Origin of the sequence: Bradyrhizobium sp. (assembly GCF_022844465.1) — a bacterium.
Taxonomy (GTDB): domain Bacteria; phylum Pseudomonadota; class Alphaproteobacteria; order Rhizobiales; family Xanthobacteraceae; genus Bradyrhizobium.
Map to the genome: position 1 here is coordinate 1 of NZ_JALHLP010000023.1, position 57,671 is coordinate 57,671.

Consider the following 57,671-nt stretch of genomic DNA (forward strand, 5'->3'; position numbering starts at 1 on the left):
ACTCCCGGCAGAGGTCCGTCATCGCCTCCCCGTCCAGCAGGCGGGCAACAAAACGCAGGCGTTCTTCCATGACCGAACTCGCTTTCCACGGCATCCACACACCTCCCGCTTGCAAAAAAAGCGAAAAGTGTAACCCATGTGTCCGGTACGAAATGTCACCTATGTCTCGGGCCGCTCACAGCAATACCGGTGTTTTTTGCCACCATCTGGACTAGGCTCAGAAGACAAGGCTGTGAAGAGGGTCGTTCCCTCCCCGGAATGGGCGACAGTTCCGCCGCTGGCGATAGGCCCTGATGATGCTTGTTTACGCAATCCTTAATGGTTTGGCTTGATGATCTGAACGATTCTGTCTGAAGAACTTGCTCAGGACCGAGGAAGGCTCGATGATTGCAACTGGGCTGGCAGCGTTCGTACTGGGAATTTGTCTGACGCACTTCAACGCGCTCTCGATCGTCGTCGCGACCGTCATTTGTGCCGGTGCGTCCCTGACATTGTCCAGCGTTCTTGGGTGGACCCTTTTTGATTCCATCCTCGTCTGCATAATCGCGCTTGTTGCGCTGCAGACCGGATACCTCGGCGGTGTCATGCTGAGAGCCTCCCGGAGCTAGACGGCACCGCCTCTCCCAGTTCAGTAGGCGTTCTGATAGCTCTTCTTCGAGAACAGCGTCTTGACGACGATTTTCATGTCGAAGGCCAGCGACCAGTTATCAATGTAATAGAGATCGTATTCAATCCGCATCTGCATCTTGTCCAAGGTATCTGTTTCGCCGCGCAGACCGTTGACCTGCGCCCAGCCTGTAATACCCGGCTTGACGTTATGCCTGCGAGACAATCGCGCGATCTGGCCGTCATACATTTGATTGTGCGAGATCGCGTGCGGGCGCGGTCCCACCAGCGACATTTCCCCGCGGATCACGTTGATGAGTTGCGGGAGCTCATCCATATTTGTCCGTCGCAGAAACCGCCCTACCCGCGTGACCCTTGGATCATTCCGGCTTGCCTGACGAAAAGGCGGTTCATCATTACGCTGCACCATGCTGCGGAACTTCAGCACCTCTATCGGCTCGTTGTTGTATCCGTGGCGGACCTGTCGGAAAAAGACCGGACCCGAAGAGTCAAGCTTGATCAACAGCGCTATCAAGAGCAGCAAGGGCATCAGCAAGACGATTGCCGTACCAGCGACGACCAGATCAAAACTTCGCTTCAGGAAACGGTCTGCGACCCAGCGCGGACCGGATTTGAGTTCGATCACGGGTGCACGCCCAAACCAACCAATGCGACTCGAATGCAAGAAAGCCACTATTCGACTCGGCAGCAACTGGACATTGACAGGCGCATGGGACAGCTTCTCGACCGCCGTGGCCACGGCGCTCATCTCGTCTCCATCGAACAAGAGCAAAACAGTATCGGTTTGAAACCTTCGGCAATCCCGGACGATTTCGTTCAGCTGCGCGTCGCCCGTCTCCGCATTCAGGTAGTAGACCCGCCTTATATCCTCTAACCTGGACGACCACCGCTCCAGCACTTCCGCCGGCTTACCCACGCTCGGAAAGACCAGGACAACAGCGCCGGCTGAACTCCAATAACCTCGCCGGCGCGATGTTTCCACAACGCGCCAACACAGGACCCGAGCGCCGATCGCGGCGGGCAGCGCTAAAGCCAACTGTGCCACGAATGTACCCCTGGAGTAGCTGGTGACGGTCCCCGACAGAAACATGACCGCCAGCAGGATGACAAAGGCGAGACATAATGCGAGCGCGCTTCGATGTACGGCGCCGCTATTCCATTCCGCACCGAGGAAGTCATACTGCTTGTCTGCGAGGCAGATCGCGCCGTAAACCAACGCAAGGCCGATGGATATCCACCCATAGGGAAGGGTATTTGGCGGACCTGCCCATACAATCTGGTGATAAGCGACGAAGGCGATGTAGGTCGCTAGCGCTATAGCCGCCATTTCGGTGATGGCGACGCCGGCGACCAGACGGTTTCGGACATCCCGGGGTGCAGGAACCGCGGATCCCTGGACCGGGGCGCCTGACCATATCGATTCCGTCATTCCATTGTTCTCCGTCCGCATCTAGCTATGTTCCGAGAGTTTCCGTGGCATTCCGCCAAGCATGGGATCCCCGCGGCCGCCCGACCACCAGTTGGCCACCACGCTCTTCAAGAACATTGGCGTCTCGACAAGATAGCGACCGGCAAGCCGCCGCGGCTCGAGCCACAGCCGGTAAACCCACTCCATCCGAGCGGTACGCATCCAGTGGGGTGCGCGCGCGACATTGCCAGCCAGGAAATCGAACAGCGCACCAACGCCAAAGCCGAGCATGCAGCCGGTCTGCTCGAAGTTCCTGGCAAGCCAGAGTTCCTGAGCGGGGTTTCCAAGCGCGACCAGAAGCACGTCCGCCTTGGCGGTCCGAATCTTTTCCAATAACGCAGGCGAATCGAGATCGCCGTACCCGTTCTCAACCCCGACGACGTGATGCTGTGGGTGGGCTACATTCAACGCTTCCGCGGCCCGCTCCGCGATTCCCGGCTTTGCCCCCAGCAGGAAGACCCGTAGGCCGTGGGCCGACTGGCTGAGGAAATGCGGCACGAAATCGGTGCCGTTCAAATTGTCGGGAAACTTGGAGCCGTAGAGAACCCTGCTCGCGATATCCGTGCCGATACCGTCATTGAGTATGATGAAGCGACGCAATGCCTCGCGAACATCAGGTTCGCCGTGAGCGATGTGCAGCAAATTGGCGTTGCCGAACGCAACCATGGTTTTTTGGCGTCGAGCGATCGCGCGTTGAAGATGGATACATGCGCCGCGCCGGTTCACCATCTGGATCGGTACGTTCAGAATGGCTCGTCTTGGTTGGCCGAGTACCGATCTATACAACGTCAGATAGCGATCGTTTACGGCGCCCCAATCGTAGGTCTTCGCTGCTTCGATGCAGGCGTCGCGCACTTCGCCAAATCGCCTGCTCACCTCGTTCCACCGTTCGACAAACGCGCAAGCGGCGGAATGCGCCTGACCGAAATCGACCGTCAGTCCGATCCCCGTCGAGCTTACCAGCGTTTCAAACGCGCCGATGTTGGATAGAACCGGGTACAAACCGGCAGAGAGGCCTTCGATGGCGGCGAGGCCGAAGCCTTCATATTCCGATGAGCTGACGAAAATGCTTGCGCGAAGCATCAGCTGGCGAATCTGTTCATCCGAAGGTCCATCCAGAACGAAGATGGCGTCCTGCTGACCCAGCCGCTCAACCAGCTCGCGTATTTCGGCCGCGGTCTGATCCCATTCTCGTCCCGCAATCGTTACGGACCACTCGGGATCGATCTGCCGGAGTTCCTTGACCCACGCGATCAGACGATCCAGTCGCTTGTTCGTAGACAGTCTCCCAAGGCAAACCATGCTCTTGCGCGGCTGTTCGCTGCCTGCCGCCGCGAACTTGGAAATGTTGACACCGTTCTCGACCAGATGGAGCCCGCCATTTCGGATCCGCGTGAACCGCTCCAGGTCCGACCGGCTTACAGCTGCGACGCCGGCGTAGGCCTTTATCGACGTCCGCGTGATGCTACGAAACCAAATCGATTTCAGCCGCGAAGCGCTCTGGGTATGAAAAAAACCGCCATGGGTCGATACGACAAGGCGACGCCGATGAAAAACCTTCGTCAACGCCAGGAAATCAAAGAAGAAGTCGATGCCGTGAACGTGGACGATATCCGCCGGGCGGATGAAGCGCAGCACGGATGGCGCAATCGGATACCGGTGCGATCCTCGGTAAGGCACTCTTACGATTTCGACGCCGTCCAGGATTTCATACGGCTTCAAACTATCTTCACACGACGCACCACAGGGTCGAAACACGCGATTCAGGGTTACGACCCGGACCGCAAAACCAGCGGCTACCTGTCGTCTGGACAGTTCCCGGACCACGTCCTCCAAGCCGCCCACCGATGGGAAGAACTGCCGAACGACATGGACGATCAACATCGTTTTCCAACGCCCCAGAACGATCTGCCACGCGGCAGGCTTGCAACAAGACTGCTATCGCAACGCAGTATCTCTCGCTCGGTTCGGGGGAACCGATAAACTTTCTGTAAGTTTTGAAGTTCCTTAATCTATGTTGCTGGACGCATCCAACGGGACATATCGCCAGTCACTTCTCGCGTCGGAACAGAATTTGCGCGCACGAAACTGGATGCCGCAATCACGGGGGCGCTGTCAGCTCCGCCCTGCCCGTTCTCATTCGGACCTCGCCTGCGAGATCCTCCGACACGGCCGTTCGCACCTCAACGACGTCTCCCGGTTCGATCAGGTCGAAACCTCCAATCGTGATCTGCTGGGTCGCTCCTGTGGCTGATCGCCTGACCAGCTCGAACTTCGGTTCCACACCCGTGCTCCGCAACCGTTTTCCGATGGCCACTGGAGCCGTGGTCTCGGCTTCCGCGATGAGTTGCCTGGCCATCTCGATTCGCGCGTGGGTGTCTCGGATTTCGGCGGCAACGGAATCGGCTTCCGTGTCGATGCGCTCACGCGACTTCGCTCTTAGTTCATCCGCTTGCTGGACGGCTTGCGCAATGTTCTGGCGAGACCGCATGATGATCGCCTCAAGGTTCCGTTGGGTTCCTTCGATTTCCGCGATCGTTCGCTCGACAAGGAGCAGCCTGGGATTCGCAGCCAGACCCCGCGCAGCCAGGCCGCGCAACTCGTCCAGTTCCTTCTGAACCAGTTCGGCTTGCCGCTTCTCGGAAAGGATTTGCGCTTGTATGGCCTGGATTTCGCCGCGATAGAGATTCTGCAGTTCTGCCAGCCCGGCCAGCTGCTTCTCGAACTCGCCTCTGCGCGCATCAAAAAGCGCTCGCTCGCGGGCGAGCAAAGCCGAGACCTTCGGATTGTCTGGATCAAGATCGTTCGACCGAGGAAATACGATCTCGGTTGCTCCGGATCGTTCGGCGTCGAGCCGAGCGCTGCGTGCGGCGAGCACAGCCGACTTCTCTTTCAGAATTCGCAGGTCGGTTCGTTGCATGATTGAATCGCGTTCAAGTCGAAGAAGTCCCGGATCGGTGAAACGAAAAAATCCCCCGGCAATGCTGACGGCCTGCAGCACACTAAGCCCGGGCCGGAATGCATATGCGCCCGGCTTCTGCACATCCCCCATGATGAAGAATGGCCTGTATTCCTTGATTTGCACCGAGACGCTTGGGGGCTCATTCAATCGGGCCTGCTGCTTAAGCATCTCTTCCAGACTGCGTTCGAGTTGCGCCGTGGAAAGTCCATTGGCGAGCACTTCTCCCACCAATGGAAATGATATCTTTCCGTCTGCACCAACCTTGAAGTCTCCGCTCATGTCTGGCCACTCGTACACCTTGACGGCCAAATGATCTTCCGGTCCAAGAACGTATTCTGCGCGAGCGGCTCGCAATGGGGCCATAAACAGCACAAAGCAGACTACAAAAATCAGCGGCTTGATCATCGCTTACTTTCCTCGTTGCTGCGCCACCTGTCGAGCCAAGAGAACCGCTTGGTAAGCCATGCCGGACGTGGAGGCCGTTCAGCACTCGTTCCGAGCTTTCTATGCTCGAAGAACGCCGAGAAAGCCGGGTCGTAAGTCTTAAGCTGCTCGACGTCGACCTTGTTGAGAATCGTCCCTAGCACTTTCTGCATCAATTCTTGTTGACTGATCATCGCCGACCCGAGAACGTCCAGCGACGTCTTTCCCCACTCGATTACCAACAGCATGCCGTCAAACGCGACGGCAGATTCGCGGACGTCGGCCATGAGTGTTGCCGCTGGCAGATCGACGACGATAAGGTCAAATAGCGCGGTGGCTTCCGAAAGCACGTGATGCAGCCCGGCCAACGTAATGGCGGGGTCCGCCGACGCTCTCGGTAGCTGGCCAAGCGAGAGAACTCTCAAATTGGGGTTCGACGTCGCGCGCAGTACCTTGCTCCATGACGTTTTCTTTCCGAGCAGCTCGATCAAGCCGGCCTGTGCGTCCGGAGCCAGTAGGCGCGACAATCTTCCGCTGTTGGTCGCCGCGTCCACAAGCAGCACCCTGCTCCCGGAGGATGCAGCCAACTGCGCGAGATTTGCCGCAATTTCCGTCTTGCCTTCGTTCGGCAGCATAGATGTAACACCAATTGTTTTGGTATCGGCTTGCTCGCGGATCGCCGCAAGCGATCGCCGGAGGGTGTGCGCAAAGAAAGAGCGTGGGTTGCGAACCGCCTCGCTTGTCGCGTTTCGCCCCGCCGTGAGGGGAGCGATTCCGAAGCACTCGGTTCCTGTAACGGCACTCGCCTGGCTCTGGGTTCGGATCGTTCGATCCATAACGTCCACGGCAAATGCACCGGTAGTGCCAAACATCAAACCGACGAGAAGAGCGGCGCAAAGCAACACGATCGAGCCGGGGCCGTCCTTCCGGATCGGAGCGGTTGCCTCGGTTATGACCGTTGCATTCGGCCCCATGTCGACCAGGCGTGCTCGCAACCAGAGGCTCGCCGATTGCGCCACCTTGGCGTTTGAACGAGCGACCAACCCGATGTACTCGGTTCCGATCCTGTTGGCGATGTCGGAGGCCTGCTGCGGCGAACTGGCCGTAAAGCGGATCTCCAGCGTATAGCTGTCTCCAACCCGTCCAACGTAAAGTCTTCTCTTGAATGAATCGAGAGCTTGTCTCCTTTGCGCCTCCTCATCTGCGGATGAAGCGAACAAGCCGAAACGCTTGCTGGTAAATTCCCGATCCTCGGTCAGCTTGAATGCGTCGATGACCTGATTTGCTATCGTCTCGGAGCGAAGCAGCTCGATTTGATTTTGAATCAGCGGGACGTCGACCTCGGATCGGGCGAAAACAGCGTCTTGTCGGCCAAGCTGGAGACTCTTGTTATCGATCAGCAGCTTTGTGACTGCGGTATATGAATCTCCGCGAAACAGCGAGAACAGAGCTGCCAGCAGCACGAAGCACGCCGTTACCAGCACGACCAGTCGCTTATGCCTGACTACGCTGATGAGCCGCGGTGACACGGCCAAGCCGTCCGGACCTTCTCTGTCCGGAAAGGCGCCGCTCATCCGCAGATCCTGCCGACGGGTTTCTTTCAGCATACCGTCAACTCAACGTTCCGAGCAGATCCGAACACGTTCTGCATTCTCGTGTTCCTACTACGTCCGGGACACAGAACACGAACCCAGGTATCGCGTGAGTACCGACATTACCGGCGCGTCCTGTCCGGCCCGCGGTTCGCTGGAAAGCGGATAGTCTCCCCACCAAGGTCCGCCAGCCCAGTAGGTTCCGCCTACCTCGGACTGCTTGAGCGTATCGAGAGCATTAGCCAGCACTACCAGCCAGCGAGGGTCGTTGTTCGGCACGCCATACTCGGTCACCGTTCCCCGGAAGCCGCGCCGTTTCAGCCATGCCAGAAACGGTTTGAGCCGATTCGCCGCAATCTCGGGACGAATGCGGTCGTCGTCGTAACTCCGTTCATAGATGCCCTTGCCGCTACCATCGAAGTACTGGTGCGCCACATAGACCACCCGATCTGAACTGTCTTTGATCGCCAGATGCTCGTTGAACTCCCGCCAACTCCGTGCGCTGCTCCAGCCGTCGCCGGGCACGTAGAGCCAGCGTTCCTTGTCGACCGAACGAATGGCATCGACCGCGGCTTGCGCAATGCGTGCCCACGTTCCTCCCGTGTCATGCGGCTCGTTCATAAGGGTGAAGATCAGCTGATCCTTCAAGGGAGCGAAAAGGGAAGCGACGCGAATCCAGAAATCCACGAACGCGGACGTCGGGACCGCCTGGCTGCCGATCAACTCCGGAACGCCGTCGCTAACGGCGTAGCGCGCGTAGTTGTGAGGTCCCGTGATGAGAACCATGTTCTGATCGCGAACGATCCGAATAAGCGACTGGAGCCGCTCCGATTCCTGGGGATCGAGTTCCGCGAACAGCTTTGGCTGCAAGCGTTCCCAGAGAAAGGTGACCCTTACGACCCGGAACCCTTTGCCGCGATAATAGGCAAGCATGCTGTCATCCGGATAGATGAAGTCCTTCCCGTATGTCCCGCGCACGCCCTGCGACAGAGCCGGTCCAACGATATTGATGCCGAACTCCTTCCAGGGTTCGCTGGGCAGGCCCGCTTGGCACGTGCTACCGCCCGTGTTTTGGAGGGCGCCGGCTGATGCGGAAAGGAACGCGGCACCCGCCGACGCGGCTGCTCCTGCGAGGATTTCGCGGCGACGAAAAACGAATGAAGCTGTCATGCTGTCTCCTGCTGGCGCCGGGAACCGGCAGTGGCGGCGAGCGATCCCTTTGCACGCGCCAGCATGAGCCGCGCGCGATGGGAACTGCCCAAGCTTGCGCCGTACGAAACATGTGCTGCCACCATCCGGCCATAGGCACCCAAGCGGCCAAACGCCTGATCCATTGCGTTCGGCCGAGAGCGCGACCTGGCGCGCGCCAGCGCGTAGGCTCGGGAGTAGGCTTCTGTCAGCAGCCATTCTTCCGTCATTCGAGATGCTGGAATCGAGTGGAATACGATGGCTTCGCTGCCCCAGACGGCGACCGCCCCCGACTTCTCCATTCGATATGCGAAATCGATCCAGCTGGTTTCCAGGCGCCTGCCGGAGAATAAATCCGGCCAGCAAGATCGAATTGTGGCAGATCGGATCAATGAATTGTCGGGCGCGGGCATGCGCGCTATCGGTCCGGAGCGAACTCCGCATCGGTCAAAATGGGCGCCCGCTACCATCCAAGCCGGCGGAGGATTGTCGAATATCGCCTTGACTGGCCCGGTCACGACATCGGCATCGAACTCTTCCTGGGCCTCCTTCAGCGAATGTAACCATTTGCGTGGCGGACGCTGACCACAATTGATCAGCGCTATGAATTCTGGACGGGGCTGAAGGCTCAAGGCAACCTCGAAGGCGGAACCGCTGTCCAATTGAAGCGAACTGGAGCGGACCACAATCCTTGGCTGTTCGCGTGCTGGATCGGAAAACGACTGCCGGTCCGGCGCAGCGACGCTCGGTACGACGGCAATAACCGCGCCGCCGTAATCCTGCTCCAGCACGGCTTGCACCGTGCGCCGGAAAAGGCCTGGGTCGGAACAGGGTCCAAGTACGCACACCGCAATGCTCGATCTTGAAACAGCACCCTGCGCCGACAAGAAACTGCCAGTCAGGTTTGCGCCGCTAGGCTCTGCCTGTTGCAGCAGGCTGGGGAATGTGTGCATGGCGCTCGCTGACGTCCGTGATGTTGAGGAACTTTTTCGAGGGCGTATACGTTCACGAGGGCGGATGGTTCCATCCGGCCCAACGGCCGAATGGCCGAACTAACATTTGATAATGTGCGCCTCTCCCGTTCATCTCGTTTCGGATCTCAAATGTCGATCAGCGAACAATTATCTCGCCTGACCTATCACTCCTGGAGGGACGCGGCTCGCAGCGTCTTTCGGTTTGGGGTGCGAAAACTGAGCAAGACCGGCTCGGCACTCGGCAGTTATGCGATTCTTCCTCTCGATCACCAGGCGGTCTTGTCAAAGACGAACGGGGAGTTTGTCTACAGCCAAGTGCTGGAGCGAATGAATCAGCACCTCGCCGTCTACGACACATTGCTGCAAGCGATGGCGCCCTATGTTTCACGGGCGCAAGCTACCATCCCACGCACCGCGTCTGACAACGCTTCGCCGTTCTGGGATAATGCCTACTTCCATGGCAACGACGCCCGCACCGCGTGGGCATTGACAGCGCTCGTGCGTCCAAGCCTGATTGTGGAAATTGGAAGCGGTAACTCCACCAAGTTCTTTCGCCACTCGATTCAGCATAACGGGCTGAGCACTCGCCTGACATGCGTTGATCCTGCGCCTCGGGCCGAGATCAGCGCAATCGCCGATGAGATACATTACGAGCCGGTCCAGAGCACAAGTACGGCCGTATTTGACGCGCTTCAGCCCGGCGACATCCTGTTCTTCGACGGAAGCCATCTGGTGGTGCAGGGCAGCGACACCCAATACGTGTTCCTGGAGATCCTGCCGCGCCTGCCCAAGGGTGTGTTAGTACACATTCATGACGTCAACTTGCCGTACGAATACCGGAGCTTTTACAACTCGCGCCTTTACGGCGAACAATATCTGTTGGCCGCCCTTCTGCTGTTTGCGCCGGACTGGAAACCAGTCTTTCCGGTGTACTGGCTTGAAATGACCGGACGCCTTGCTACCACCGAACATCCCGCCGCATCGTTCTGGATTACGAACGACCTGGAGTTCTTCACCAAGCGGATCGCGGACACCGCGTTGCAATTGCCGGTAGGTCATAGGTAGCCGAAGAGAACCAGAGCAGTGCGAGACGACCAGCTCCAGAGCTTCCGCATTGCTGCGTCAAACGGAATGGCGTTTACCGCGCTTGGGCAGGGACTCAAGCTGTTCGTGCATATGGCGGCGATCGTCCTTCTCTCCCGGCTCCTGGGGCCGAGCAATTTCGGCATATTTGCAATGCTCTCTCCGATACTCGCGCTCGCAACGATCCTGCGTGACGCGGGCGTCAACGGTGCGATACTGCAACGGAGTACAGTAAGCTACGAAGAGCTGAGCACGCTGTTCTGGCTGCATGTAAGTTGGGGCTGTGTACTGGCAGTGATCCTTGGTTTGTCAGCTCCCTTCATCGCGTTATTTTACGCGGAGCCGCGCCTCATCCCACTTGTTATCGCATCAACGTTCATCGTAGTCGCCGGCTCACTCTCGCTTCAGCACATGGCGTTGCTCAACAGGGACCTCCGCTTTCGCGCGCTGGCGTTTATCGATGCTGGCTCCCTGGCGCTTGGCTATGTCGTCGGCACGATAACGGCGCTGTTGACCGGGTCTTACTGGGCATTGGTGGCCGCGGCAGGCACAACCACCGTGACAGTGGTCGTCTCAAGCTGGGCTGTCTGTCGCTGGCGGCCGGGGTGGCCAAGCACACCGAATAATGTCTCGGACATCCTCCGCGTCGGCGGCAACATTACGTTATCCGGATTGTTCGATTTCCTGATTCGAAGCGTTGACAATGTCCTGATCGGAAGAGCCCGCGGGCCGTTCGAACTGGGATTGTATGATCGAGCCTATCGAATCGTACTGCTACCACTCGTCTTCGTCAGCGCGCCGATGGACCGCCTCGTCCTTCCCCTGCTGGTCCGAATGCGTAACGAGCAGGAACGCTATCGCAAGATCTATCGGCTGGCCGTGCAGGCGCCCCTGCTCGCCATTCTCCCCTCGATGGTGACGATCATGGCGATTCCGGAACCGGTTTGCTTGTTGTTGTTGGGCCCCGAATGGAAACAGGCCGCACCTCTGCTTGGTTGGCTATCGCTGGCGGGTGCGCTGCAGCTCGTAACGAGTTCCCTTGGTGCTCTCTTGATCAGCCAAGAACGCGCGCGCGAGCTTACGCTTCTCAACGCGTTCAGCTTTGTCTTTGCCTGCGCTGCCTATGCAATAGGATTGCCCTATGGTGCGTGGGGCGTCGCCGCATGTTATGCCGTCAGCGAAGTTATTCGTGCGCCGCTGGCGGTTTACTGGACGACGCGGAGAGGCTGGGTGCGGCCGAGCGACATTGCCGAAGCTGTCCTGCCCTTCGTCGCCGCAGGGGTATCCGCATTTGCAGCGATCTCCCTGCTCAAGCATCAACTGCCGGGCGCACCCGTGACGCTTATCGGGTTATCTGCGTTCATCTCGTATGCCATCACGCTAGCTTTGCTGGCGTGCACCCGCAGCGGCCGACAATGCCTCAATGAAGCATCCGATGTGGCTGAACGTTTCAGAACCTTCTTATGGTCACCTGACGGAGGCGGCTGGCTGCGGCGCCAGGTAAGCCGCAGATGAAGAGGCGCCGACGCGCGTAGCCGCTGCGCTCAGGAGCAGGAAGAGAAATGCGTGTACGAAGCCCAGTCTATAGAAGATGCCGTTGGTTGGGGCGAGCAGAAGGTAGAAGAAATAGATGCCGAAAATCAAATGGCGGTGCTGCGGTCGGCCGACCCGCTGCCACAGCCTCAAAGCCGTCATAGCGTAGGCGCAGAAAAATGCCGCGTAGAGGAATCCCACACGGAACACTTCTCCCAAAACGCCAACATCATTGATGAAGAAATTTCGTCCATACAGTCGCGCCAGCCCGCCATCGTAAAGCAGCGATACCGCACCTAACCCGAAGAAGTAGTTTTCGGTCAGCAGGTCCGTGACAATTCCAAGCGTGTTAATCCGGGTGTTTTCGAGCAAGTTGGCGCCAAAGAACTCCGACAGGTTTGGCAACACCGCTTCGGAAAGTTGCGTTATTACGACCGGACCGCGAACCGATATCGTAATGAGAAACGCAACGACAATCACGGCGCCGGTTCCGATGGTCCAGGTCGGCCGTAATCTCAGCATCAGGACGGCCAGGGTAGCTGCGGCGGCCAGCGTCAGTTGCCGTGCCTGAGCCACCTGGACCAGGCCGACGAATCCCACCACCATCGCCAGTAAATTCAGGTTGTATCGCTTCGTGACAAGGCATCCCACCACGCCGACGATGAACGTTATGGCGAAGCACTCACCGGCCGCCGACATGCGCAACCGCCGCGTGTCAAGGTCAGGCAACGCCCTTCCGCTCAGTTGATCCGGCACAAGGAGCTGAAGTCCGATCGCGGTAATCAGATAGACGCAGGCGCACAGGATGAGAGCGGTCAGTATGTCACCCACCTTCAGGGCAAACCTGCGCTGAACTGGATCGAACACGAACCAATAAAGAAACGTCAGAATGCGACGCTCTTCGCTGAGGCCGAAAATCAACGGCTGATCAAACGTCAGCCACGCAAACACGCTGCTGAGCAGAAGCCAGAAGAAAGGAAACAGGAAAAAGAAGAGGTCGAGGGATCGTAACCTGCCGGTAATAATTCGCGTTGCCATGCTGAAGACCGCGATGGCGATCAGCAGCGCCAAGGTTAGTTCGAGCAGCAGGAACGGCGCCAGGGGATGCGTTTCGAACGCGTCTCCGATTGAATGAAAGAACTGGAATGCGGAGCAAAACAATAGCGTCAGGACCGCAGTGCCTGCAGCGCGGTTCGGCGCGCGCTGAACTCGTTGGGATGTTGTGTGCAATGGAACTCACCTCGCGAGCCAAGAACCTGCGGGAACCCGTCTGGTTCCACCCGCACAGCGGCGCCTAAAGGCCGGTCGTCAGCCGCGCAGCACTGGTTGGTCGCCTCGCCTGCCTGCGCGGCTGAAGTTCCGGTAACATTCGTTGATGGAAACGGCCGCCAACGTTGTTTCCGCGTTCAGCTTGAACCTATGTTGATGCGGCGGATGACCCGATCCAGGCGTTGGCATCGTTCCTGCATAACGTTGAATAGTCGAGAGCGTTCATGAACTGAAATCATGACGTCAAATGACAGCGATATGCTCCCTTGTATTCATGATCGACTAACCAGCGATGGACATTGGACGGCCATACTCCCGGCTGCTTTCAAGGCTCGAAAGGGTCAGCCCATTCACGGACGCTGACAGGCAGCGCGTTGCCGGTCTTCCGTTCAATCTCGTCAATTGTCCCGCCTACAAAGAGGTTGTCGCGTGCGGGGACTCACCTTCCCGATGCGTGTTGGTGCTGGATGGCTTCCTGTATGGATACAAGATCGTCGCTGGTTCGCGCCGCCAGATCATTTCCTTCTTCATACCCGGTGATGTGGCGGACTTGTCGACGTTGTACTGCCCGAGGATCGACTATGGTGTCGCCGCCCTGGGCTCTCCGGTGCTGGCATGTGCCGCACAGCGCACTCAGAGAGGTGGTTCATCAATCACCGAACGTGGCGCAGGCCTTTTGGCTTGAAACCCTGATGCAGTCGGCCATTTCCCGGGAATGGGTCGCTAGTCTGGGACGCCGCGACGCTGTCGCAAGAACCGCGCACATCATCTGCGAACTTGCGGTGCGGCTGCAAGCGAATGGTTTGGCCCGTGATCTTTGCTTTCGCATGCCTTGGACCCAGATCGACCTTGCCGACGCTTGCGGAATTTCCAATGTCCATGCCAACCGGGTCGTCAAGGAACTCCGGCAACTCGGCCTCGCGAAATGGGAACCGAAGCGAATTACAATCAAGGACTGGCACGCTCTGGTTCGGGTCGCAGAGTTCGATGCTGGCTATCTCCGTTATCGCGGACCGGGGTCTCAGTCGTCCAGATCACGGATTCGGCACGATGGCTCCACAAAGCATGGGCAACCTGTCTTTCACCCCTTTGTTTCTGGTGGTGATGAAGTATCGCTCAACGGGCCTGGACAGCAGACCTCCCGGCCCTAAGCCGAATCGACGGCGTCGATCGGTCTCAAACAGTGGTCAAGGGCCGGTTCCCGGCGCGCCTGGTGGCTCCGACGCCGCCGCCGGCCGGATCTCATCCACGGCGGTTTCCCCGCCTTGTTGCCGAAATGTCATAGGTGAACCTTTGGGACTTTGATAGTTTCTGCCCTTGAGGGCTGGGAATTTTTTTCTCAAATTATTATTCGGCAGGCGGGATGGGGCAAATGAAATCCGCATATTTTACGATTTTCGGCCTTAGTCTGGCCATCGGATCGCCTGCAATCTCTGAACCGTTTTCGATCAACGACGCCTTGAAGCAAGCGGTGTTGACCAATCCGGGAGTCGGCGAAGCTTCAGCGAATCGACGGGCGACGGAGTCCGAACTTCGGCAAACCCAAAGTACGCTATTGCCGCAAGTGCGGCTTGAAGCCCGATATGGTCCCGAGAAATTCGATCAGGGCACTGCGGTGGCCAGCGGGTCGGCGCTACCCGTTCCGGTTGTGGGATCAGGCCCCTGGCGCAACGGAACGCAGGGGTCTGTCGTGGTACGACAGGTGTTGTTCGACGGGTTTGCCTCCATTCATGATATCTGGCGTCAATCGGCCAGGGTCAATTCAGCGGCCTTCCGGGTCCGGGAACGGACAGAGCTGATTGCGTTGGATGCCGCGGAAGCCTACGTCGATGTTGTCCGCTATATGAGACTGGTGGATCTTGGGCAGCAGAACCTTGCCAACCATGAGCGGATTTTTTCCAATGTGAACTCCCGCTTCAGGGGCGGTCGAGCCGGCGAAGGTGATCTCGAACAGGCAAGAGAGCGGGTCGAGAACGCCAGGGCGACGTTGGCGGAATTTCGCAAGAGCCTGGAAGATGCCCGTGCCAAGTATCGCAAGGTAGTGGGACTGGAACCCTACAACCTGCGCTTCCCGGCCCAACTGGGTGGACTGCCCGCGACCAAGGATGAGGCGCTCGCTATCGCCGTCCGCTTTAATCCGACGATCCTGGCTGCGCAGTCCGACGCCGACGCCGCCAAGCACGCCTTCAGGGTCACTGACGGCGCTTTCGTTCCAAATCTGTCGCTCGAGGGGCGAGCCACCCATAACGACAACACCTATCCATTCCTGGGCACCACCCATGATAGCTATAGCGGAAAGGTCGTGATGTCGTGGGACGTCTTCCGCGGCGGTCAGGACGTCTGGCGCCGTTCCGAGATGGCCGAGCGGCACACCGAAGCGACCATGCGTCATGCGCGGTTGCAGCGCGATGCGCTTGAGTCGATCGACAAGGCCTGGTCGGCCCGAACGATAACAGCAACGCGTGTGGCGGCCTTGACGCGTCAATTGCAGGCCGATCGCAAGACGATCGCCGCCTTTGACAAGGAATATGAGATCGGTCAGCGCTCGCTGATCGACCTGCTCAACGCGCAAAACCAGTACTTCAACGCGGCCGTCTCGTTGACCTCGTCGCGCGGGGTCATCGTTTTCGCCGACTACCAGATGCTGGCGGCGATGGGAACGCTGCTCGAATACCTCAAGGCGCCGCCCCCGGTCGATGCCGCGCCGCTCGATGTGATGCCGCTTGGTCTCCCCGCCTACAAGTTTCCGACGCCCAGGGTGACACTGCCGCAAACCGGATCCGACCCGCTGCGAGTCTCCGATGCAGCCACCGGAACCGCTGGTGCTCCCATGGCCTATGCCGCCGCGGCGGCACCTCAGGTCTTTACCGACCGTTGGCCGCGCGGTGCGGCAGCGGCACGCATGCTCGGGGCATTGGAGTGGTTCGCCGAAAAAAACGGCCGCAGCCCAAGCCTGACACCCGCTCACGTCGACCCCACTTTGGGGAGATCGGTAGCTTACGCTTCAACAACGGATGAAGGTAAACCATACTGGCTCCTCTCCGCCTTCGCATCTGCCAGGAAGTAACCAAACAGCGGCCTTAGCGGGATATCTTGCGCCATCCAGCAGCTGCGGGGCGGTTACAATTAACTCTTTGATAAGAAGCCCGAATCTAGCGATGATTCGGATGCAGAATCGTTGTATTCTGATGGCTTGCTAACCGCGACCAAGGTTGGGCGGGCCCGTTCGCTTGAAATCAGAGGCATCAGGCTTTGTTCTCCCGGACCCCAGAGAAAGCGCCACGCCGGCCACCCCAGGGGCAACCGGAAAGGGGCACCGAACCCGCCAAGGTCAACGCGTCGCGAAGCGACCCGCTCGCTGCTTCCCTCACCTATTTGGCTGCCCATCATGGCCGGGCGGTAAGCCGTGAGGCTTTGCTTGGAGGACTGCCTATCCTTGATGGAAGGTTGTCGGTGGCCCTTTACGATCGCGCCGCCAGACGCGCCGGACTTGAGACCGAAGCCATCAAGCGAGAGATCGTCGACATTCCCGCGATGGTTCTTCCTGCGGTCCTGGTGATGAATACCGGGGCGGCGCTGATCCTTCTCGGTATCGATGCGGCTAGTCAGAGCGTGAGGGTGCTGGACCCGACGATCCAGCCGCACACGCCGCGAATCATGGGCATCAAGGCTGTTGCGGCGGATTACACCGGCTACGCTTTCCTGGTGCGGGCTGCGGCCGAAGCCAACGCGCGCGCGGTTGCCGCGGGCGATCTCCCGCGCGATCACTGGTTCTGGTCCGTCGTCCAGGTGCACTGGCGCAGTTACGGGCATATCGCCCTCGCTGCCTTTCTGATCAACATGCTCGCGCTCGCCACGCCCTTGTTCACCATGAGCGTTTACGACCGGGTTATCCCGAATGGCGCCATTCCCTCGCTGATCGCGCTGTCGATCGGCATGGGGCTTGCGATCGTCTTCGACTTCGTGCTTCGCACGGTCCGAAGCCGCATTATCGACGTTACGGGCAAGACAGTCGACGTCGTTCTTGCGGCCAACATCTTCGAGCACGTGATGGCGGTGAAGATGGCGCAGCGGCCGACCTCGGTCGGCATCATCGCCAACCAGCTTCGCGACTTCGACTCGGTGCGTGAATTCTTCACGTCCGGCAGCGTCGTGTCCGCGACGGATCTGCTGTTTGCCGTGCTGTTCATCGGCGTGCTGTTCACCATTGCCGGTCCCCTGGCATGGGTTCCGCTCTTGATGTTGCCCATCATGATCGCGCTTGGGCTGACGATGCAGCGTCCGCTCGACCGCGCGATGAAGCGATTGCAGGCGGAATCAGCGGCCCGACATGGCGTGCTGGTGGAATCGCTCTCGGGGCTGGAGACCGTTCGTGCCACAGGTGCCGAAGCCCGGATGCAGACGGCTTGGGAGCGATCGGTCGCTGCAACTGCGCGGTCGGGCGAAGACGTCCACTTCTGGGCGTCGCTCACATTGACCAGCGCGAATGCCGCTCAGCAACTCACCAGTCTTCTACTGGTGATCATTGGCGTTTTCCTCATTCTCGACGGCAAGCTGACGGTCGGCGCGCTGGTCGCGGCCAACATGCTGGCTGGCCGGGTTTTGGCCCCGATTGCCGGCATAGCGTCGGTCATCACGCGCGGCACCCAGACGTTGGCCGCCCTGAAGTCGATCGACCGCATCATGACGCTGGAGCGCGAGAGATCGCCGCAGCGGGCCTACGTCGCCAGGAAGATCGACCAGGGTCGCATCAGCTTCGAGAATGTCAGTTTCTCGTATCCGAACGCACCCGCCAAAGCACTCGACAAGGTTTCCTTCAAGATTGGCGAAGGCGAGCGAATTGGAATTATCGGCCGTGTCGGTTCCGGCAAGACCACGGTCGGACGTCTCCTGCTCGGCTTCTACGAGGCGGAAGAAGGTCGCATCCTGATCGATGGCGTCGACTCCCGGCAGTACGACCCGTCGGACCTGCGCGCCGGAATCGGATTTGCGATGCAGGACACCGACCTGTTTTTCGGAAAGCTGCGCGACAACATCGCGCTTGGCAAGCCGGATGCGACCGACGAAGAGGTGCTTGCCGCAGCGCGGCTGTCCGGCGTCGAGAGCTTCATCGCAGGCCACCCCTTGGGATATGACATGCCGATCGCCGAGGGCGGCCGTAGTCTGTCGGGCGGCCAGAAGCAGGCCATCGGGCTGGCGCGTGTCCTGATCCGGAAGCCGCGGGTGTTGTTCCTGGACGAGCCGACGGCGCATTTTGACGTGCGCAGCGAGAGCGAATTCCTGGAGCGGCTCAAGGCCATGAGCGGTGAGAAGATGACCATCATCATCTCCACGCATCGCCTGTCGCTTCTGGCATTGGTCGATCGCCTGCTGCTGTTCGACAATGGCCGGCTGGTCGCGGACGGGCCGCGGGACAAGGTTCTGGCGCTCTTGCAGGGCAAGCCCGCCGCGTCCGCGCCGGCCGAAAGCGTGACGCAACCCAATCCTACGCAGCGCGCAACCCTGGTGCAGAAACCCAATGCCGGCATCTGACTTCGCCTTTGCCAATGACATCCGGGCTGCCGCGGCGATGCGTACGCCGCACACCTCGCGCATGCTGTTGCTGGCCTTTCTGGCGCTGCTGCTGACGTTCCTGATGTGGGCGCATTTCGCCGTGCTCGATGAAGTCAAGCGAGGCAATGGCCGCGTCGTGCCATCCCGCCAGACCCAGGTGGTCCAGACCCTCGAAGGCGGGATTGTCGGCGACATCCTGATTCGGGAAGGCGATATCGTCAACCAGGGGCAGTCGCTGATGCGGATTGACGATACCAAATTCGCGGCCGAGTTTGGCGAGATCCGGGAGCGGCGGGCGGCGATGGCGGCGCGTGTTGCCCGGCTCGAGGCCGAGGCGCGGGGACGAAGCGAGATCGTGTTTCCCGAACAACTGGACCAGGTGGTCCCGGCGGCGGTCGCCACCGAAACCAGCGTCTTCAGGATGCGCGGGCAGAAGGTGGCGCAGGACGTCGACGTCCTCAACCAGCAGGTCACCCGGCTGTCCGGATCGCTCAAGCTTCTGGACCGGGAACTGGCTCTCACCCGCAAGCTCTATGAGCAGAAGGTGGTGCCCGAGATCGAGATGCTGCGGCTCGACCGGCAGGCAACCGAGATGCGCGGGCAGCTCGCCGAGGCCCAATCCAAGATCGCCAACACCCTCGCCTCGTTTCGATCGCAGGCGGATGAGGATCTGGCCAAGTCGAAGGGCGACCTGGCCGTGCTGGACGAGAACATCAAATCCGCGCAGGACCGCGTCCGGCGCACCGATCTGAAGGCGCCGGTGCACGGCATCGTCAACAAATTGAACGTCACCACGATCGGCGCGGTGGTTCAACCGGGCGCCAATGTGATGGACATCATTCCGCTCGACGATACGCTGCTGGTCGAGGGCCGCATCCGGCCGCAGGACATCGCGTTCATCCGCCCCAACCAGGACGCGGTGGTGAAGCTCTCGGCTTACGATTCCTCGGTTTACGGCTCGCTGAAGGGCAAGGTTGAGCGGATCAGCGCCGACACCATCGTCGACGAAAAGGCAGACAAGTCGGAACGCCAGGAAACATTCTACCGGGTGATGGTCCGGACCGAAAAGAACCATCTCGGCACCAGCAAGAATTCGCTGCCGATCATTCCAGGCATGATCGCGACCGTAGAGGTCCTGACCGGCGAGAAATCCGTGCTCAACTATCTGCTGAAGCCGGTCCGCACCCTGCGCGACGACGCGCTGCGCGAGCGATGAGCCGGTCGCGCCGCCAGTTCCTGGATCGCGGCTGATATAGGTTCAATTTTAGACGATCTTGAACGATCAGTAAGACCTGAAATTTACGACATTTCCGGCAGTTTTGAGACGATTTGGAATGGTCCGGAAAACCCGGAATTGACGGCCTTTTCCACATTTCCCCTGCGCGCGGTGCGGCTTAACTCCGCCTAAGCGGCGCTGGTCGCAGTCTCCGTCCCAATAACAGATTGGGGCGGCGGACCGACGCGAAAGACGTCGACTGACGCTCCCGACAAAGGGGACGTCATGACACCGCGCGTAACACTGCGGAGGTCTCGCTCGCTTGCATTGGCGACGGGGCTGGTACTCTCGCTGGGCTTTTTCGCCACCTCGGGCTCGTCCACCGCCGAAGACAGGATTGCTGCGGATGCCGGCGGCAATTCGCCGGGCTCCGATCATGCCCAGCCGCCTGCGACCTATTTCAGCATCAACGCCGTCCTGGCCAAGGTGGACGCGCAACGCGGCCGTGGCCCCGGCGCGGTACGGCTTGCCGCCATCAATCCCTCCAACACCGCAACGGATGCGGCGCCGGCGGTCAGGGAAGCGCCCGCGGCCGGCTCCGAGCCGTTCGGGCTGGTCACCTTTCGCGCGCCCGACGGCCTGCTCTGGCGCAAATGGCGCGGCATCGAAGCCGCGATGGCCAGGGAACAGGCGGTCATCGACCAGTGCCGCAGCGACGCCGCCAATTGCCCCGCCCATGCCGCGCAGTTCCTGCGGCTGGTAGGCGTGCTCGGTGAAAAATCCGGACGCGAGAAACTGGATGAGGCCAACCGCGGCGTCAACACCGCCATCCGCTATGTCAGCGACCAGGCCCAGCACGGCGAGACCGATCGCTGGACCGCGCCTCTGGCAACCTATGCCACGGCGAAAGGCGATTGCGAGGACTACGCGATCGCCAAATATGTCGCGCTGACCGCCGCCGGCTTTTCTCGCAACGACCTCCAACTGGTGCTGGTCCGCGACCGCGCCGTCCGCCAGGACCACGCCGTGCTTGCGGCCCGTCTCGACGGACGCTGGCTGATGCTGGACAACCGCTTCGCCAACCTGATGGAAGACGCTGACGCCGCGCGGTTCACGCCGCTGTTCGCCATTGATCACAACGGCGTGCATTTGTTCGCGACGCCCTATGCCAATAGCGGACGGCCGGCAGGTCAGGTCGAGGCGGCGCCGGCATTGGCAGGCGCTGAATGGAGTGGGAAAGACAATGCCAGTTACCGCGCCTCTCAGCTCGGCACCGCGTCGCTGCCGATGTGAAGTTGCGACGATAAAGTGATCGTCAGCGCCACGAAAAAGCCCGCCGGATGATTCCGGCGGGTTTTTCTCGCTTAGGTATTGCTGGGCGCTAGGACGCCGCCAGTTGCATGGCGAGAGCCGCCTGCTCGTGCATGATGGTGATTGCCGCCGGCACCGTCGCGCCGGCATCCGCCTCCAGCGCATGGGCCTCAAGGCCCTGCGGCGGTACCGGAGCTTGCTCCCCCTCACCGCCGGAGAGCGCGCTGAGGTCGACATTGCCGCTATCGAGATCGAAGTCTGCGACAATTTCTGCAGCCGCGGCTTCGGTGATCGGGGGCACGCCCAGCGAGGCATCGAGATCGACCTCGACGAAGATGCCGGTGGAGCCATCGGCGTATGTGAAGCTTCCGGTGCCTGCGATGGTCTGCCCATCAATGGGCGCGCCGCCCGAAGTCGTCGTCAGGCTGATGCTGGTGATGCCGAGATCACCAAGTTTGGTCAGCTCGCCCGTCTCGCTGACACCGTTATGGTTGGCATCCTGCCAGACCACGAGGTCGCCGAACGCCTGATCCTGGCTGTCGATGACGCCGTCGTGGTTGCCGTCGAGGCTGGTAAGCGCAGCGACGCCGTCGGCGTAGCGCCCGCCGTTGAAGGTCGGCGTGAACAGCTCGTTACCGCTGTCGATCACGCCGGAGCCGTTGACGTCGAGGGCGAGAATGCCGTCGCCGCCATTGGCGGTCCAGGCGACCTGGTCCGTTGCGCCATCGGCGTTGATGTCGAAGGTGACACCGTTCTCAAGGGAGCTGAAGGAAATGCCGTTATGGTCGAGATCGAGGACGATGGGGTCGGCGACAGAAGTGCCAACCACAGCGATCTCATCCGCGGTCGGTTCCGAAATGCTCGTGGCGTTCACGCCGACGAGGTCAATCAGCGCATCGGCATTGTTGCTCGATCCGTCATCCGTGCCTTGAATGTAGATGTAGGTATGGTTCACACCCCCAATTGTAGCTTCAAACGCAACCGCTGTACCGGTGGCGCCGATGTCGTTTGCCTGGAGATATTGAACAACCGCAGCCACATCGGCCAGCGTCGTCAAGCCAACGGCGGTACCAAAGCTTGCGCCGGCCCCACCCGGCGATGTGTCATCGAACGTTATGATTCCGCTGGAAATACTATGAGAAGCAACAGCAAAACCTGTGTTCAACAACAACGTTGAATTCGTCGTCGTGGTACCGACAGGCGTCGTATTCCCAGCGACGGCTACGTTGGGGAAGACAATCCTCTCGCTTGTCGCCGCCGTTGCGCCTGGTGCGAAATCGGTAATTACATCGTAGCCGGAGACAACGCCATTCGTTCCCGAGCCGGTGATCGACAACTGGCTATCCCCGGCGGCGAAACCAAAGTCATCAGTTCCGGCGCCGCCAACGAGTAGATCGGAGCCGGTACCGCCAGTCAGTGTGTCGGCAAAGTCATTTCCTAGGAGAATGTCATTGCCCGCGCCACCGCTCAGGCTGTCTCCGTCGGCCTCAGCCGCAATCAGGTCGTTACCCGAAGTGCCGCTGCGCGTACCACTGTCGTCCGTACTGATCGTATAGGTCCCGCCGCCGAGATTGTAACCCTTGAAGGTTGCGCCATCAAACGAGATGGTTTCCGCAGCGTTGCTGACATTGTTGTAGTGGTCGACGATACGGATCTGCTGTCCATTGACGCCAATGATCAGGTCACCATCGCTGTTGCCATTATCATTATCGAGACCGCTCAGCGACGTTAGCGTTGCGCTGTTCGAGTCAATGAAGATCGCATCACCCGAACTGGCCGCCCCGATTTCATTGATCGTATCAACGCCGTCGGTCAGCCCGAAGATGTAGGTATCGTTGCCGGCTCCGCCAACGAGAACGTCGTCATTCGCACCGCCGGCAATTGTGTCGGTGCCCGTATTGCCGATTATGTAGTCTTTACCTGCTCCGCCTGTCATCATCGATGCGGCAGTCTGAGCGTTGACGATGATCGAATCGCCGTTGGCGGCGGCATTTAACGAAGTTGTGTCCGTGGTGTTGTTGACGAAATTGACGGTTGTCGGAGGCGTGCTGCTTGCCGTCCCGTCGGTTGCGGTCATCGTGAACGAGCCGCCAAGTGATGAATCATCATCAATGGTGATTGTGCCGACGGTCCCAACGTTGGCGGCACCAATGTTGGTTCCGGCTGCCGACTGAAGGCTGCTTGCGGCTACCGTGACAGCGGCAATACCCAAGGTAGCGTTGTCTGTATCGGTAAAGTACGAAGAAAGGGCCGCTTCGGTGAACGTGACGGCACCGGGTCCCGTATTGCTGACCAATGTCAGGCCGGTGGAATTGAACACCGGCAGGTCGTTCACGGCGGTGACGGTCAAGTTGAAGGGCTGATTACCAGCCGCAGAAGCGTCTTCGTTGCCATCCTCAACATTGACCTGAAAAGAGGCTGCATTCGTTTCCGAGCCGTTGTGGATGAATTTCACCTGACCGGCGGCCAACTGTGTGCCAGTGAACGTATTTTGGATGACGCTGTTAACCTCAACTACGCCGTTTGTCAGCGACGAGGCTGTGAATGTCACTCCCGCTGTAACGTCGTCCAGATCCGTGAAATTCAGATCCGTGGTTGTGATGGTGTAGGTACCGCCTTCGGCAACGACAGCCGTTCGGTCGCCTGTAATGAGCGGCGCGTCGTTTGTGCCGGTGATGACGAAACTCAGCGGCTGCGTCGCCGTGGTCGTCGTCCCGTCGGAAACCTGGATCTGGTACGTAACGGTCAGCGTCTGACCGGCGGCGAGAAAATCCAGAGCCGCAGCCTCGGGATCCCAATTGTAGCTGATAGTCTGCGCGCCGCCGTTGGCCGTGATGGTACCGCCAATTGCGAGTTCGCCGTCCACCAGCGCAGCCGTCAACGCGTTGATCTGCGTGGTTGTCAGCACCGAGCTGAGCGCACCGCCGCTCCACACCAGCGTCGGAGTACCGTTGATCGATGCCGTCAGCGTATTTCCGACATCTGCGTCGGATACCGAGAACGTTCCGGTCATTGAGCTGATGTTCTGAGCCGCGGCATTGGCCGCCTCGGTGATTCCGGCCGTAGCCGCAATCGGCCCCAGCACCGGCGCATCATTCACCGCATTGACGGTGACGGCGGCCGTATCGGTGTTGCTCGAGAACGCCGATGTGCCGCCGTTGGTCGAGGTGTCGACCTTGGTGCCTGCGGTGCCGGTGCTCTCATCCCATGCCCGGAATGTGATGCCGTCCGTCACCGTGCCGTTGAAGTTGGCGGCCGGCTGGAAATAGAGCCGGGTGCTGCCGTCGGCCTCAAGCAGCAGCGCGCTGGCGTTGCTGACCGCGCCGACCGCCGTCCAGGCGCCGCCGTTGTTGGTCGAGTAGAACCAGGTGCCGTTCGTGCTGTTGGTGGCGGTAATGGCGATGCCGAGGCCCGGACCATCCGCATCCGTCACGTTGTCGAAGCCGCCGCCGCCGGTCAGATCGACCAGCGCGGAGACGAGCGTGCCGACTGCGCCTGACGGCGCCGGCACGTCTTCGGCAACGGCCGCCATGACCGGAGAATCCGTGGCGTCAAGAACAGGCGCGCCGTTCACGTTGTCGATGTTGATCGTCAGCGTGGAGGCTGCCGTGTCGCCATCGTTGTCCGTCAGGGTGTAGGTGAAGGGACGGCTGAAGTCGGCCACGATGCTGGTTGGCGGCGTATACTCATACGTACCGTCGTCGAGGTCGATGACGAAGCTTTCGCCGGCGCTGCCGGTGAACGTGATCGTCAGCTTGTTGGTTGTGCCCGCACCCGTCGTGGTGATCGCATCGGTCACGGGATCGTAAGTATAGGTCTTGCCGCCGATTTCGATCGACTTCACATAGCCGCCGTCGGCGCCGAACGAGGTCGGAATGAGGCCATCGATCACCGAACCGGTGATGGACGGAATGACCGTACCGACCAGCGTCGCCTGGAGCTGGTTGAGGTCGGTGACGATCAGGGCCTCCGTATCGGTGCCCGTGCCGCGACCGTCATAGGCAAGCGGATCGAGGTAGGTATCCGGCGCGGAAGCTCCAAGCCCGACCGCGAACGATACGATCTCGTTGGCGTTGACGAAGTTGAGCCAGCTGTCCAGCTCGGCGCCGGACACTTGACCTTCGATCGGACTCGGTTGCCCGTCCGAGATGAAGTAGGAGACGTTGCGTACGCCGGGCGACGTCAGCTTGCCCGGATCGTCGAACGCATCCGGCGCAAGCGCCGTTGCATCGTCGTAGTCCGTGCCGTCGTTCGCGGTCAGGCCGTTGATGTAGGTTTTTGCATCCGTCACGGACAGCCACACGCTGCCCTGCTTCTGCGCGCTGTCGTTGAACCGAATGATCTGGACTTTCACGTCGCCGGCGGCGTCGTATTGATCCAGCAGGTTGTTGGCAGCCGCCTTGAGCAAGTCGAGGCGCGTTGCAAAGCCGGTTACTCCGGAATCGAAACCCATGCTTCCCGAACGGTCGAGGATCAGCAGGATGTTGGTGTCCGATGACCCTTCGACCACGGTCCTGGGGATCGGCGCGGCGACGGGGATATCGTCATCGATGGTGATGGAAAGTGTGCCGGTAGCCGTGTCGGCGCTAGGCAGCGTTGCATCCCTGACCTGGTAGGTCAGGTTGACGGTCGCATCGTTCTCGTTGTTGCCGGGACTGTGAAGAACCGGCTTCAGCAGCGTGAAGACATAGTTGCCGGCACCGGTCGCATCCGAGCCGCCGTCCACGACAACGGTGAAGATCGCGCCACGCCCCACCGACGATGCGGTCAGCGTGTTGCTGCCAGCGTCCCAGCTATAATCGACCGTCTCGGTGCCGACCAGGCCCGACGTGCCATTCATCGGCAGGAAGTTGATCGGATCCGAAAGCGCCTTGCCGTCGGCTTTGTAGTCGTGCGGCAGGGTACCGCTGGCCGTGATGGGCTCCAGAACCAGGTCGTCGCCGAACGTGCTGCCGGCGATCCCATTCGGAAGGCCTTCGTCATCGACTGAACCCTGGGTGCTTCCGGCGGTCGGTAGCGTGTTGGCGTTGGTGATTTCGACCGCTTGTGTCGCCGTCGAACTGTCGCCGTCGCCATCGGTGATCCGGTAGGTAAAGTTTCCGGCCGTGTTGGAATTGCTCGCATTCACCAAGGGATCGAACGTCCAGGTGCCGTCAGCCATGAATGTGTACGTGCCATTGGCGTTCGACAGCGTCGTCGTCCCGCTGGCTTCGATCGCCTGGAATCCGCCGCCGAGTCCAAAGTCGACCGCCGTCACCGTCGCGCCGTCGGCACCTTGGCTGTCATTGGCAAGCAGATTGATTCCAGAGGTCGCCCCGTCGGTTTCGATCACCGACAGCGTAGCCCCGGCAACCGCGCTCGGCACGTCGTCGACGATGGTAACGCTGAAGCTGCCCTGGGTGGTGTCGGTGTCCTTGTCCGTCACCTCAAAGGTGACGCCGGTCAATACCGCATTGTTCTCGCTGTTGTCGCCCGCAACGCCGTCCAGCGCAGCGTGCTTCACCGGCTGCGACAGCATCGTCGAATAGGTGTAGCTCACCTCGCCGGTCGCGACGTCGGTCACGCTCGCCCCGGTGATGTGGATGCGGATCACTTCCGTGAGCCCGTCCTTGCCGACCAGATCGCCGGTGCCGACTTCCAGCGCGAACAGCACCGGATTGCCCGCCAGCGTCGTCAGCTGCGTGTCCAGCCCCGCGGTGTCGACCAGCTTGATCGACGCCGGCAAATCGACCGGCACGTCGTTGCCGAACGTCACCTTGGCCACGCCCGTCGTGTCCGTCAGGCTCTCGGTCGAGTCGGTCTCGTTCGAAGCTGCCGGCACCTCGTCCAGGTTGCGCGTCAGCACAAACCCGTCCTCGTCAACCACGAGGCCCGTCGTCGACACCACCGATGGCGTCGAATCCGCCGCCAGCGTGATCGACACCGTCGCCGACGAGCTGTCGCCGTCCTTGTCGGCGATGGTGTAGGTGAAGCTGTCAGAACCGGTCTGGCCCGCCGTCGGCGTGTAGGTGAAGGTGCCGTCGTTGTTGTAGGCCACCGTCCCCTTCGTCGGGTCGGTCGCCTTCACAATCCCCGTCACCAGGTCGACGCCGTCGGCGCCGAACACGTCATTGCCGACCACGCTGAAAGTGATCGCCGTGTCTTCCGCCGGCGTGACCGGACCGTCCGCAACCGCGCTCGGCACGTCGTCGACGATGGTGACGCTGAAGCTGCCCTGGGTGGTGTCGGTGTCCTTGTCCGTCACCTCGAAGGTGACGCCGGTCAATACCGCATTGTTCTCGCTGTTGTCGCCCGCAACGCCGTCCAGCGCAGCGTGCTTCACCGGCTGCGACAGCGTCGTCGAATAGGTGTAGCTCACCTCGCCGGTCGCGACGTCGGTCACGCTCGCCCCGGTGATGTGGATGCGGATCACTTCCGTGAGCCCGTCCTTGCCGACCAGGTCGCCGGTGGCCCCTTCCAGCGCGAACAGCACCGGATTGCCCGCCAGCGTCGTCAGCTGCGTGTCCAGCCCCGCGGTGTCGACCAGCTTGATCGACGCCAGCAGATCGACCGGCACGTCGTTGCCGAACGTCACCTTGGCCACGCCCGTCGTGTCCGTCAGGCTCTCGGTCGAGTCAGTCTCGTTCGAAGCCGCCGGTACCTCGTCCAGGTTGCGCGTCAGCACAAACCCGTCCTCGTCCACCGCAAGGCCCGTCGTCGACACCACCGAAGGCCCACTGTCGGAAATACTGATGGTCAGTTGCGCGGTCGAGAAATCGCCGTCGCCATCGGTCAGCGTGTACGTGAACACGTCGTTGCCGACCACTGGCGAACCGTCGAAGCGGGAGTAGGTGTAGTCGCCGTTCTCGTTGATGACGAGGGTACCGTACTGGCCGGTAACCTGGAAATTCTGCGAGCCGTCCGGGGTGGTGTCGGTCGTGACGCCGGCAACCTCGGTGATCTTTGCGCCGTCGGTGCCCTCGGTGTCGGCGCTGCCGTCGGTCGAATTGGCGTCGAAGCCAGCGGCTATATCCACGCCGGTGATGACGTTGCCGGTGGCGGTGAGAGCGGCGCCATTGGCGGAATCGAAATCGTTGACGGCGAGCGGGCCGTCATCCTGGAAGCGGATATTGAGGCCAGCCGGTGAGACGGCGATTGCCTGATCGCCGTCTGCGTCGGTGATGGTGCCGGTGACGTAAAGGAGGCCGCTGGTGATCGAAACGATATCGTCGTAGGCCGCCGCCGATGATCCATCCACATCATGCGCGATCGGCTGGAACTGCGCGATCCAGAGCTTACCGTCGCCATCGAGATGAAGTGCAAAGACCTTCTGCCCGGTCGCAAAATCGGTGCTGTCGACACCCCAGACGATGCTCGGATCGTTAGGATCGGAGAACAGATGGACGTCGTCATTGCCGACCGTGGTGTTGAGGCCGGAATCCTGGCCTGTGAACAGGCCGCCAATCGTCGAAGTCGATAGCTGATAACCAATGTTGGCCGGTTCGTCTGCGCCCGGCTGTGCCACGAACAACGCTGCAGCGGACCCAGACGATACCGCAAAGCCAGGGAATCCGGCCGCAAACGAAACAGCCGCAGTCACAATGGCGCCGGTTAGCGCAACAGGCGCGCTGGCAGGACTGACGTCGTTTTCCGGATTTGAGCCTGACTGAGGTGTAAAGCCGACGCTTTCGTCGTGCGTGACGGTCAGCGTGACCGGCTCGCAAACGATCGACGAGATGCCGCCAATGGCAAACGGTGACCCGCCCAGAGGAACGTCGTTGTCGTCGGCACCGGTGAAGGTTACCGGATCGCCAGACGGCGAGGTGTTGACGGTCACGCCGTCATAGTTCGACACCACAAGCCGGTCGAAGTCATCAGCCGTATTCACGGTCACCACTGCGCCGTCGTTCAGGCCGGAGACGACAACGCCGACAAGAGTCGCGCCCACATGGACAGGCGTCAGCAGGAAGGGATCGCCGCCGTTATTGGCGACGGTGACATCGGCTAACGTGATCGGCAGCAGGCTGTCGTTGTTGAAGTTCAGATCATCGTTAGCATCGAACACCTGAACGAAAACCGTCGCCGTATCTCCCGGATTGCCCTTGACCTGGGCGATCGTGAACGACGCGGCTTCGACATCGTAATGCCCGCCGTGACTCGTCGGGCCGATCTGAACCGCGTTGACGAAATCAATCCGGAGCAGCTCTGCCGGTATCGGCCCGTCTTGACCGTCTATGTGCTGATTGCCGACACCGATATCGCTCGCAGTGTTGACGTCGTTGTCGGGCGCGCCGTTGCCCTGAATGAAGCCTAGGGCAGTCAACAGCAAATCGCGGTCGTCCGTGCCGTTGATGCCTCGCTCCTCGACATTGCCGGCGATAACGCCGGTATAACTGACCGAGACTTCAGCGCATTCATCGGACGCAGCGATGATCGGCATGTCGTCATCGACACTGACAACGAAGCTCCCGGTAGCAGTGTCGCCGTCGGAATCCCCGGCGGTGTAATTGAAAGATAGCAGGATATCGTTCTCGTTCGCTCCGGGCGCGTGGTCAAGCTGGTCGCGCAGCGTGAAGGTATAGGAGCCCGATCCGTCGTCCGAGAGCGTGATTTCAAAAACCAACCGTTCGCCGGCGGTGTAACCAGCAGCGCCCGCGTTGACGTAGCCGACAAGGCGCGTGCCGTTATCGACGACCTGATAGCTGACGGCGTCGCCGTTCGAGGTGAGCGAAGCTACGCCACCAATCGTGACGAGGGCGTTCGTGAAAGTCAGGCTGCGGTCGCCGGTGCCGCTCGGTGCGTCCTGGATTCCGGCTAGATCTGTGGCGTCGTCATTGTTGTCGGCGCCCCACTGGATGCCGAGCGACTGGGTTACGGTTGGCGAATTGGTCGGCGCATCACCGATCTGCGTGCTGTTGCCGACGCCGACGGAATTGCCGAAGCTGTTGGCAAGGGTCAACCCGTCCTCGTCGACTGTCGCGACCTGAACGAGGCCGATATTGGCGAGATACGTGCCGTGATGGCCGTGCGTGCCTCCTTCCGGAACCGCAACAGCGCTGCTGTCGCCGATTTCGCGGAAGGCAAGCGTATTCGCACCGGCGACTGCGACAACCGAAAGATTGAAGGGCACCATCGAATCGACGGGCGGATTGATGGTCGCGACGACGACGCCGTTCCAGACCACTTCGAGCAGCGCGGTGCCAGTGACCGGCGTGCCGGCTTCGAACTGGATAACGTAGTCGCCGGCAGCCAGACCGCTGATCGTTTGCGCGATCGCGTTGTTGCCGGGGGAAGCCGCCATGTCGATCATGGGGTTTCCGTTCGACGTCGTCATGCCGAGATAGTTATTGCCGACGCGCTCGATCTGGCCACCCGTAACCGTCCAACCCTCAATGCCGTTGGTGTCGATGCCGCCGTGACCGTTTTCGCCCCATCCCCCCGGTATCGGGAAATCACCCTCGCCGTTGAAGGTGCCGCCGACAAAGTCGCCGTTGACCAGCAGATTTCCGCCGGAAGTTGTCACCGGCATGTCATCGTCGACGTCGATCGAGAACGAGCCGGTCGCCGTGTCGCCGTCAAAGTCGGTGGCGGTGAAGCTGAAGTTGAGGACGATGTTGTCCTCGGTGCCGGTCACCGGGTGATCGAGGTTGTCGAGCAGCGTGAAGGTGTACTGACCGGTGCTCGTATTGAAGGCCAGCGAGAAGACGTTGTCTCCGCCGACACCGCCTGCGCGACCGTACCAGATTCCGGAATCGAGGAACATCGAGACCAGGAGTCCGTCGGACGTCACAGCCGGAGTAAAGGTGACGCCCGAGATCGCGTTGTTCGTTGCAGGACCATCGGCGCCGAAGTTGATGCCGAAGCTGCCGCTGACGGCAACCACCGACGGATCGGCAAGGTTGTCACCCGCCGCGACGTCGCTGTTGCCGGGATGTCCTATACCAGTCAGATCGTCCTCGTCGACGGCCCTGTTCGTCGCACTGACAGCCTTCGGCATATCGTCATCGACATTGATCACGAACGAGCCCGAGGTCGAATCCCCGTCTGAATCCGTCGCTGTGTAGCCGAACGTCAGCGACAGGTTGTTCTCGACCTGGCCGGGTGCGTGATCGAGCTGACCCAGCAAGACGAAGCGGAAAGCGCCGGTCCCGTCGTCCGAGAGCGAAACTTCGAAGACTCTGCTGGACGCAGCCGGTTCGGTCGGCGGCACAACGCCCGCGCCAGTGTGGGCGATGAGGAACGTACCATCGGTCGAGACCCAGTAAGAGACCTGGGCCCCATGCGACGTGAGGCCGACCGGAGCAATTGCCCCGGCAAAAGTGACGCTGCGATCGCCCACTCCATCGGGAGTATCCTGGACGAAGCCGCCGAGCGTCCCGGTATGGCTATCCGCCGGACCCGAATCGACCGCATCAGTTCCCCAGATGATGCCGAGAGCACCGCTCGCAGTGGCTTCGTTGGCGGGTAGCGAGAGCGGGACGTCGTCCGTGATCTGGCCCTGGTCGTCGCCAGCCGCAAAGTCGTGGTTGCCGGCAGGCAGCCCGTCTTCGTCGACAACCGTGGCGCCAATCGATTGCAGGCTGACCTGATCGAGGTAGGCACCGAGTTCGTTCTGCTCGCCATCGCCAAAGCCGCGGAACGCCAGCGTGTCGCTACCCGTCCCGGTGACGGTGAGCGCGATCTGCTGCCATCCTGGGGTAGCCCCGTCGAGCGTGTGCACGACGGTTCCATTCCACAGCACCTGCATGCCGCTACTATCGCCCTCGCCGTCATTCCCGCGGGGCGAATAGTAGAAGGTCAGCTGGTAGGCTTGGCCGGAAACGGTCGCGATCGTCTGCTGAATGGTGGCGTGGGTGTTGGCGATGGGCACGCCGTTGCCGTTGCCTGGATCGTCGGCCGTATCGCCGTCGAGCTCGACCTTGATGGTGCCGTCGAACGGCGCCAGGCCGCCGATGTTGCCGCGCTGCAGTTCGAACGGCGTGCTGTCGCCGGCCTGCCACCCGGCAATCGAGCTGTAGAGGCCGAAATTGCCGTCAGCCAGCGGCACATTGGGTGTGATGTCTTCAAAGCTGCCGTTGAAGATCAGGTTCGGGCCCAGACCGGCGCTGACCGGCGGCACGATGGTCGGGATGTCGTCCTGAATGGTGATTTGGAACCTGCCGGGAGCAAGGCCGGTGATCGAGTCGCCATCGCCGTCGGTGGCGACGATGATCGACGAGAAGTCGATGCTCGGCGTCGAGTTCGTGCCGGACGCATTGGTTCGCAGATCGAAATTTTCGGCGTTCGGCGCGTCATCGACGTGATCGAGTTGCCCATCGAGGTCGAAATTCCAGCTGCCGTTGGCATTTACCGTCAGCGTGAACACGACCTGTCCGACGCTGTTCTTCGCCGTCAGCGCCGTGCCATCCGACGAATAAACCACAGGCTGACCGCCCGAATAGAGTGTCGGCAACAAGCCGAGTTGCGTCGTGGTGATGCTGAACCCACCATTGGCCGCAGGACCATCGGAGCCGAAGTCAACGAGCGGGCCCAGCGAGCCGGCCAAACCCAGGGCTTGGTCATCGGTGCTGCTATCGCCGGCCTGCTTGTTGCCGTCCTGCGTGTCGGGGTTGTTGTTGGTGCCCTCATTCGCAGCGGAAGGCAGAGTCATCCCGTCTTCTTCCACGGAACCGGTGACCGCGGTCTCGGAGGCCGTGGCAGCCAGCACCGGGCCATCATCCTGGAAGCTGATCTTGGAAGTCTCGTTGCCGGCGATCTCGATCGTCTCCGAGTCGGTCGCGGTGTCGTTGTCGCGGTCGGTGATCGTCGCCGTCAGCGTGATGCCGAGACTTCGGAATACGATCTCGCTCTCGCCCTCGTTGATGCTAAGCAGCGTGAGCGGGCTGTTCGAATCGAAATTGTTGCCGTCCTGGCCATGGTCGATCGCCATGTACTGGTCGACCACGAGCTGGCCGTCCGACAGGCTCAGGGGGTTGGCAAGGGTGATGCGGATCGCGATCGGATATAGGTTAGTATTGCCATTGCCGACCCGGCCGACGATCTCGGTGGCGCTGACCTGGAACAGATAGATCGTGGCGTCGTCATAGACGTCGTTGGGATCGGTCACCTCCAGCGAGGTGGCGACGCCGCCCGACGGGCCGGAGCCGCCCGTCAACGTAAAGCTGAACTGATAGGTGGTCGATTTCTCGCCGTCGGTTCCGGGATCCTTGACGACGCTGAACAGCGCCCCCAGTTCGCCCTGCCACGTCTTCAGTTCGCCGATCGGGTTGGTGCCGGTCGGGTCCGGCACCGTATTGCCAAGAACATCGTCGTCAGCACCGGCCGGAAAAACCCCCTGCGGATCATTACCGATGGATTCATCGAGCACCAGCGGACTGAGGAAGGCGTATCCATCTCCCTCATACTCATACTCATATTCATATTCATACTCATACTCATACTCATATTCATACTGCCTTAGCGAAACCTGGATCGCTGGACCGTCGTCGTCGAACGCGACACCGACCGCACTGCCGGACACCGCTGTCACGACATTGCCAATGCCATCCGTAACCACCTGCTGCACGAAAACAACGTCCGCGAGTTCGGTCTGGTCGTTTGCATCGAGCGCATTGCCGTGCTGAACGGCCGCGTATTGCGCGACGCTCAGCTTGAGCGTGACCGGATCGAGATAAAGTTCGAACGCGATCGCGCCGTTCGCGTCTGGTGACGCGCCGATGCCCTCGCGGGCGACGACGATATCGCCTTCGGTGAACAGGAAGATCGTGTTGCCGGTCGCGGTTGCCTGCAGTCCGGAATCGACGCCGGCGAACGCACTGCCCGACGACGTGGTGAGAAAATAGGCCACCGTTCCCGGGCCATTGCTGCCGAAATCGATCGTCGCGCTCGCGATTTGCGAGGCCGAACTCTCGGCCCATCCAATCAATCCGGTCTGCTGGAAAACCGCGGGCAACAGCGGATTGCTCTGGTCGTTGGCGGTGAGTTGAACGCCGAGCGTCTCGTCATGAATCAGCAATTCGCCCGAGAGCGTGAAACTCGCGACAGTCGCGCTCGCGCTGAATGGCACCCCCGCGAACGTTTCCGGCGTGAGCGCAAAATTACCGAGCGCCTCCGGCCCCAGCAGGTCCAGCGGGTCGCCGGTGTTGAGCGGATCGACGGAGCTGCTCCGGAAGTTTCCGCCGCTGCCTTGCGCGTTGCCGTTGCCGCCGCCCTCGCCGGCCGCCGGCAGCACCGACTGGTCTGTGGTGATCGGGAACAGGCTGGCGAACTCGTTCACCGTCACGGTGCGTCCCGGCGCCACTTCAATCGTCAGGTTGTTCAGGGAATCGTGTCGCGAATCGAAGATGGGCTCGACCGTCACCGTCGATTTGTTCTCGAACAGGATGATCAGCTTCTCGCCGACGCGGACCAGCGTGATCTTTTCGTTGGCGATCCCCGAGAAGTCGAGCTTCACCTTCTGGTCGTATCCGAGATTGACGACCACGGCCTGGTCGCCCATCGGCTTGGTCAGCCTGAATACCCTCGTCGGTGCGGCGTTATTGGCGGAGGTCGACGAGCCCGCGAGCTGGGCAACCTGGAACTGCGCGTTCATATCAATGCTCCGCCAAATGCTTGGTTTGATTCAATTCAAGATGGCTTGATTCGCGGTCGTTTGATTCAAGCTTGCAAAGATTATTCCGATCATTTGATACATTAGGCTATTGGTAACCGTATTGAGGGTCAACAAAATCAAGTGGTTAACCCTCGAATTTTGCCCTACTGTGGTAAACTCGGGACGGTTGCGGACCGCTTTGAAAACCGCTCTGAAATGAGGGATTTGCAGCGGGTTTTGCCCGGGGCGCGCGGTCAGGGGACATCAGATGAAGCTATTTTCTGCCGCTGCCGCAATCATCCTGGCCGGCGTCGCAAGCCCGGCGCTGGCCCAGGAGCCATCCCGGACGGTCGAGCGAACTGTCAAGTCCGCTCCAAACCGGGACACCCAGATCGGCGTGTACGTCAACGTCCAGCCCGACTGCACATCGGGGCCGTTGCCAACGATTCGGCTGGTCAGCCCGCCCGCCTCGGGCAAGGTCGTGGTCAAGAGCGCGAAAGTGAAGGCGACCAACTACAAGGACTGCCTTGCGCTGGAAGTGCCGGCATACATTGCATTCTACAAGTCGACCGCAGACTTCCTCGGCAACGACGTCCTGACCATCGAGGTCAAATTCGCCGGCGGGCGCACGGAGATCCAGAAGATCACCGTGAACGTGGCCGGCGGCATCGGGCAGCAAAAGATATAGCCGATGGTTCGAGCAGTTCCCCGACGGCGGTGGACCGAGGGATCGCCTGTTTGACGCTAAGGCTAATTCTTGCTCTTCTTCGGTTTCATTTTTGTTTTTCGGAGGCCGCCATGCATGCTGCATTTCACAAGTTCATCCTGAGCGCAGTTTCGTTTGGGTTTGCCGCCTGCGTCGGCGTGCTCCCGTCCCGCGCGGCCGACCTCGGTTTGATGACATCCGGACCCGCGGCAATCGGTAATTGCTCTGAAATCGTATTCACTTGCGAGAACGGCAGGCAATATCCGCTCTGCCCGATCGCCGTCAGCGTCGTCGGCGAGGTCGTCACCGCCTCGCTGCATACCGGCCGCGGCGGCGGCATGCACGTTCGTATGATTCCAATGGGCGTCGGCTATCGTTACGCCGGCCGCGGCGTTTGGCTGGATGGTTTCGGCGAGAACGCGCTGCTCAGCTTCGGAAAGCACAGCCAGATCGCCTGCACGATCCTGGGTTCCTGAGCAGGACGAGGTACTTCCGAGAAACTTCTTGCGTCGTGCGGACTGGGCTATCCCTTCGTCCGCAAGACCACCCGCGGCGAACGCGGGTACATGTACGCCTTCGGATTGAAGTACCGCGGACAGTGATCACTCCAGTGGTGCTGTTGCCAGTTCCACTTCAGGCACCCTGATTCGATCGCGGGATCTGGCCCCCAGTTCAGCCGGTACGGCGCATCCCCGAATGGATACGGACCGGATTGCGCACTGCTGCTCGACAAGAGCACCAGCGAAAAGGCGCCCGTGACCATTGCAAGCCTGGTTCGTTGCATGAATGCCTCCTTCCCTTGCAGAAAATCCGATGCAAACACTGACAAAGGCCTTGCCCCCAATCAAGACCCCGCTGGCCGCGCTACCCCGCGTGTCTCCGCCGTGCTCTCCTCAAGATCGCTGCCGGGGTCTGATTGGGTCGTTTCAAGCAGCCGGGCCAGTTCCGCCGTGATGCTGCCCGCCAGGCCCGCAGCCGCAAACGCGTCATCACCGTCGCTCCCCTGCGGAGCCGGGCTGAATTCAGCGGCCACCGCCTCCACTCGCAACTCTGCCGGAGTGCTGAAGTCGAACAGGGTCGGACCATCGGGCACTGCGCCACGCCTCTCGCGCCACCCGGCTTCCTGCATCGCCCAACGGTCGACCGCCTGGACCAGGAGTGTCCCGAGCGGAAGTCCGCGGCGGCTGGCAAAGCTCTCAACCCTGGCCAGCGACAATGCGGGAATCGCGATCTCAACCTGCCGGATCCCAATGTCATCGGATATCTCGATCGCGGCCATCACCGAGGAGTCCTGGCGCCGGATCGCGTCCATCGGCGTCGGAACCGGGATCGTCTCGCCGGTTTCCAGCAGTTGCTCGATCCGAAGCAGCAATGATTCCCGCAGCTTCTTGATGACGCCGTCGATCGTATGCGAAGACGCCAAGCATTGCGGAAAGTCGGGGGTGGAGGCCGTGTATCCGCCTTCGCCGTCAGCTTGAACGATTGCAATAATAGTCGCCATCCAAACCTCGGCTTCGCTGCGCAGCCCGGCGCCGGCATCTTGAACGGCCGGCGCGCCCTCCATGCGCTGAAGGGCAGTATCAATATCCTGGCACGCCTGATCTACGCCGTATCCTTCTTGACCGATTCCATTCGCAGCTGCCGGGTTTCCGCAGCACGTTCAAGCTCCCACGCACGCTCAATCCGCTCGGGGCTGGTTTCCTTCAACAATCTTCCCCAGGCCGCAGCAAAGGCCCGCTTGGATCCATCCAGGCTGTCTGAAACTCCCTCGGCCCACGGTGGCATCGCCATGGCAACCGTTATCTTCCATTCCCAGCCACCGTTGACCAGCCGTATGTGCCCGATCGCATGCCCGTCATACCGAAGAACATAGTCGTTCTTGACGTCGGGCCACCTCAGGTTCGCGTTCAGCGTAATCGTCTTGGCCATGATCGTCCCGGAGCACTCCGTGCAACTGAAATGCAACCCGAAAGCCGGCGAGCGGTCAAGTTGACGGGGAACGCGCCAGGTAGAAGAAGGAAAGCGAACCAGGAGGACAAATTGATGAGAACCATCGCCTGCGTGCTGGTGACGCTCGGAATCTCGATTGCGGTCGACGCCCGCGCCGAGGTGGAAGTGACCGTTCCGGAAATCGGACGCGTCAAGACCACAACAAAGGTGGAAAATGGCATTCTCGGCGTAGCCAATTCATTCACGCGATTTCGCGGCACTGCGCGGGAGTGCATCGGCGCCTGCTTCTATGCGAACGCCACCAAGACCCGAACCTGGACCTGCCGGGATTCCGACTGCAACCTTGATTGCTCGGGCAGAGACCCCGTTGGCGGGTGCTGACCCGATTTTATCCGCCCAGTTCGCGGACGGCCCTGAAGCCATGCGATGCCGCTTCAAGGGCTTCGTCGATGTCGGCGCTCCGATGTGCCGCAGACAGGAACATGTTGTGCTGGGGATGGAAGAACGCGCCGTGCCGAAGGGCCGTCGAGCAGAACACCCGCCCTTTCCTCGCCTCGGGGTCGGCGTCGAACAGCATCAGCGGCATCTGTGGCGGACCGCTCTGGCGGATCGCGACGCCATTCCGGTTCGCCAGCAACGCCAGCCCCTCGCGCAGCCGCAAGCCCATCGCGCGGATATGCCCGGGTACATCCGTCTCACGCGCGATCCGCAGCGTCGCGCGCGCGGCCGCCATTGCTACCGCGCCACACCAGAACGAGCCGGTGACGAACACCCTGGAAGCGGCTTCGCGGAACTGGTCATTGCCTGTCACGGCAGCCAGCGCATGACCGTTCGCAATCGCCTTGCTCCATGCCGACAGATCCGGACGCACGCCAAGCGCCTCCCAGCTTCCCCTGACATCGAGGCGCAAGCCGGCTCGCACCTCGTCGATGATCAGTGCGGCGCCGGCGCGGACGCACGCCGCACGCGCCGCCTGCGCGAATTCCCTGGTCGGCAGTTCGAGATCGCGGCCCATATCGTGACGAAAAGCCGTCACCAATACAGCAGCGACGTCTTGACCGGCTTGGTCAACCGCGGCCCGCAGGCTCTCGACGTCGTTGTATTCGAAATGCAGGAGATGCGCGCGGTCCTCACTGGTGATCCCGACAACGCTCGGCGAGCACCACGGCAGCGCCCCGTGATAGCTGCCGCGGGCGACCAGCACCTTGCGCCTTCCGGTATGCGCGCGAGCGATCGTCACGCAACTCGTCGTCGCATCGCTGCCGTTCTTCTGAAACATCGCCCAATCCGCGTGCGGCACCAGGGCGACGAAGTCCTCGGCAAGCTCGACCATGACCTCGCCCGGGCCGTTGAGACAGTCGCCTCTGGCGGCCTGCGCCATCGCAGCAGCCTCAACCTCGGGATGGCGATGGCCAAGCAGGATCGGCCCCCAGCTGCACATGAAGTCGATGTACTCGCGCCCATCGACGTCGCGGACCCGGCAGCCCTCCGCAGATGCAAAGAACTGCGGGTAGCCCTCTGGAAGCCGCGCGGCGTTCAGATGACCCCACATGCCGCCGGGAACCACGCGCTGGGCCCTGGCTCGCAATCCCGCATCCGCGGTCTGCGTTTCGCTCAACGGCGCCGGATGTCCGGTCATCAGATCCTCTTGTGTTGAAGTGAAGCGGCTCTCAAATGTGATTAGATCGAGATGGATATCGCGTCGTCTCCGCATCAAACCATCGCAGGCAAGCCACGACAAGATGAGAGAGCTTGGCGAGGCCGAGACTATCCGGTGCGGAGTCGCCGACCCTGCCGGACACGTTCTGGAGTATTCAGGTGGCGCCCGGCCTGCCGGCTCGATAGAATTGAGAAATCAACTATCGATCTGTTTTGGAGCCCTTCATTTGCAAACCCGCCGCCTCATTGCCTTGGCCTCCTTCCTTGCTGTCGCATCGCTGACTTGCGCAGGCGCGGCCCTCGCGCAGAGCACGATCGCCGCGGCGGTCGCCAGGCCGGTGTCGCTGCCGGAGATCGCGATCGGATCGCCAACGGCGCCGGTGACGATTGTCGAATACTCGTCGATGAGCTGCCCGCATTGCGCGGCTTTCGGCCTGAACGTTTTCCCGATGTTGCAGTCGAAATACATCGACACCGGCAAGGTACGTTTCGTGTTCCGCGAGTTCCCGCTCGACATCAAGGCGGCCGCGGCTTCAATGCGGGCCCGATGATTCCCAAAAATATCTCGACGCGGTCGAGACCCTGTTCAAGCAGCAGGAACGACTGATGATACAGACCAGGGATACGCTGGTTCAGGTCGGCCGGCTGCACGGCATGAACACGCAGGATGTCGAGGCATGCGAGAGGGACCGGACGCTGCTCGACAAGCTCGCCGCCGACCAGCAATACGCCGTGCGGGAGCTGAAGGTCACGTCGACGCCGACCTTCTTCCTCAACGGCACTCGGTTGCAGGGCGCGATGTCGTTCGAAGAACTGGAAGAAAGGATCAGCCCGCTGCTGAAGAACTAGCAATTGCTGGTCAGCGGTCTCTCATCCTTTGTGCCGCGCCGCCGCCTGGTCGGTGACGTGACCAGCCGACATATCGGAGCGGGCGCGATGGCCTTGCGATTGATCATTCCTGGTCGAGGAAGGTAAGGCCCAGCCGGTTTTTCTGGATCCATGCAACCCGGCATTCATGAACAATCCTGGCGTCCTTTGCCATGACAAGTTGAAAACGCTGCGGGACGAAAGCAGGGTTTTCAACGTCGATTGCCGCCCCCTCGGGCGAGATATTCCGTACCACGCAGCGCATCACCGAACCGCCCGACGAGACATAGGCCGGCTCCTCGACTTCAGTCCGCGGATGCTTTCGCTTCTCTTCCATTCCCGTCAGCTTCCTATGTCATCCCGTGCCAAATCTTCTCCGCGCAGGTGCGCCCCGCATTTACATGGGCTTGCCGTTCACTCTGGCGGCACGATAGCCTCGACTCGGGCATTCTCAAATCGTTGGCGCCTCGCCGCTCGGCGGTGGTACCGACCGCAGGGAGAACGATCATGGGACTTGGCGTATTGCAGCACTACACCATCGAACCTGCCGACCTTGAACGCACCAAGGATTTCTATTGCGAAGTTCTCGGACTGGAGAATGGCGAGCGCCCGCCGCTCGACTTCCCCGGCTACTGGCTCTGTTCCGGCGGCGTCGCGACCGTGCATCTGATGGGCACGCGAAAACCGCGCGAAGGTATAGTAGTCCGCGGCACCGAGCGGAAATACGAGAACACCGGGCGGTTTGACCATATCGCCTTTGCCGCAACCGACGTCGTGGGAATGCGCAAGCGCTTGCAGTCGAAGGGCGTTCCGTTCCGCGAGAGCGTCGTACCACGTACCGGAGATACGCAGTTCTTCCTCTATGACCCCGATGGCGTCGGCGTCGAATTGAATTTTCCAAAGGCGTGAGCCCCGTGGCTTCGAACTCCGGGGTTGCACCACCGTGAAGTTCGAGGAAGCTAGACCCGCTGGGACCGAGGATGAAACTCCCCCGGGCCCCGCCTACCGGCAAGTTTGCTAATCGAGCCCGCGCTCGTGGCTTAGCTTGACCATTTCTTGAATGAAATCAGCTTTCTGTTTGTCATTCAGGGCTGCGAAAAGCGGCTCGGCCGCATCGGCGACGTTGCGCTGGTCAACTGCGCGGTCGTTTAGAAACTGAGCTTCGTTCCGCATCTGCTCGATAATATCGTCCGGGGGATCGCGTTTGGCGCGTGCAATACGCAGCTTGAGGCGCTCGGCGCCGTTATGACCGAGAGAGTGCATCGCACTATTGAAAGCAGCCCAATGCTTCTCCTGTTCGGGCGTAAGCTCGAGCTGCTTCTTGATCCGTTCGATGTTGGCGTCGCTATTGACCACAATCTGTTCTGCCGTCAGCTGGGGCGCTACGGCCTGGGTGAGAGCGGCGGGTTGCTGTTTGGCCACCTTCGTACCCTTGGTATTCTTGGCCCCCTTGGCCGGCTTCGGCGTGTCACCTTGCCTGGGCCCGTCGCCTGGCCTTGACTCCCGGGCCGCCGGTGCCGGCCCGCCCTTCGCGCCGCCGGTCAAGACATTGGTAACACCGCTGACCACGCCGACGACGCCGCCGATCGCGCCCCCCAACACGCCGCCGACCGGCCCCGCCGCCTTGTTCCCCTCGCGCGCGCCCTGCTGAACGCCTTGCACCAGCCCTTGCGCGCTGGCTGGTGCTGACGCTCCGAAAGCCAGAAAGATGATGGCTCCAAGTGCCCAACCAGGCGCGCAACGCAGCGGCTGCGGCATATGAGCGATCTGTTCGGGGCGGATCAGCATCCTGGGTCTCCATGGTGGATCGCAGACGCTAGCGAAGCCGCTCACTGAACGGAACGCGCTGGTCTGTCGGCAACCACGCTACCGGTTTCACCCCGAACCCGTCCACCCTTGCCCTCGATCGCACACCTCTGCGGCGTTCCCTTGATCTGCGGCGTTCCCTTGAGTGTGCGCCGCAACATCGCCCGGACCTTTGAAGATTTGTATCGGATCGCTCCGCTCCCGCTGCGTGGAATTAACAACCGGCGTCAATTCGGCGAAAGACTTCGACGGTGTTTTCTCGACAGACGCAAACAATTCTGGTCTGATCCGATTACCTCATCTCCGCCGGTGGATCGTGTTTTCGTACCCGAACATCAGCTGGAGACGGATAGATAACAAGAATTAAGAATCAGAATCTGGCTCAGCAAAGGGGAAACACCATGTCTCGCAAGAAGCTTTCTCGCCGACAATTTGTTGCTGCGACAGCGCTAACATCCGCAGCATTTGTCGCCGCGCCCTATGTGCGCGGCGCCCACGCCGCCGGCAAGCTCTCGATTGGTTTCTGGGATCACTGGGTACCCGGCGCCAATAAAGCCTCGACCGAACTGGTCAACGAGTGGGCCGCCAAGGAAAAGGTCGAGGTCACGATCGACTATATCCCAAGCCAGGGCAACAAGCTGCTGCTGACGATCCAAGCCGAAGCGCAGGCGAAATCCGGACATGACATCATGGCCATGGCGACATGGTTGCCGCACGCGCATGCCGAAAATCTCGAACCCGTGAACGAAGTCGTCGAAGCCGTCATCAAGCAAAGCGGCGACGTCAACGGCACCGTCCGGTATCTCGGCGTAGCCAACGGCAAATGGCTCGGTGTCCCGGCGTGTGTCGGCAGCCAGATCAAGGGACCCTGCTCGCGCATCGACCTGATGAAGAAGCACGCGGGTATCGACGTTCAGGCGATGTATCCGGCCGGCGCACCGCCGAAGGCGGAAGGCTGGACCACGGATACCTTCCTGAAGGCGGCCGAAGCCTGTCACAAGGGCGGCGTACCCTTCGGCATCGGTCTCGGCGAGACCAGCGACAATGTCGACACGGTGGGCGCCTTCTTCCTCGCCTTCGGGGCCGAGGTCGTCGATGCCAAAGGCAAAGTCGTCGTGAAGAACGATAACGTGCGGGCTGTGCTCGAATACTACAAGAAGCTGATGGCGTTCCTGCCGCCGGATGCGCCGGCCTGGGACGATTCGTCAAACAACAAGTGGCTGGTTTCGGGCCGAGGCGCCCTGATCATGAACCCGCCGAGCGCCTGGGCCGTGGCCAGGCGCGATGCGCCGCAAATTGCGGAGCAATGCTGGACGCACGGCTTCCCGGTCGGTCCGAAGGGACGTTTCGCGCCCTTCCTTCCCTTCTATTGGAGCATCTGGAAGTTCGCCAAGAACAAGGAGGCCGCCAAGAGCCTTCTGCTGCACCTTTCGCAGCCTGAGGCAATCGAGAAGATGGTCACCGCCAGCGGCGGCTACGACCTGCCCGCGTTTGAGAAACTCACCACCCTCAAGACCTGGGCCGAGGAAGGCCCGCCCAAGGGAACGCTGTATCACTACCCGAACCCGCACAAGCATCAGGTGCTTTCGATCTCGGCCTCGCCCGCTCCGCCGAAAGTCGCCCAGCAGATCTATACGCAGGCCACTTTGACCAAGATGTGCGTGCGCTTCTACCAGGGCGAACCCATGGAAAAGACGCTGGCTTGGGCCGAGGGTGAACTCGAAGGCTTCATGCGCAGCTGAAACTCAGCACTGCCGCGCTCGGACACGATCCGCGGCGGTGCCACGATCTTCATGACCGGGATGTCCAGCAGCCGGCGCGACGCCGGCTGCTGGACGATAGCCAGAATTCGCAAGGACGAAGCAACATGGTCGACGTCGCAGTACAGCCAAACCGGGGAGTCGTCGCCGGAAGCAAGCGAAAGCGCTCAAGCTTGCAGACTGCGATGAAGCGAAAATCCACCACCGCCTTCCTGATGACGCTGCCGTTGATCATTCTGATCGCCGTTCTGGTGATCTATCCAGCGTTCTATTCGTTGCATCTGGCGACGCTGAACAAATCGATGCAGCGGTTCGTCGGCCTCGGAAACTTCGAATTCCTGTTCAAGCGCGAAACATTCTGGCTCGTTGTCAAGCAGTCATGCATCTTCGCCATCACGGCGGTGATTTTCAAAGCGCTGATCGGCTTCATCGTCGCGCACTTCGTTCACAACATTCCGGCCAAAGGCCAGCGCAAGTGGCGCGGCATGTTGCTGGTGCCGTGGGTGATTCCGCCGGCCATGAGCACGCTGGCCTGGCTGTGGCTGTTCGACCCTTCCTACAGCGCCTTCAACTACACGCTGGCGTATTTTGGTGTCGGGCCTGTCCCCTGGACGGGAGACGCCGCCTGGGCGCGCTTCTCGGTCATTCTGGTCAACATCTGGGTAGGGGCGCCATTCTTCATGATCATGTATCTGGCGGCGCTCAAGTCGGTCCCCGATCAGCTCTATGAAGCCGCCGCCATTGACGGCGCGAACTGGTGGCAGCGCATCTGGTACGTCACGCTGCCGATGATGCGCAATATTATCGCCATTACGACGCTGTTCTCGCTGATCGTTACGTTCGCCAACTTCGACATCGTGCGCATCCTGACGGCCGGTGGCCCGCTCGACCACACGCATATCTTTGCGACCTGGGCGTTCCGCGTCGGCATTGAAGGCAGCGACGTTCCCTTGGGCGCCAGTGTTTCGCTCTTCATGGTGCCAATCCTGGCGATCGCCGCGGTCTTCATTCTGCGGGACATCAACAAGCGCGGGAACGAATCCTGATGAGCACGATAGCCATCGACAAATCCGCGCCGAACCGCAAGATGAAGTACGGCAGCATGAGCCGCGACCGCACCTGGGCGCTGAGATGGTCGTACTTCTTTCTGACCCTTTTTGCGATGTTTTCCCTGTTGCCGCCGCTTTACATGCTGGTCACCTCGCTCAAGGGCAGTGCGGAGATATCCGCCGCAACCAATCCCTGGTGGGTGTTTAGTCCGACGCTTTCAAACTACATCGAAATTCTGACGTCGAACCAGTTTCTGCGGTTCTTCTGGAACTCGGCAATGGTGTCGATTTTTGTCGTGACGATCACCATGCTGATCAGCGTGCCCGCCGCCTTTGCGCTGGCGCGAATGCGGTTCTGGGGATCGGCGACGCTGGCGACCGGGGTGTTCCTGACCTACCTGATCCCGGAGACGCTGCTGTTCCTGCCGCTGTTCAAGATGTTTGCGACATTCGGCGAGTTCACCGGAATCCAACTGATAAACAAGTGGTACGTGCTTCTGATCGTCTACCCGACGCTCACGGTGCCGTTCTGCACGTGGATCATGATAGGCTACTTTGCCTCGATCCCGAAGGAACTTGACGAAGCCGCGATTATCGACGGCGCCACCTGGATCCAGACCCTGACACGTATCTTTATCCCGGTCGCCTTCCCCGGCATTATCGCGGCCACGATCTTTGCCTTCACCGTTTCATGGGCGCAGTTTCTCTATCCGCTGGTGTTCACGACCTCGATCGATCAGCTGGTGCTGCCGGTCGGCATCATCACCACGCTGATCAAAGGCGACGTGTTCGCCTGGGGGCAGATCATGACTGGCGCTCTGCTCGGCGCCGCACCCCCGCTTATCATCTACGCTTTCCTGATGGACTACTACATCGCCGGCCTCACGGCTGGAGCGACAAAGGGTTGATTTCATGGCTGACGTGACGTTACGCAAGGTTGTTAAGCGTTATGACGAGGTCGAGGCGGTGCGCGGCATCGATCTCGACATCGCCGACCACGAATTCGTCGTATTGGTCGGCCCTTCCGGCTGCGGCAAGTCGACCACGCTGCGGATGATCGCCGGCCTGGAAGACATCACGGGCGGTGACATCATGATCGGGGGCGACGTCATCAACGACGTGCCGCCGAAGGACCGCGACATCGCGATGGTGTTCCAGAACTACGCGCTTTACCCGCACATGACGGTGGCGGAAAACATGTCGTTCGGGCTGCGGTTGAAACGCTATCCGAAGGCCGAGATCAAGAGCCGGGTCGATGAAGCGGCGCGCATGCTCGATATCGTCGAACTCGTCGACCGCAAGCCGAAGCAATTGTCTGGCGGGCAACGCCAGCGCGTAGCCATGGGACGCGCCATCGTGCGCAATCCCAAGGTGTTTCTGTTCGATGAGCCGCTGTCCAACCTCGACGCCAAACTGCGGGTGCAGATGCGGATCGAGATCAAGAAGGTGCATCAGAAGGTTCGCACCACGACCGTCTATGTCACCCACGACCAGGTCGAGGCCATGACGCTCGCCGATCGCGTGGTGGTGATGAACCATGGCCGTATCGAGCAGGTCGGCACCCCGAACGAACTCTATCACAGGCCGGCAACCAAATTCGTCGCCGGCTTCATCGGCTCTCCGGCGATGAATTTTATTCCGTGCCGGCTCGAGGACGTCGGTGGCAGACTGCATGTCCGGCTGACCGATCGCATCTCCTTCCCGCTGCCGGCGGCGCGCGCCGCTCGCTATAAGGGTGTGACGCGGGCCGACAAATTGCTGCTCGGACTGCGGCCGGAGCACATTGCCGAGGCCAAGTCGCATCAGGAGCCGGGCATCGAGAGCTTCGACGTCGTTCTCGACGTGACCGAGCCAATGGGAATGGAAACGTTTGTCTATTTCACGCTGGAGGGCACTCAGATTTGCGGACGCGTCAATCCAAACGCCGGCGCGCGAGACGGCGCGCCGCTCCGATTGGCGGTAGACCTCAACAATATGCACCTGCTAAACGAGGTGACGGGCGTCGTTCTCTGACGGCCAGCTGGCGAACCACCAAGGGCGGGAAATGGCTACAAACAAGAAGAAAATCTTCGTCACGGAATCGATGTCGCAGCAGGGACGCGCGCTGCTCCACGCGCGGGACGACATCGAACTGATTGAATTTCCCAACATGATCTCCGCGAGGGATTTTGAATCGAAGCTGAAGGAGCACGCGCCGGTCCATGGCGTGGCGCTGGGAGCCACGGCATTCGGCGAGCCCGAGCTGGAGGCGTCGAAGGGCATGCTGGTGGTGACCCGCATCGGAGTCGGATTCGACGCCGTCGACGTTCCAGCACTAAGCCGCCGCAAGGTCCCGCTGATGGTGGCGGGCACAGCGAACTCCCCGTCGGTGGCCGAGCAGGCGTTGTTCATGATGCTGTCGCTCGCCAAGCGGGCGGTGGAAATGCATGCGATCGTCAGGGACAACAAATGGCCCAGCCGGCTCGGCATGCTGCCCTACGATCTCTTCGGCAAGACGGTACTGATCGTAGGCTTCGGACGCATTGGGACACGCACCGCCAAGCGCTGCCTGGCGATGGAGATGAATGTCCTTATCTTCGACCCCTACAAGCCTGCCGCCGACATCAGGGCGGCCGGCTGCGAACCGGTTGCCGATCTCAACGCCGCGCTGCCGCGCGCCGATTTCGTCAGCATCCATTGTCCGAAGAATCCGGAAACGGTGGGCATGTTCAGCGCTGACAGGCTGAAGCGGATGAAGCCGACCGCCTATCTGATCAACACCGCCCGCGGCGGAATAATAGACGAAAGGGCCCTGCACGCCGCACTGGTTTCCGGCAAGCTCGCCGGCGCCGGTCTGGATGTATTCGAACAGGAACCGCCGCCGGCGGGCCACCCATTGTTCGCCCTGCCCAATGTCATCATGGCGCCCCACGTGGCCGGCGTGACGGTGGAGGCCGTAGACCGGATGAGCGAGCAAACCGCGCGCAATATCCTGAGCGTGCTGGATGGCGAGCCGCTGCGCCAGAACGTCATCAACCCGGATGTCCTCGGTTGACCTTTCGTGGACACGAATGATCGGCGGGCAAACGGGGTAAGCGCATGGCCTTCAGGGAGTATGGCAGCTACGACGCGGTCGGCCTTGCCGGACTGGTGCGCAACAAGCAGGTAACGCCGCGCGAATTGCTCGACGAGGCGATCGCCCGGACCGCGAAGGTCGATCCGCAGATCAATGCCGTCGTCGTCAAGCATTACGACTATGCCGAACGCCAGATTGCGCAAGGTCTTCCCGACGGACCGTTCACCGGCGTGCCGTTTCTCCTGAAGGACCTCGATCTCCTGGAGGGAACCTGCACGACGTCAGGGGCGACGATCCTCAAGGATTTTGTCGCCGACCACAGCGGTACGCTGGCGCAGCGCTTTCTGGATGCCGGCGTTTCGATCTTTGGCAAGAGCTCAAGCCCGGAGTTCGGGTTGATGCCGACAACCGAGTCTCGCCTGTTCGGGCCAACCCGCAATCCCTGGAATCTCGCCCATTCCTCGGGCGGCTCATCGGGTGGCGCGGCGGCGGCGGTCGCCGCCCGCATCCTGCCGGTCGCGCATGCCAGTGACGGGGGTGGTTCGATCCGGATCCCCGCCTCCGCTTGCGGCGTATTCGGAATGAAGCCGAGCCGGGCGCGCAATCCGCTCGGCCCCGACCGCGGCGAAGGCTGGGGCGGGTTCTCCTGTGGCCACGTGGTCAGCATCAGCGTACGCGACAGCGCCGTGATGATGGACGCGATACACGGGCCTGAGCCCTCCAGCCCCTACGTCGCGCCGATGCCGGAGCGGCCGTTTTCGCAGGAGGTCGGTCGCGACCCCGGGAGGCTTCGCATCGCCTTCACCGACAAGTCGCCGTATGGCGAGGCCATCGATCCGGAGATCGCCGCCGCCACGCGTGAGATCGCGGGCCTCCTGGTGGGGTTGGGCCATCACGTCGAGGAACGCGCGCCGGTACTCGCCGCGGATCCCGCGGCGGTCATGGCGACGATCGTGGGCGGCAACACCGCGCTGACGGTGCGGCTGATCGAGCAGAAGCTCGGACGCGCGGCGACGCCGGACGATCTAGAGGTATTGACGCTCGCCAGCGCCTACAACGCGCAGAAGACCACGGCGACCGACTACGTCGCTGCCCAGCTCGCGGCTTTTCAGATTTCGCGCGGCCTTGCGGCGTTCTTCGAGAGCTGCGACGTCTTTCTCTGCCCGACGCTCTGCGCTCCGCCGCTGCGCATCGGGGAGCTCAACACCATGTCCGACGACCTATCGCATATCGCACCGATCCTGCGCCGCTACATGCCCGGTACCGCCATGTTCAACATGTCCGGCCAGCCGGCCATGTCGGTGCCGTTGGCCTGGAACAAGGCCGGCTTGCCGCTCGGCATGATGTTCTCCGGAAAATTTGGCGACGAAGCAACCTTGTTCCGGCTCGCCGGGCAGCTCGAACAAGCCGGACCGTGGCAGGACAGGCGGCCTCCGGTATGTGCATAAATCGGACATTTTCGACCGTCGGGATGGACAAAACTCAGCCTTGTTCGCAAGGAACATAGATTAGGCGTCAGACGGGGACCCATCCGCAGACGTGCTCGATCCGGAGCCTGAACCGTGAGTCAAAGCGACCCAACCGACCATGCGCTTGCTGCCATTGCCAGCATTCTCGATATGCCGGAAGCCCAGCGCGGGTCGGATCGACCTGCAGGCGTCCCAGAGGCGTCGCCAGCGCATCCGCCGATTGAAGCCCATGGATATTCCAAGCTTGGCCCCGGCCCATTGGCCGCCATCCGATTCAAGTGGACGGTGCGCCTTGAGAATGGCGACTACTATGTTGACGAGACCTTTGGCGCGAACTCCACGGCCGTCGTCACCGGGCCGCTGAGCAGGGACGCCGCGATCAAACTGGTGGATGATCGAGAACGTGATTCGCGTCGGCGTTTCGAGCAAATAAAGAACGAAATGAGCGGAAACGGCGGGGCCCCCCTGTAGTACGCAAGAACAGCGAGGGGTAGCGCGTTCACGCGTTTCGAAACCGCCCTTTCGAGGGCCAGGGATATCTACGGAGCTGCTGAAAGCACGCACTTTTCCACGGGAGATTGGCCGCACAGCGGACCCAACAGCAAAAATCGGCCCAGTGTGCGACATTGAACCAAAGCTGCCGGGCACACGACTCATAGCCGGACAGTGATATGGATCACGTTGGAGGAAGCGACCGCAGCGTAGCTTCCAAAACCGGGGTTACCTGCGCAGGAGGTCGTCATGACGAAGTGTTTCGCTCTCGCCATTTTTTTGCTGGCGAGCACCGCCGCGCAGGCGCAGTACACCTTTGAATATGGCGGTCATACCATTCACATCGATCCCGATCGAGGGATCGTTTCAATTCCCGGCGTCTACGACAATAGCGGCAAGAAGACGAAACGCCCGCGCAACGAGGATGCCGAGCGCGATTCCTCCAGCAGGAAAGCGCCGCCGCAAGCCAAGGCCGAACCGCAGGCTGCCCCCGTCGCGCCAAGGCCGGCTGAACAGGCAGCTACGCCGGCGCCGTCTGCTCCTCCAGTTCCACCTCCGGCCGCGGCCTCGACGAGCCAACCGCCAGCCGCGACGGCGATCGCCGCTCCGGCCGACGCCGCGGCGCCCGCTGCCCAGAAGCAGCAGACCACTTCTCCAGCGGTCGATCCGCCGCCTGCCCCGGTAGCCGCCCCATCGCCCTCGCCTGCCCCCCAGAAGCAGGCCGCTGCTCCGGCAACCACGACGCTTCCGCCGTCGAACTCACCGCTCGGCGTATGGTTGACGGAAGAAAAGGAAGGCAAGGTACGGATCGAGCAGTGTGGAGCCAACCTCTGCGGCTACTCGGTCGACAAGAAATCCAACCAGAACGGCGAACAGGTTCTGATCAACATGAAGCCCGGCAAGGACAAATGGAGCGGTCGGATTTTCGATCCGAACACCGGCAGCACCTACGATTCCACCATCGCGCTCAAGGGCACGGACAGCCTGCGCGTCCAGGGTTGTGCTTTCGGTGGCATGTTCTGTGGCGGCCAAACGTGGACCCGCGTCAACTGACACGGCCTTCGCCTTAAGCGATGAACCAGGGTGCGCCGCGCTGGCGGCTTCCTAGCTGCTTTCCTGCGATCGGCCTGCCCTTTCGCGCGTGACGACAATCACAGTCTCCCAGGAACCATTGTGGAAGAGTGGGCGCGTCCAAACAAAGGGGCGAACCATGGGAAGTTTTCGCAAGATCACTACTACCGTTTCAGTCCTTGCCGCACTGGCGCTCGCGACGCCATCCGCGGCTGCGACATTTGATGGTGATTGGAACGTGCAGATCACCTCTTCGAACGCGGCCTGCACCAGCGGCGCCTCGGTTTCGATCGAGATCAACAACGGACAGGTCGCTTCGAACAACTCGGCGGTAACGGCGTCGGGCCGTGTGGCCGAGGCCGGCGCTATCCGGGTAACGCTCGCCAGCGGCATGAAGCGCGCCGTCGGCTCGGGATACCTTTCGGGCACCTCGGGGTCGGGCACATGGCGCGCTGCATTGTGCTCGGGCACCTGGACCGCGCAGCGGATTTAAGGCGCCGCAACCAAACCGTTTTCCAACGAACGGAAACCGTTCGAACCAGGAAAACGCACCAGACAGAATCCCGTCTCAATTCCATCGAGACGGGATTAGTTCTGGCCTAGCCCACCTTCTCGGAATATTCGGCGTCGGTCACCTTCTCCATCCATGTCGCGTAACTGCCGTCGAGCGCTTCCTGCATGGCGATGTGGGTCATGCCATTAGTCGGGGACGCGCCGTGCCAATGCTTCTCACCCGGTGGGATCCAGACAACGTCGCCTGGCCGGATCTCGCGGATGGGCCCGCCTTTGGCCTGCACCCGGCCTACGCCTTCGACCACATAGAGCGTCTGGCCCAGCGGATGCGAGTGCCAGGCTGTCCGCGCGCCCGGTTCGAATGCCACACGGGTCGAAACCAGCCGCGCCGGCGGCTCCGCCGCGATGATGGGGTCCTGCATGACATTGCCGGTGAAATATTCCGGCGGCGCCTTCCGCGTCGGCCGCGATCCAGCGAGATGAATGTCCATGGGGTTAGCTCCCTTGTCTGATGTTATTTCTTGCTGGCCGCGTAGCGCGCCTTGGTCTCGGCGTTCATCGGATAGAGTCCGGGCAGCGCCGCGCCGTTGTTGACCTCGTTAACGATCCAGGCCTCCATCCGCTCCTGCTCCGGCCCTTCCGCCAACACGTGGTCGAGCAGCGCCTGCGGGATCAGCACCGCCCCATCCTGGTCGGCGACGATGATGTCGTTCGGGAAGACCGCAACCCCGCCACAGCCGATAGGTTCGCCCCAACCGACGAATGTCAGGCCGGCCACCGAGGGCGGCGCCGCGAAGCCATCGCACCAAACCGGCATGTTGGTGCCAAGCACGCCTTCGACATCGCGCACCACGCCGTCGGTAATCAAGGCCGCAACCCCGCGCTTGACCATGCGCGCGCAAAGAATATCCCCGAAAATGCCGGCGTCGGTCACGCCCATGGCATCCACGACGGCCATGCACCCCTTCGGCATGGCCTCAATCGCGGTACGGGTTGAAATCGGCGATGACCACGATTCGGGGGTCGCCAGATCCTCGCGTGCGGGCACGAAGCGCAACGTAAAGGCCGGGCCGACCAGCCGCGGCTGTCCGGGCCGCAGCGGCTTGGTACCGCGCATCCAGATGTTTCGCAGGCCCTTTTTCAAAAGGACAGTGGTGATGGTGCCAGTGGACACGCGCGACAGGGTAGCGATGGCGTCGGGGGACAGGGACATCAGGGATGCTGGCTCCGGATGGAGGAATGGATAGCTGACGCATCTTGGGAAGTGCACGGCGCGCGTCAAGAGCTCGGGGAAGGCGGCGATCATCGCACCTTATCATCGGAATGGGGATTAGTTTATTGAATATACGGGACGATTTCATTCCAAGCGAATTCCACTCCCGGCCAAAACACGCTACAGCTTAAAGCGAGCCCCCATAGCTGCAAGGCAGCTGCGAGACAGTTCCAAGGCCATGGCAGCAACGCGATCCCCACCCCGCCTCTTGCCGAGTGGCGACAGCGCCGTCACGGTGGAATTCAGCCGCAACATTGACGACGACGCCAACTGGCGGGTGCTGGCGCTCGACCGCGCCATGGCTGCAGAACCAGTCAAGGGCGTCACCGAGACGGTTCCGACCTATCGCTCCCTGCTCGTGCATTACGATCCCGTCACCATCGGCTTTGACGAGCTCGGCGAAAAGCTGCTCGCGCTGGCACAACGGCCGGCTCCGGCAGTGGTGCGAACGCGACGATGGCGTATTCCCGTGGTCTATGGCGGTGAACACGGCATTGACCTCGAGGATGTCGCCAAAGCCCTCAACGCCACGCCCGGCGAAATCGTGGCACGGCACGTCGCCGGAGATTACCGCGTTGCGATGATTGGCTTTACGCCCGGCTGGTCCTATCTGAGTGGACTCACGGAATCGCTGCACCTGCCGCGACGGCAGAACCCGCGTCTGCTGACGCCGGCCGGCACGATCTCGATCGGCGGCGTTCAGACCGGCATCCAGTGCCTCGCCGGTCCGAGCGGCTGGCATCTTTTGGGACGGACGGCGGTCCGCACCTACCAGCTTCATCGCGATCCGATCTTCCTGCTGGAGCCTGGCGATGCCGTCACTTTCGTGTCCGTCGACGCCAAGGTCTTTGCGGAGCAGGATCGCGCCGCCGAAACCGGCGAATTCATTGCCGAGTTGGTGGCGTCGTGAGCCGACTCCGCGTTATATCGATCGGCCCGGCAAGTTCGGTCCAGGACGGCGGACGCTTCGGCGCGCAACGCTACGGGTTGGTGCCGAGCGGTGCGATCGATCGATTGGCGCTGGCTGTTGCCAACACGCTGGTCGGCAATGATGCATTTGCTGCCGCCATCGAGATTGGTCCGTTTGGCGCCAAGCTCACGGCGCGCGGGCCGGTCCGCGTGGCACTGGCCGGGGCCCCACGCAATGCCGATATCGCGGGCCGCGCGGTGTCGTTCGATCGTTCTATCACGATCGCGGACGGCGAAACGCTCACTCTCGGCTTTGCCCGCGGCGGATCGTTCAGCTATCTCGCCATCGAAGGTGGCATTCTCGGCGAACCGATGTTCGGCAGTCTCGCGGTCAACGCCCGCGCCGGCCTCGGCAGCCCCTATCCGCGCCCCCTGCAGGCGGGTGACGAATTGCAGACCGCGACCGCCGGCGGCGCGATCGAACAACGGATCGAGCTGCCGGCCTCAACCGACGCGCCGATCCGCGTGGTCTGGGGCCCCCAGGATGACGAATTCCCCGAACAGTCAAAACAACTGTTGATCGACAGCGAGTGGAAGATATCCGCGACCAGCGACCGCATGGGCTACCGGCTCGAAGGCCCGGTCCTTAAGCACCTCTACGGCCACAATATCGTCTCCGACGGCACGGTGAACGGCAGCCTGCAGGTGCCCGGCAGCGGGCAGCCGATCGTTCTGATGCCTGATCGCGGCACCAGCGGCGGCTATCCCAAGATCGCGACCGTGATCTCGGCGGACCTCGGACGGTTGGCGCAGATACCGGCCGGCCAAGCATTTCGCTTCAGGGCCGTCAGCATGGCGGAAGCTCAGGCCGAGGCGCGCAAGTTCGCCGGCTTGCTGCGCACCCTGCCCGACCGATTGCGCGCCGTCGAAAGCATTGATCTCGACATCGATGCGATGCACGATGCCAACGTCGCAGGCCACGCCGTCAGTGCTGTCGATGCCGCGACCTGGCATGCCAGATCATCGGATGCATCAGAATTGGATTGAGCAACTGGATCCACGCATCGGAAACGGACCGCCAACATGACAACCATAGACCTCAATTGTGATCTCGGCGAAGGATTTGGCGCGTGGGAAATGGGAAATGACGCCGCGATGATCGAGTTGGCGACGTCGGTGAACGTCGCTTGCGGCTTTCATGCCGGCGATGCCGACATCATGCGGCGCACGGTCGAGCTTGCGAAAGCCCGCGGCGTCAGCGTCGGCGCACACCCCGGATATCGCGACCTCCATGGCTTCGGCCGGCGACCGATCCCGGGATTGAAATCGTCCGAGATCGAGAACCTGATCGCCTACCAGATCGGTGCGCTGCAGGCGATCGCGACCGCGGCCGGCTACAAGGTCACTCATGTGAAAGCGCACGGGGCACTTTCCAACGTCGCCTGCGAGGACGACATGACCGCCAAGGCGATCGCCGGCGGCATCAGGGCGGTCGATCCCAATCTGATCTTCGTCGTGCTCGCCAACTCCAGGCTGGTGCGGGCCGGCGAAGCCGCCAACCTGCCGATGGTGCATGAGGTCTTCGCCGACCGCGCCTACGAGGACGATGGCTCGTTGGTCTCGCGCAAGAAGCCGGGGGCCGTGTTGCACGACGTCAGAGAGATTGCGGATCGCGTGGTACGGATGGTGCAGGACGGCGCGGTGGTCTCGGTCACGGGCAAGGTGATCAAGATGCGCACCGATACCGTATGCATTCACGGCGATACGCCGGGCGCGGTCGAGATCGGACGCGGGGTGCGTCAGGCGTTGAAGATGGCGGGGATTGAGGTAGCACCGTTCAAGATGAAAACGTCATAGGTTTTCCGTACGGACCTGCAAGGAACAGCAAGCAGTACAGCAGCTAGAAGGTGGGCCGATTTTTGATCGGATCAGTACACGTCCTGCTGGAACCGGCCCTTTCTCTTGAGTTCCGCGACAAAGCTGACGGCGTCGTCAGTGGTCCGGGCACCGTACTGTGCGACGATATCGACCAGCGCGCGCTCGACGTCCTTGGCCATCCGCTTGGCGTCGCCGCAGACATAGACGTTGGCGCCCTCGGCGAGCCAGGTCCACAGTTCGCCGCCGACCTCGCGCATGCGATCCTGGACGTAGAACTTCCTGTCGCTGTCGCGCGACCAGGCCAGCGACAGCCTTGTCAGCAGGCCTGAGCTCTTCATGGCGTTGAGCTCATCCGCATAGAAGAAGTCGCAATCGCTGCGCTGATGGCCGAAGAACAGCCAGTTCCTGCCGGGCGCGCCGGTGGCGCGGCGATCATGCAGGAAGGCTCGGAATGGCGCGATGCCGGTGCCGGGTCCGATCATGATGATGGGCGTCCTCGGATCCTGTGGCAGCGCGAAGCCATGCGCTTTCTGCACATAAACTTTCACCTGCTCTCCCGGATTGATACGTTCGGCAAGGAACGTGGAAGCAAGGCCAAGCCGCCGGCGCTTGCCGATGACGTAGCGGACGCAATCGACGGTCAGGGAGAGTTTCCCCGGCGTAGCGTTGTTCGACGACGAGATCGAGTAGAGCCTTGGCTGCAACGGCTCGAGCGCTTCGACAAAGGCCTCGGGGTGGGGACGGACCCCCGAGAACTTCTGCAGCGCCGCCATGACATCCAGAACCTCCGCGTCGCCGTCGGGATCCTCGCCCTGGGCCAGCGCCCTGGCCTTTTCGCGATAGGCGCCGCCGGTAACGAAAGAGATCAATTCGAACAGCGAGTCCGGTGCCGGAGACAGCGAGACGTCGTCGATCAAGACTTCGCGCAAGGTCTTGCCATTCACCCGCGTCGTGTGCGACGCGCTGAGAAGCGCAATGATCTGGTCCACCAGCCCGACCTCGTTGCGCGCGAAAACCCCAATGGAATCGCCAACGACATAATCGAGACCGCAGTCCGACAGATCGAAATCGATATGCCAGGTCTCTTTTTCCGAGCCCTTCTTGTTCAGCAGGCGACGGGACTGGAAGATCGCGGGAATCGGGTTGTCGCGCGATCGTCCAGGCGGCGCTGCGACCGTCGGCGTAGCCGGCGGAGCAGAGGACGCCAACGGTTGCGCTGCCGGCGCCTTGTCGATGTCCTCAAACAGTGATTTCAGCATCCGCGCGGTTTCCTTGCCGCCGGGGACGCAGAGATTGAGCCGCGTTTCACTCCGGTTTGCAATCGCCTCCGAATAGTTGTGGCAGTCGTAGCCGCACTGGCCGCAGTCCTGCTGGGCCATGGCCGCCATCATGCGCCGCCGCAACGGGCGGCCTTCGGCAAGCTTCATGCGATCGGCAATCGGCATGGTCTGGTCATGCCACGGCGCCTCGCCGTCATCGCCGTCGCCATGCATGACCACCGCGCCCTGCTCCGCCGTCAGCGGTGTCGGCGCGTCAAACATCAACCCGGCAAAGAACCCGTTCAGCCAGGAACGCTGCGCTTCGGAGAACGGCGCGTTGGAAGGGATGATCTCGATTTTCGGTGGAGGCGTGATCTGGTTCATGACGACACCTCGACCTCGGCAAGCCTGCGCAGCGCTTCCCCGTCATGGCGGCGCGCAAATGCAAGAAATGTTTCCCCGGGCGAGGCGCGATGCGTCAGATAGGCTTTCAGCAACCGCTCTACCGTTCGCGGCGCGTCTTCGGCCCTGAGATCGCGATAGACTTCCTGCCCGATGTCGGCATCGGGGCCAAAGCCTCCGCCCGCGAACAGGTGGTAACCCTCGACGGTGTCGTCGCCATCGCCGACGGGCACTTTGGCTGCTATCAGCCCGAGGTCGCTGATATAGTGCTGCGCGCAGGAATGATGGCAGCCGGTGAGATGGATGTTGAGCGGCGTGTCGATGTTGACGCGCGGCTCGCACCAGTCGGCGATCTCGGCCGCGTGGCGCTTGGTGTCCGACGCCGCGAATTTGCAGCCGGCATTGCCCGTGCAGGCGATCAGCCCGGCGCGAATCTGCGAGGCCTCCGCCGCCATCCCGATCGTCTTGATCGCGGCGATTGCGAGCTTGATGCGATCGTCGCGCACGCCCGAAATCAGCAGGTTCTGCCAGACCGTGAGGCGGATATCGCCGTCGCCGAGGTCCTGCGCGATCCTGGCAAGCCCTCGCATCTGCTCGCAGGTGAGCTTGCCGAGCGGCAGCGCGACGCCGATCCAGTTCAGGCCTTCCTGCTTCTGCCTGTGGACGCCGATATGCGCCATGCGGTCGAACGCCGGGCGCGGCGCAATCGCTTCCGGAGGAACACGGATGAGGGCACGGCCGAGTTTTTCTTCGACGAGGGCGAGATACTTGTCCATTCCGATCG

General features: G+C 61.3%; 39 protein-coding genes and 2 pseudogenes (1 of these 41 running past the window's edge). 24 read left to right on the plus strand and 17 right to left on the minus strand.

The window, feature by feature from the left end; genetic code table 11:
* Positions 1–628 precede the first annotated feature (628 nt).
* From Q0D31_RS22165 to Q0D31_RS22190, 6 genes are all read right to left on the minus strand, one after another.
* Complete coding sequence (locus Q0D31_RS22165) at positions 629–2,056, minus strand: undecaprenyl-phosphate glucose phosphotransferase (protein WP_291856096.1); 1,428 nt, start codon at positions 2,054–2,056, stop codon at positions 629–631.
* A 21-nt stretch (positions 2,057–2,077) separates the two neighbouring features.
* Positions 2,078–3,976 (minus strand): WecB/TagA/CpsF family glycosyltransferase, encoded by a 1,899-nt coding sequence (locus Q0D31_RS22170; RefSeq protein ID WP_291856097.1) that lies wholly within the window; start codon positions 3,974–3,976, stop codon positions 2,078–2,080.
* 220 nt (positions 3,977–4,196) lie between these two features.
* Positions 4,197–5,462: a polysaccharide biosynthesis/export family protein gene (locus Q0D31_RS22175; protein ID WP_291856099.1), complete on the minus strand. Its 1,266-nt coding sequence runs from the start codon at positions 5,460–5,462 to the stop codon at positions 4,197–4,199.
* Positions 5,459–7,087 (minus strand): Wzz/FepE/Etk N-terminal domain-containing protein, encoded by a 1,629-nt coding sequence (locus Q0D31_RS22180; RefSeq protein WP_291856101.1) that lies wholly within the window; start codon positions 7,085–7,087, stop codon positions 5,459–5,461. Before Q0D31_RS22180 ends, Q0D31_RS22175 begins: the two co-directional genes overlap by 4 nt.
* 57 nt (positions 7,088–7,144) lie before the next feature.
* Positions 7,145–8,242, minus strand: a complete 1,098-nt coding sequence (locus tag Q0D31_RS22185) for a glycoside hydrolase family 5 protein (RefSeq protein ID WP_291856103.1) — start codon at positions 8,240–8,242, stop codon at positions 7,145–7,147.
* The gene (locus Q0D31_RS22190; protein ID WP_291856105.1) at positions 8,239–9,051 is read right to left on the minus strand and encodes a hypothetical protein; all 813 of its coding nucleotides are present in this window, start codon (positions 9,049–9,051) and stop codon (positions 8,239–8,241) included. The genes Q0D31_RS22185 and Q0D31_RS22190 overlap by 4 nt, the downstream gene beginning before the upstream one ends.
* 312 nt (positions 9,052–9,363) lie before the next feature.
* Between Q0D31_RS22190 and Q0D31_RS22195 the strand changes: the two genes are divergently transcribed.
* Positions 9,364–10,299, plus strand: coding sequence for a class I SAM-dependent methyltransferase (locus Q0D31_RS22195; protein WP_291856107.1), 936 nt, complete (start codon positions 9,364–9,366; stop codon positions 10,297–10,299).
* 18 nt (positions 10,300–10,317) lie between these two features.
* The gene (locus tag Q0D31_RS22200) at positions 10,318–11,832 is read left to right on the plus strand and encodes a lipopolysaccharide biosynthesis protein (RefSeq protein ID WP_291856109.1); all 1,515 of its coding nucleotides are present in this window, start codon (positions 10,318–10,320) and stop codon (positions 11,830–11,832) included.
* On the opposite strand, the gene Q0D31_RS22205 is transcribed toward Q0D31_RS22200, so the two are convergent.
* Positions 11,785–13,080 (minus strand): hypothetical protein, encoded by a 1,296-nt coding sequence (locus Q0D31_RS22205; RefSeq protein WP_291856112.1) that lies wholly within the window; start codon positions 13,078–13,080, stop codon positions 11,785–11,787. The genes Q0D31_RS22200 and Q0D31_RS22205 overlap by 48 nt on opposite strands.
* 620 nt (positions 13,081–13,700) lie before the next feature.
* Between Q0D31_RS22205 and Q0D31_RS22210 the strand changes: the two genes are divergently transcribed.
* From Q0D31_RS22210 to Q0D31_RS22230, 5 genes and pseudogenes are all read left to right on the plus strand, one after another.
* Positions 13,701–14,270: a Crp/Fnr family transcriptional regulator gene (locus Q0D31_RS22210; protein ID WP_291856114.1), complete on the plus strand. Its 570-nt coding sequence runs from the start codon at positions 13,701–13,703 to the stop codon at positions 14,268–14,270.
* A gap of 221 nt (positions 14,271–14,491) precedes the next feature.
* Positions 14,492–16,186, plus strand: coding sequence for a TolC family outer membrane protein (locus Q0D31_RS22215; RefSeq protein ID WP_291856116.1), 1,695 nt, complete (start codon positions 14,492–14,494; stop codon positions 16,184–16,186).
* Between the two features lie 281 nt (positions 16,187–16,467).
* Positions 16,468–18,651: pseudogene (locus tag Q0D31_RS22220) on the plus strand (type I secretion system permease/ATPase); the annotation flags it as partial.
* On the plus strand, positions 18,638–19,888 hold the full coding sequence (locus tag Q0D31_RS22225; RefSeq protein ID WP_291856117.1) for an HlyD family type I secretion periplasmic adaptor subunit: 1,251 nt from the start codon (positions 18,638–18,640) through the stop codon (positions 19,886–19,888). The pseudogene Q0D31_RS22220 and the gene Q0D31_RS22225, both read left to right, overlap by 14 nt.
* A 285-nt stretch (positions 19,889–20,173) precedes the next feature.
* Entirely contained in the window at positions 20,174–21,181 is a 1,008-nt protein-coding gene (locus Q0D31_RS22230) for a transglutaminase-like cysteine peptidase (RefSeq protein ID WP_291856120.1), read from the plus strand.
* A gap of 88 nt (positions 21,182–21,269) precedes the next feature.
* Here Q0D31_RS22230 and Q0D31_RS22235 read toward each other — a convergent pair whose 3' ends face one another.
* On the minus strand, positions 21,270–34,769 hold the full coding sequence (locus tag Q0D31_RS22235) for a DUF5801 repeats-in-toxin domain-containing protein (protein ID WP_291856122.1): 13,500 nt from the start codon (positions 34,767–34,769) through the stop codon (positions 21,270–21,272).
* Between the two features lie 268 nt (positions 34,770–35,037).
* On the opposite strand from Q0D31_RS22235, the gene Q0D31_RS22240 reads away from it, so the two are divergent.
* Complete coding sequence (locus tag Q0D31_RS22240; RefSeq protein ID WP_291856124.1) at positions 35,038–35,457, plus strand: hypothetical protein; 420 nt, start codon at positions 35,038–35,040, stop codon at positions 35,455–35,457.
* A 110-nt stretch (positions 35,458–35,567) separates the two neighbouring features.
* Complete coding sequence (locus tag Q0D31_RS22245; RefSeq protein WP_291856126.1) at positions 35,568–35,951, plus strand: hypothetical protein; 384 nt, start codon at positions 35,568–35,570, stop codon at positions 35,949–35,951.
* A gap of 368 nt (positions 35,952–36,319) precedes the next feature.
* On the opposite strand, the gene Q0D31_RS22250 is transcribed toward Q0D31_RS22245, so the two are convergent.
* Positions 36,320–37,039 (minus strand): type II toxin-antitoxin system HicB family antitoxin, encoded by a 720-nt coding sequence (locus Q0D31_RS22250; RefSeq protein ID WP_291856128.1) that lies wholly within the window; start codon positions 37,037–37,039, stop codon positions 36,320–36,322.
* A gap of 38 nt (positions 37,040–37,077) precedes the next feature.
* Positions 37,078–37,404 carry a hypothetical protein gene (locus Q0D31_RS22255; protein ID WP_291856130.1) on the minus strand — a complete coding sequence of 109 codons (327 nt, stop codon included), beginning with the start codon at positions 37,402–37,404 and terminating at the stop codon, positions 37,078–37,080.
* A gap of 114 nt (positions 37,405–37,518) precedes the next feature.
* Between Q0D31_RS22255 and Q0D31_RS22260 the strand changes: the two genes are divergently transcribed.
* Entirely contained in the window at positions 37,519–37,806 is a 288-nt protein-coding gene (locus Q0D31_RS22260; RefSeq protein ID WP_291856132.1) for a hypothetical protein, read from the plus strand.
* A 7-nt stretch (positions 37,807–37,813) separates the two neighbouring features.
* Here the strand turns inward: Q0D31_RS22260 and Q0D31_RS22265 are convergent, their stop codons facing one another.
* Complete coding sequence (locus Q0D31_RS22265) at positions 37,814–39,064, minus strand: aminotransferase class III-fold pyridoxal phosphate-dependent enzyme (protein WP_291856134.1); 1,251 nt, start codon at positions 39,062–39,064, stop codon at positions 37,814–37,816.
* A 424-nt stretch (positions 39,065–39,488) separates the two neighbouring features.
* Here Q0D31_RS22265 and Q0D31_RS22270 point away from each other — a divergent pair.
* A pseudogene (locus tag Q0D31_RS22270) lies at positions 39,489–39,933 on the plus strand (thioredoxin domain-containing protein).
* 103 nt (positions 39,934–40,036) lie between these two features.
* Here Q0D31_RS22270 and Q0D31_RS22275 read toward each other — a convergent pair.
* Complete coding sequence (locus Q0D31_RS22275) at positions 40,037–40,288, minus strand: PilZ domain-containing protein (protein WP_291856136.1); 252 nt, start codon at positions 40,286–40,288, stop codon at positions 40,037–40,039.
* Positions 40,289–40,458: 170 nt separating this feature from the next.
* On the opposite strand from Q0D31_RS22275, the gene Q0D31_RS22280 reads away from it, so the two are divergent.
* Positions 40,459–40,860 carry a VOC family protein gene (locus Q0D31_RS22280; protein WP_291856138.1) on the plus strand — a complete coding sequence of 134 codons (402 nt, stop codon included), beginning with the start codon at positions 40,459–40,461 and terminating at the stop codon, positions 40,858–40,860.
* A 108-nt stretch (positions 40,861–40,968) separates the two neighbouring features.
* Here the strand turns inward: Q0D31_RS22280 and Q0D31_RS22285 are convergent, their stop codons facing one another.
* On the minus strand, positions 40,969–41,739 hold the full coding sequence (locus Q0D31_RS22285; protein ID WP_291856139.1) for a Spy/CpxP family protein refolding chaperone: 771 nt from the start codon (positions 41,737–41,739) through the stop codon (positions 40,969–40,971).
* A 419-nt stretch (positions 41,740–42,158) separates the two neighbouring features.
* Between Q0D31_RS22285 and Q0D31_RS22290 the strand changes: the two genes are divergently transcribed.
* From Q0D31_RS22290 to Q0D31_RS22330, 9 genes are all read left to right on the plus strand, one after another.
* Positions 42,159–43,499: an extracellular solute-binding protein gene (locus Q0D31_RS22290; protein WP_291856141.1), complete on the plus strand. Its 1,341-nt coding sequence runs from the start codon at positions 42,159–42,161 to the stop codon at positions 43,497–43,499.
* Positions 43,500–43,624: 125 nt separating this feature from the next.
* Positions 43,625–44,563 carry a sugar ABC transporter permease gene (locus Q0D31_RS22295; protein ID WP_291856143.1) on the plus strand — a complete coding sequence of 313 codons (939 nt, stop codon included), beginning with the start codon at positions 43,625–43,627 and terminating at the stop codon, positions 44,561–44,563.
* A complete protein-coding gene (locus tag Q0D31_RS22300) occupies positions 44,563–45,474 on the plus strand; it encodes a carbohydrate ABC transporter permease (RefSeq protein WP_291856145.1) in 912 nt (303 codons plus the stop codon). The genes Q0D31_RS22295 and Q0D31_RS22300 overlap by 1 nt, the downstream gene beginning before the upstream one ends.
* Before the next feature lie 4 nt (positions 45,475–45,478).
* Entirely contained in the window at positions 45,479–46,579 is a 1,101-nt protein-coding gene (ugpC, locus tag Q0D31_RS22305) for a sn-glycerol-3-phosphate ABC transporter ATP-binding protein UgpC (protein ID WP_291856148.1), read from the plus strand.
* 31 nt (positions 46,580–46,610) lie between these two features.
* A complete protein-coding gene (locus Q0D31_RS22310; RefSeq protein ID WP_291856150.1) occupies positions 46,611–47,600 on the plus strand; it encodes a hydroxyacid dehydrogenase in 990 nt (329 codons plus the stop codon).
* A 44-nt stretch (positions 47,601–47,644) separates the two neighbouring features.
* On the plus strand, positions 47,645–49,069 hold the full coding sequence (locus Q0D31_RS22315) for an amidase (protein ID WP_291856152.1): 1,425 nt from the start codon (positions 47,645–47,647) through the stop codon (positions 49,067–49,069).
* Between the two features lie 114 nt (positions 49,070–49,183).
* The gene (locus Q0D31_RS22320; protein WP_291856154.1) at positions 49,184–49,561 is read left to right on the plus strand and encodes a hypothetical protein; all 378 of its coding nucleotides are present in this window, start codon (positions 49,184–49,186) and stop codon (positions 49,559–49,561) included.
* A 270-nt stretch (positions 49,562–49,831) separates the two neighbouring features.
* Complete coding sequence (locus Q0D31_RS22325; protein WP_291856156.1) at positions 49,832–50,635, plus strand: DUF2147 domain-containing protein; 804 nt, start codon at positions 49,832–49,834, stop codon at positions 50,633–50,635.
* Between the two features lie 157 nt (positions 50,636–50,792).
* Positions 50,793–51,146 (plus strand): hypothetical protein, encoded by a 354-nt coding sequence (locus Q0D31_RS22330; RefSeq protein ID WP_291856158.1) that lies wholly within the window; start codon positions 50,793–50,795, stop codon positions 51,144–51,146.
* A gap of 106 nt (positions 51,147–51,252) precedes the next feature.
* Here the strand turns inward: Q0D31_RS22330 and Q0D31_RS22335 are convergent, their stop codons facing one another.
* A complete protein-coding gene (locus Q0D31_RS22335) occupies positions 51,253–51,657 on the minus strand; it encodes a cupin domain-containing protein (RefSeq protein WP_291856160.1) in 405 nt (134 codons plus the stop codon).
* A gap of 23 nt (positions 51,658–51,680) precedes the next feature.
* Entirely contained in the window at positions 51,681–52,379 is a 699-nt protein-coding gene (locus Q0D31_RS22340) for a ribonuclease activity regulator RraA (RefSeq protein ID WP_291856195.1), read from the minus strand.
* Between the two features lie 238 nt (positions 52,380–52,617).
* On the opposite strand from Q0D31_RS22340, the gene pxpB reads away from it, so the two are divergent.
* From pxpB to Q0D31_RS22355, 3 genes are read left to right on the plus strand one after another with little or no spacing between them, the layout of a single operon-like run.
* Complete coding sequence (gene pxpB / locus Q0D31_RS22345) at positions 52,618–53,349, plus strand: 5-oxoprolinase subunit PxpB (protein WP_291856162.1); 732 nt, start codon at positions 52,618–52,620, stop codon at positions 53,347–53,349.
* Complete coding sequence (locus tag Q0D31_RS22350; RefSeq protein ID WP_291856164.1) at positions 53,346–54,395, plus strand: biotin-dependent carboxyltransferase family protein; 1,050 nt, start codon at positions 53,346–53,348, stop codon at positions 54,393–54,395. The genes pxpB and Q0D31_RS22350 overlap by 4 nt, the downstream gene beginning before the upstream one ends.
* 36 nt (positions 54,396–54,431) lie before the next feature.
* The gene (locus Q0D31_RS22355) at positions 54,432–55,205 is read left to right on the plus strand and encodes a 5-oxoprolinase subunit PxpA (protein WP_291856166.1); all 774 of its coding nucleotides are present in this window, start codon (positions 54,432–54,434) and stop codon (positions 55,203–55,205) included.
* A gap of 71 nt (positions 55,206–55,276) precedes the next feature.
* Here the strand turns inward: Q0D31_RS22355 and Q0D31_RS22360 are convergent, their stop codons facing one another.
* Both Q0D31_RS22360 and Q0D31_RS22365 read right to left on the minus strand, forming a co-directional pair.
* The gene (locus tag Q0D31_RS22360) at positions 55,277–56,869 is read right to left on the minus strand and encodes a sulfite reductase subunit alpha (protein WP_291856168.1); all 1,593 of its coding nucleotides are present in this window, start codon (positions 56,867–56,869) and stop codon (positions 55,277–55,279) included.
* Positions 56,866–57,671 carry the end of a NirA family protein gene (locus Q0D31_RS22365; RefSeq protein WP_291856170.1) on the minus strand. Its footprint extends 979 nt past the window's final position, so the window shows 806 of its 1,785 coding nt (coding positions 980–1,785); the start codon falls outside the window, past its right edge; it ends in the stop codon at positions 56,866–56,868. Before Q0D31_RS22365 ends, Q0D31_RS22360 begins: the two co-directional genes overlap by 4 nt.

Excerpts from the sequence above, each read along its gene's own strand:
- Q0D31_RS22165 (WP_291856096.1), bottom strand. The coding sequence starts at position 2,056 with ATGACGGAATCGATATGGTCAGGCGCCCCGGTCCAGGGATCCGCGGTT.
- Q0D31_RS22175 (WP_291856099.1), bottom strand. The coding sequence starts at position 5,462 with ATGATCAAGCCGCTGATTTTTGTAGTCTGCTTTGTGCTGTTTATGGCC.
- Q0D31_RS22180 (WP_291856101.1), bottom strand. The coding sequence starts at position 7,087 with ATGCTGAAAGAAACCCGTCGGCAGGATCTGCGGATGAGCGGCGCCTTT.
- Q0D31_RS22185 (WP_291856103.1), bottom strand. The coding sequence starts at position 8,242 with ATGACAGCTTCATTCGTTTTTCGTCGCCGCGAAATCCTCGCAGGAGCA.
- Q0D31_RS22195 (WP_291856107.1), top strand. The coding sequence starts at position 9,364 with ATGTCGATCAGCGAACAATTATCTCGCCTGACCTATCACTCCTGGAGG.
- Q0D31_RS22210 (WP_291856114.1), top strand. The coding sequence starts at position 13,701 with ATGGTGTCGCCGCCCTGGGCTCTCCGGTGCTGGCATGTGCCGCACAGC.
- Q0D31_RS22215 (WP_291856116.1), top strand. The coding sequence starts at position 14,492 with ATGAAATCCGCATATTTTACGATTTTCGGCCTTAGTCTGGCCATCGGA.
- Q0D31_RS22225 (WP_291856117.1), top strand. The coding sequence starts at position 18,638 with ATGCCGGCATCTGACTTCGCCTTTGCCAATGACATCCGGGCTGCCGCG.
- Q0D31_RS22230 (WP_291856120.1), top strand. The coding sequence starts at position 20,174 with ATGACACCGCGCGTAACACTGCGGAGGTCTCGCTCGCTTGCATTGGCG.
- Q0D31_RS22235 (WP_291856122.1), bottom strand. The coding sequence starts at position 34,769 with ATGAACGCGCAGTTCCAGGTTGCCCAGCTCGCGGGCTCGTCGACCTCC.
- Q0D31_RS22240 (WP_291856124.1), top strand. The coding sequence starts at position 35,038 with ATGAAGCTATTTTCTGCCGCTGCCGCAATCATCCTGGCCGGCGTCGCA.
- Q0D31_RS22245 (WP_291856126.1), top strand. The coding sequence starts at position 35,568 with ATGCATGCTGCATTTCACAAGTTCATCCTGAGCGCAGTTTCGTTTGGG.
- Q0D31_RS22250 (WP_291856128.1), bottom strand. The coding sequence starts at position 37,039 with ATGGAGGGCGCGCCGGCCGTTCAAGATGCCGGCGCCGGGCTGCGCAGC.
- Q0D31_RS22255 (WP_291856130.1), bottom strand. The coding sequence starts at position 37,404 with ATGGCCAAGACGATTACGCTGAACGCGAACCTGAGGTGGCCCGACGTC.
- Q0D31_RS22260 (WP_291856132.1), top strand. The coding sequence starts at position 37,519 with ATGAGAACCATCGCCTGCGTGCTGGTGACGCTCGGAATCTCGATTGCG.
- Q0D31_RS22265 (WP_291856134.1), bottom strand. The coding sequence starts at position 39,064 with ATGACCGGACATCCGGCGCCGTTGAGCGAAACGCAGACCGCGGATGCG.
- Q0D31_RS22275 (WP_291856136.1), bottom strand. The coding sequence starts at position 40,288 with ATGGAAGAGAAGCGAAAGCATCCGCGGACTGAAGTCGAGGAGCCGGCC.
- Q0D31_RS22280 (WP_291856138.1), top strand. The coding sequence starts at position 40,459 with ATGGGACTTGGCGTATTGCAGCACTACACCATCGAACCTGCCGACCTT.
- Q0D31_RS22285 (WP_291856139.1), bottom strand. The coding sequence starts at position 41,739 with ATGCTGATCCGCCCCGAACAGATCGCTCATATGCCGCAGCCGCTGCGT.
- Q0D31_RS22290 (WP_291856141.1), top strand. The coding sequence starts at position 42,159 with ATGTCTCGCAAGAAGCTTTCTCGCCGACAATTTGTTGCTGCGACAGCG.
- Q0D31_RS22295 (WP_291856143.1), top strand. The coding sequence starts at position 43,625 with ATGGTCGACGTCGCAGTACAGCCAAACCGGGGAGTCGTCGCCGGAAGC.
- Q0D31_RS22300 (WP_291856145.1), top strand. The coding sequence starts at position 44,563 with ATGAGCACGATAGCCATCGACAAATCCGCGCCGAACCGCAAGATGAAG.
- ugpC (WP_291856148.1), top strand. The coding sequence starts at position 45,479 with ATGGCTGACGTGACGTTACGCAAGGTTGTTAAGCGTTATGACGAGGTC.
- Q0D31_RS22310 (WP_291856150.1), top strand. The coding sequence starts at position 46,611 with ATGGCTACAAACAAGAAGAAAATCTTCGTCACGGAATCGATGTCGCAG.
- Q0D31_RS22315 (WP_291856152.1), top strand. The coding sequence starts at position 47,645 with ATGGCCTTCAGGGAGTATGGCAGCTACGACGCGGTCGGCCTTGCCGGA.
- Q0D31_RS22325 (WP_291856156.1), top strand. The coding sequence starts at position 49,832 with ATGACGAAGTGTTTCGCTCTCGCCATTTTTTTGCTGGCGAGCACCGCC.
- Q0D31_RS22330 (WP_291856158.1), top strand. The coding sequence starts at position 50,793 with ATGGGAAGTTTTCGCAAGATCACTACTACCGTTTCAGTCCTTGCCGCA.
- Q0D31_RS22335 (WP_291856160.1), bottom strand. The coding sequence starts at position 51,657 with ATGGACATTCATCTCGCTGGATCGCGGCCGACGCGGAAGGCGCCGCCG.
- Q0D31_RS22340 (WP_291856195.1), bottom strand. The coding sequence starts at position 52,379 with ATGTCCCTGTCCCCCGACGCCATCGCTACCCTGTCGCGCGTGTCCACT.
- pxpB (WP_291856162.1), top strand. The coding sequence starts at position 52,618 with ATGGCAGCAACGCGATCCCCACCCCGCCTCTTGCCGAGTGGCGACAGC.
- Q0D31_RS22355 (WP_291856166.1), top strand. The coding sequence starts at position 54,432 with ATGACAACCATAGACCTCAATTGTGATCTCGGCGAAGGATTTGGCGCG.
- Q0D31_RS22360 (WP_291856168.1), bottom strand. The coding sequence starts at position 56,869 with ATGAACCAGATCACGCCTCCACCGAAAATCGAGATCATCCCTTCCAAC.